This is a genomic window from Candidatus Schekmanbacteria bacterium RIFCSPLOWO2_02_FULL_38_14, assembly GCA_001790855.1.
Lineage (GTDB): Bacteria > Schekmanbacteria > GWA2-38-11 > GWA2-38-11 > GWA2-38-11 > 2-02-FULL-38-14-A.
The window spans coordinates 173,014-230,684 of record MGDH01000011.1 but is presented as its reverse complement, the minus strand read 5'-3'; the positions used below and the strand labels follow the sequence as shown (position 1 = coordinate 230,684).

Here is a 57,671-nt window from a genome sequence, read left to right as displayed (position 1 = left end):
TGAGGCAGGTTATGTGGGTGAAGATGTAGAAAATATTATACTTAAGCTTTTACAATCAGCTGATTATGATGTTGCGAAAGCTGAGAAGGGAATAGTTTATATAGACGAGATAGACAAGATAAGCCGGAAAACAGAAAATCCTTCAATAACAAGAGATGTTTCAGGAGAAGGAGTGCAGCAAGCATTATTAAAGATTATTGAAGGAACTGTTGCCAGTGTTCCTCCTCAGGGTGGAAGAAAACATCCACATCAGGAGTTTGTTCAGGTTGATACAACAGATATTCTCTTTATATGCGGAGGAGCCTTTGTTGGATTGGAAAAGATAATTCCAAACAGGGTTGGGAAGAAAAGCATGGGGTTTGGAGGAGAGATAGAAAAAAGCGAGAAAAAAGCAATCGGGGAAATACTTTCTCTGGTTCAGCCTGAAGATTTGTTGAAATACGGGCTTATCCCGGAGTTCATCGGCAGGCTTCCTGTTATAGCTACACTTGATGAACTTGACGAGAAGTCGTTAATAAGAGTTCTTACAGAACCAAAGAATGCGCTTTTGAAGCAATACCAGAAGTTTTTCGAGTTTGAGAATGTTAAACTCCACTTTACTGATGGTTCTTTGCGTGCTATTGCAAGGGAGGCTTTGAAAAGAAAGAGCGGAGCACGGGGACTCAGGTCAATTTTAGAAAATGTTATGCTTGATATAATGTATGACCTTCCATCCCAGAATACTATAAAAGAATGCGTTATAAATGAGGATGTTATACTTAGCAGTGCAAGTCCTATAATACTGTATGAAAAGGCAAGTTAAAGGGATGTTATGATTTTTAAAAAAGAAAAAAAGCCAAGTGACAATTCGATATATCCTCTGATTCCTCTTAGGGATTTAGTTTTTTTCCCTCATATGATAATCCCTCTTTTTGTTGGAAGGAAGAGGTCTGTTTCAGCACTTGATAATGCAATGATGGATAAAAAATTTGTAATTTTTGCTGCTCAGAAACAGGCAAATATTAATGAACCTATGGAAGATGACATATTCAGAGTAGGTACAAAAGGAGAAATCCTTCAGGTTTTAAAACTTTCAGATGGTACAGTTAAAATTTTGATTGAAGGATTAGGCAGAGTCAAGATTAATGAATTCATTCCAAATGATAGTCATCTTTTAGTAAAGGCAGAGGAAATTATTGATGAAGTTGATTACTCTTATGAGCTTGAAGCTTTAATACGCAGGGTAAACTCTCTTTTTGAAGAGTATGTAAGGTTAAGAAAGCAAATATCATCTGATGCTCTTGTTTCTGTTATAAGTATTGATGACCCAAGCAGGCTTTCAGATACAATTATATCTCATCTTGCCCTTAAAGTGTCTGACAAACAGGAACTGCTGGAAATAAAAAATGTTACAAGTAGAATGGAGAAACTTCACGAGTTGCTGCATAAAGAGATAGAAATCCTGATGGCAGAAAAGAAGTTTCAGGGAAAGATGAAGAACCATACAAGGAAAAGCCAGAGAGAATATTTGCTTAATGAGCAGATGAGAACTGTAAAAAATGAGCTGGCTCAACAGGATGATTCAAAATCTGAGATTGAGGAGTTACGAGAAAAAATAAAAGCGGCTAAAATGCCAAAAGATATTGAAGATAAGACAATGAAAGAATTGAAGAAGCTTGAGATGATGCCGCCTATGTCTGCAGAGGGAACTGTGGTCAGGAACTATATTGACTGGCTGGTTTCTCTTCCGTGGAGCAAACGGACAAAAGATAAGTTAAATTTAGAAAGAGCAGAACAGATATTAAATAAAGACCATTATGGGCTTGAAAAGATAAAGGAAAGGGTTGTAGAGTTTCTTGCAGTACGAAGGCTTGTCAAAAAAATAAAAGGACCAATCCTCTGCTTTGTTGGCCCTCCTGGTGTTGGAAAAACCTCTTTAGCAAAATCTATAGCAAGAGCTATGGGCAGGAATTTTGTGCGGGTATCTCTTGGAGGGATACGTGATGAAGCTGAAATAAGAGGACATCGCAGAACCTATATTGGAGCGCTTCCGGGAAAAATCATCCAATCTATGAAAAGAGCTCAGTCGAAAAATCCGGTATTTCTTCTTGATGAAGTTGATAAAATGTCAATGGATTTCAGAGGGGACCCTTCAGCGGCTCTTCTTGAAGTATTAGATCCTGAACAGAACTTTACATTTGCTGACCATTATCTTGATGTAGATTTTGATTTATCTCAGGTAATGTTTATAACAACTGCGAATGTTCTTTGTTCAATTCCTCAACCACTACAAGACCGCATGGAGATAATCAGAATTCCGGGGTATACTGAAGAGGAAAAACTGAACATTGGAATAAAATTCCTTCTTCCAAAACAGTTCAAGGCTCATGGAATTACAACGAGCAATCTTGGAATGGAAGAGAATACGATTTTATACATTATAAGGGGATATACAAAAGAAGCAGGTGTGAGAAATCTTGAGCGCGAAATAGCTTCGATATGCAGAAAAGTAGCAAGAATGGTTGTCAAAGAAGGGAAAAAAATAAAAGTTATTGTTAAATCTGAAGATGTTGCTGATTACCTTGGAATTCCAAAATACAGATTTGGGAAAAAAGAAACTGAACTTCTTATTGGACAGACTACTGGTCTGGCTTGGACTGAATTTGGCGGAGAGTTGCTTATTACAGAAGCAACAATAATGGGTGGCAAGGGGAATTTAACACTAACAGGAAAACTTGGCGATGTTATGCAGGAATCAGCACAGGCAGCGCTCAGCTACTTAAGGTCAAGGTCAAAGATGCTTGGGCTTGAGAAAGACTTTTTTTCAAAAGTTGACATACATATACACGTTCCTGAAGGGGCTATTCCTAAGGATGGTCCATCTGCAGGTATTGCAATGGCAACTGCTTTAGCCTCTGCTCTTACTCGGATTCCTGTTAAAAATGATGTAGCTATGACAGGTGAGATAACATTGCGTGGGAGAGTTCTTCCAATAGGAGGTTTAAAGGAAAAAGTTCTGGCAGCCCACCGAGGAGGGATAAAAATAATTGTATGTCCTATCGAAAATGAAAAGGATATGAAGGATATTCCTGACAAGATAAAAGGGGATCTGGAGTTTGTTTTTGTAGAAAATATGGATGAGGTTGTAAAAATAGCGCTGACAAGGGAACTTCCAGGTCAGGCTGAACTTGATTCTATTGTTGGGGATAAAGACTTTAGTTCTGCCTTTGAAAACAAAGAAACCGCATCAGAAGCAATAAAACATTAACAACACTTAAATTTACTAAAACACGAAAAACATTCCAATCAAATTTTCATCAGTTTTAGCTTGTTATCAATCAATACTTAAAGCACTTCATTAAATCAACCCTCATTGGATACTATCCTTTTTAAAGATAAACCATTTTACAAAATCCATTCTATGTAATTGCCTAATTTCTTGTTTTATCTATTTTTTCTTGACTTTGTTTTAAAAAATAAGGAAAATAACATATTTAAGGCAGTATTGGAGGTGAATATATGAATTTTAAATTCAAGGTAAACTCCTATGTTGTTTACCCAGGCCATGGAGTGGCTTTGATTAAGGCAGTTGAGGAAAAAAATATTTCTAATATAAAACAAAAGTTTTATGTCCTTGAAATTTTAGAAAATAAAATGAAAATTCTCCTTCCTGTACAAAATGTCAAAAAGGTTGCTTTGAGAAACATAATTTCTAATAACGAAGTAGATAAAGTTTTAAAAATATTAAAAAGCGAACCCGGTGTTGGAGATTCAAACTGGAATAAAAGACACACTGAATACCAGGAGAAAATCAAAACAGGTTCAATTAGCAAGGCTTCAGAAGTATACCGTGATTTAATGTTTGCAAAACTTGAAAAAGAGCTCTCTTTTGGAGAGAGAAAGTTGCTTGATATTACACGAAAATTAATTGTTTCAGAAATTTCTCATGCAAAAAAAATTGCAGAGGAAAGAGCTGAAGCAATGCTGAGTAAAATATTCCTTATGCAAAGTGATAACAGATAATCGGGTTAATAAGAATTTTCAGAAAGGAGGTGGAAACAGATGTTGTTGTTGAGAATTTTACTTGCTGTTATTTCCTCTTACCTCGGTTTTCTTTTTGCAATTCAAACCGATTTGCCAGTTGAAGAACCATTTAAAAGTCTTGTCGGGATTATGTTAGGGCTAATGCTTTCATTAACTATAATTGGCCTTGAAATCAGACTAAGAAAAATGCCTTCTAAAATAATAGTTTCTGGTGTTGTGGGGTTAATATTAGGTCTGATAGCTTCAAGGATATTAACAAGTGTTTTTCTCCCTTTCGTGTCTCTTGGAAGCGCTGTGAGTAGAATCTATCTTTTGATATACTGTTTTTTCATTTATCTGGGAATAACTCTTGCTTATAAAAAAGCTGAACATGCCGATTTTTCAAAATTTCTTCCTGCATTTATGAACAAGGGAGATGGAGAAAATTATAAAATACTTGATACTAGCGTAATTATTGATGGAAGGATTTATGATATTTGTGAAACAGATTTTTTGGAAGGTGTTTTAGTTGTACCACAATTTGTACTAAGAGAACTGCAGCATATTGCTGATTCTTCTGATTCCTTAAAAAGAAACAGAGGAAGAAGAGGGCTTGATGTGTTAAACAAGCTCCAGAAAATAAGTCAGGTAGAAGTAAGAGTTATAGATCAGGATTTTCCATCAATAGCAGAAGTTGATGCTAAACTGGTAGTTCTTGCGAAACAAATGAAGGCAAAAATCTTAACAAACGATTTTAACTTAAATAAAGTAGCAGAACTGCAAGGCGTTTCTGTTCTGAATATAAATCTTCTGGCTAATGCCCTGAAACCCGTGGTGTTGCCGGGAGAGGTTATGACTGTCTATTTGTTAAAGGAAGGAAAGGAGACAGGCCAGGCTATTGCATATCTTGATGATGGGACAATGGTTGTTGTTGATAATGGGAGAGAATATTTAGGTGTGAACATAAATGTCACAGTTACCAGCGTGCTTCAGACTACTGCTGGCAGAATGATATTTGCCAAAATGAAAGAAACTGTAGGGGAGGTGGAAACATCCGGAAGGATGCGTGCAGAGGATTCACGCTGATGAAGGTTTCTGCCATTATTCCAGCTGCTGGTAAAGGCAAAAGGATGGGAGGATCAGTATCAAAACAATTCTTATCTATTGACGATAAACCTGTTTTAATTCATACATTAGAGAGGATAAACTCATTAAAAATAATAGATGAGATAATTTTAGTTCTTCCTGAGGATAAAGTAGAGTGGGGAGAAAAAAAGGTAAAAAGAAAATATGGAATAAACAAGTTATCTAAAGTTATAAAGGGAGGAAAAGAGAGACAGGATTCTGTATATGAGGGACTAAAAGAAGTTGATGAGATATCAGATGTAGTAGTTGTCCATGACGGAGTCAGACCTTTTTTTTATTCAAAAATTATTAAAGAGGCAATACCATTTCTGAAAATATTTGATGGTGTAATAGAGGCTTTGCCAATTAATGATACAGTAAAGAAAGTTTCTGAAAGAGGAATTGTTTTAAAAACCCTTGAGCGCGAGAAACTTTACAGGGCTCAAACTCCACAAATATTCAATTACAGCATATTAAGAAAAGCATTTAACCGAGCTTCTGATAAAAAATACTACGCGACAGACGAATCAGGGCTTGTAGAATCTATTGGTGGAAAAATTAAAATATTGACAGGAAGCCGTTATAATATAAAAATTACAAATCCTGATGACCTCTTTCTTGCAGAGGTAATTATAAAAAACAAAATATTTGTCTAATAGTACGCTTGCTTCTTAATCATAGTTTTCTTTCATTTATTTAGAGGAAATTTTAATATGAGGTTTGGAATAGGATATGATGTACATCCTTTTGAAGAAGGTAGAAAATTAGTTTTAGCCGGAATTGAGATTCCATATGAAAAGGGTTTGAGCGGGCATTCTGATGCAGATGTGCTGAGCCATGCTATTTGTGATGCCATGCTTGGAGCAGCAGGACAGGAGGATATAGGTGTTCATTTCCCTGACAATGATGAAAAATATAAAAATATCTCAAGCCTGATTCTGATAAAAAAGGTTAAGGAAATTGTAGAAAAGAAAGGATTTATAATTAACAATATTGATACTGTAATAATCACTCAGGAACCGAGGCTTGCAGACTACCGTGCAAGAATGAGAGAAAATCTGGCTAATGCTTTGGATATTCCTCAATCAAGATTAAACATTAAAGCAACCACTCCTGAAAGACTTGGCTCATTTGGAAGGGGCGAAGGGATGGCTGTTTATGCCGTTGTCTCTCTTGAGGGAATGGAGTTAGAAAATAATTTGTGAATTTTGGCATTAGTGTTAATCTTGTCTAAACCTGATGTTTATTACACATACATGAGATATAAGAGGTACCCTTCTATAGTTTTCTTTTTGCACCCACCATCAGAAAAGTAAATTTATCCTAAGAACAGTTGATACTAAAGTAAAAAGCCTTTCAAAAAAAGTTATTTTTTACAAACTTGACAGAAAGACTTATTTATTTATAAAAGATGGATTCTGAAAATAATTGAGGCTTTCTGCAGCAGGCTGCAGGAATTGCGAGTGCTATGCATTTTTAAGGAGATTGTTCTTAGGCTTTTAACTAGTGAAACATGTTGAGAGTTAGAGTTTATGTCATTTAAGAGTATTATCATAGAAGGGGCAAGGGAACATAACCTGAAAAATATAAACCTTGAAATACCAAGGGATAAACTGGTTGTGATTACCGGCCTTTCAGGTTCAGGCAAATCTTCCTTAGCCTTTGATACAATATATGCAGAGGGACAGAGAAGGTATGTTGAATCTCTTTCAGCATATGCAAGGCAGTTTCTCGAGTTGATGGAAAAACCTGATGTTGATAGAATTGAGGGACTTTCTCCTGCAATATCCATTGAACAGAAGACTACTTCAAAGAACCCACGTTCAACAGTGGGAACAATAACAGAGATATATGATTATCTTCGATTGCTTTTTGCAAGGATTGGAAAAACCTACTGTTATAAATGCGGCAATGAGATATCTTCACAGAGTGTGCAGCAGATAAGTGACAAAATACTTGAACTTCCTGAAGGGACAAAGATATGGATAATGTCTCCGATAGCACGCGGAAAAAAGGGAGAATACAAAAAGATATTGCAGGAGATAATGCAAGAAGGGTTTGTCAGAGCACGGGTTGACGGTGAGGTGGTTGAACTTGATAGTGATATAAAACTTGATAAGAAAAAGAAGCATGATATTGAGATAATTGTTGACAGGCTTATAGTTAAAAAAGAGACGCTGAAAAGAATTGTTGACTCTCTTGAAATAGCTACAAAGCTTTCAAACGGAGAGGTGGTAGTAAATATTGCAGAAAAAAGGGACCTTTTTTTCTCAGAAAAATTTGCATGCCCGAATTGCAATATAAGCATCCCTGAGCTGACACCAAGAGTCTTTTCTTTTAATAATCCCTATGGTGCTTGTCCTGCATGCAGTGGATTAGGTACTACCATGTCAATAGACCCTGAACTGGTCATACCTGATAAAAATAAAACATTAAGGGAAGGTGCTATTGCTCCATGGGGAACGAAATTCAGCAGGTACTATCAGCAGATTTTAAAAACGCTTTCAGATAATTTTTATTTTGACCTTGATGTGCCATTTGCCAATCTTTCTGAGATGACCAAAAACCTGATACTTTATGGTTCTGCTGGAAGGGAAATAGATTTTGTTTATGAGACGGAAAGAAACCGCTATCAGTTCAAAAGGGAGTTTGAAGGAGTAATTAACAGTCTCAGTAATAGATACCGTGAAACATCATCTGATGATGTAAGAGAGGAAATTGAAAGGTCTATGACAGTAAGGACATGTCCTGAGTGCAAAGGGGACAGACTGAAAAAAGAGTATCTTGCAGTAAAAATAAATGACAAAAATATTATGAATATAAGCAGGCTTTCAATCAAGGAAGTTTTATATTATTTTGATAATCTAAAGCTGAAAAAGAGAGAGCTTGAAATAGGAGCAAGGATTTTAAAGGAAATAAAGGAGAGATTGCATTTTTTAATTGCTGTCGGGCTTGATTATATAACCTTGGACAGAAGCGGAGGAACTCTTTCAGGAGGAGAGGGTCAGAGAATAAGACTTGCCACACAGATAGGGTCATCGCTTATAGGAGTTTTGTATATTCTGGATGAGCCAAGTATCGGGCTTCATCACAGAGATAACAAGAAACTGCTGGCTACTCTGAAAAAGTTAAGAGATATTGGGAATACAGTCCTTGTTGTTGAGCATGATGCTGAAACAATTCTTTCTGCTGACTATATTATTGACCTTGGTCCCGGGGCAGGGAAAAATGGTGGAGAAGTGGTAGTGGCAGGAACTCCTAAAGAAATAGTGAAAAACAGAGATTCAATAACAGGAAAATATCTTTCAGGAGAGCTTTTTATTACTGTACCAGAGACAAGACGGAAGGGTAATGACAGATATTTGGAGATATTTGGTGCTGGAGGAAATAATTTAAAAAATATTGATATAAAAATTCCAATTGGGATTATTTCATGTGTAACAGGTGTTTCAGGTTCAGGTAAAAGTACTTTGATTCTTGATACCCTTTACAAAGCGCTTGCAAAAGTTTTTTATGGTTCCCGTGAAGCTCCGTGCAAGTATGAGGGAATAAAGGGAACTGAATATATTGATAAGGTCATTGATATAGACCAGTCTCCAATAGGCAGAACACCAAGGTCAAACCCGGCGACCTATACAGGACTGTTTTCCCCTCTTAGAGATCTCTATTCACAGGTTCCGGAATCAAGAATAAGAGGATATAACCCGGGGCGTTTCAGCTTCAATGTAAAGGGAGGAAGATGTGATTCCTGCGAAGGTGATGGGATGAAAAAGATAGAGATGCATTTTCTCCCCGATATTTATGTAACATGTGAAGTATGTAATGGAAAAAGATATAACAGGGAAACCCTTGATGTGAGGTACAAAGGTAAAAATATAGCCGAGACCCTTGACATGACAGTTGAGCAGGCTCTTGAAATTTATGAAAATATTCCTGTTGTAAAGCGTAAATTAAAAACTCTTTATGATGTAGGGCTGGGTTATATAAAACTAGGGCAGCCGGCTACTACTCTCTCAGGAGGAGAAGCTCAAAGGGTTAAGCTTGCAAAAGAGCTTTCCAAAGTTGGCACAGGAAAAACTCTTTATATCCTCGATGAGCCAACCACAGGTCTTCATTTTGCAGACATCCAGAAGCTTCTTGATGTTTTGAATAAATTAACTGATGCAGGGAATACAATTGTTATAATAGAACATAATTTAGATGTTGTAAAATCAGCTGATTATATAATCGACCTGGGTCCTGAAGGCGGTGATTCGGGTGGTGAAGTAATTGCTTGTGGAACTCCTGAGGAAATAATTAAAAATGATAAATCCTATACAGGCCAGGCATTAAAAATGGTACTGAATAGAAAATACAGTTAATAAATTTGTTTAATGTAAAGGGTTTGAAATATTGCTTGAATTTATTGAAATTGTAAGGTTTATTTAATATTCAGATTGATAAAAAACTATCTGATTAGCTTAATAATCTTTGTAATTAAAGTTTTGATTTTTAATTTTTCAAAAAACATTTAAAAAATATTATGGACAAAAATTTTTTGCTTCTTTATAAAGGACTGTTTGAAAATAATTATAAAATATTTCTTAAAGAGAAATAATAAAGGAGTCTAAATTGATGATAGCAGCAAAGAAAATATGGATGGACGGTAAATTTGTTGACTGGGATAAAGCCACAGTACACATTATGACCCACACTCTGAATTACGGATTGGGTGTTTTTGAGGGGATAAGGTGTTATAAAACAAAAAAAGGTCCTGCAATTTTTCGTTATCAGGAGCATTTGGACCGCCTTTTTGATTCAGTAAAGATTGCTTCAATAAAAGCACCATTTACAAAAGAAGAAATAAGCAAGGCTATTGTTGATACAATAAATATTAATAAGCTTACTGAATGCTATATAAAACCTATTTTTTATTATGGTTATGGCGAAGCAGGGATTTATCCAAAGAATCATCCTGTAAAGGCTGCAATCTCAGTATTTCCGTGGGGTGCATATCTTGGGAAAGAAGGACTGGAAAAGGGAATAAGGGTAAAAATATCATCGTTCCAGAGACACCATATTAATGTCAGCATGACAAAAGCAAAAATCTGCGGGAATTATGTAAATTCTCAGCTTGCAAAAATAGAGGCAATTGAAAATGGTTATGATGAAGCTCTGCTGCTTGATGTCAACGGGAAGGTAGCAGAGGGCTCAGGGGAGAATATTTTTATTATAAAGAATGGATTGATAAAAACGACTCCCATACTTTCAATCCTTGCAGGAATTACAAGGGATTCAGTAATAAAGATTGCACAGGACAAAGGTATGGAACTGAAGGAGGACTATTTTTCAAGGGATGAGCTGTATATTGCTGATGAGGCTTTTTTTACCGGCACAGCAGCTGAAGTAACTCCTATAAGAGAAGTTGATAAAAGGGTTATAGGGATGGGAGTAGTTGGGGAGATTACAAAAAAGATTCAGGAAATTTTCTTCAAGATTGTAAAAGGAAATAACAGCAAATTTAATAAATGGCTTACATATATATAAAATTTCAACTGATAACTAATGACCTATAACTTATAATCTTTCAGCTACAGGTTATAAGTTATCAGTTATTAGTCATAGGTCATAAGTTAAGGAAGAGCGATGCCAACATATGAGTATGAATGCACCACGTGCGGAGATAGGTTTGAGGCATTTCAGAAAATGTCAGATGAGCCTATAAAAAAGTGCAAGAAATGCAAAGGCAAAGTGACAAAACTCATATCTCCTTCGGGGTTTGTTTTAAAAGGTTCCGGGTGGTATGTTACGGATTATCCTTCAGAATCCAGGAAGAAAGGGGTGGAATCTGAAAAAAAGACTAGTGAGCCTAAAGAGGCTTCGAAAACCAAGCCATCAGACTCAAAACCCTCTTCTGGCTCAAAACCATCTAGTTCTTCTTCATCCAAATAGTGTCAAATTTCAAATAAACGAGCACCAACCCATCAGCAGGACAGGCGTTTCGCCTGACTATTTTCATGTCCCTCTGTGAGCCAAAGGCTCATAAAGATTCCTGCAAAAGCAGGAATTCAGGAATTAAAGAATCTGGATTCCGCATAAAGTACCTGCCTGCAGTAGGCAGGCGGAATGACTGATAAAATATATTTTTAAGTTTCCTGATACCTCACAGCTCTGCTGTGGAGTAGTTCATTCGTTTTAGCTTGATTTGAAATTTTGGCTTTGATATTTGAAATTATAATTATGATGGAACTACTCAAAAGTCTTAATAATAAACAGCGGGAGGCTGTGGAGCAAATCAACGGATCCATACTTGTTCTTGCGGGGGCTGGAAGCGGGAAGACAAGAGTAATAACACACCGTATCGCTTATCTAAAAAAGAAATATGAAATTTTACCTGAAAATGTTCTGGCTGTAACCTTTACAAATAAAGCTGCCAAGGAGATGAAGGAGAGGGTTTTAAGCTTGACAGCTTCAGAACAGTTTCATTGGATTAATACTTTTCATTCTACCTGTGCCAGGATTTTAAGAAGGCACTGCAAGATGCTGGGATTTGAGAGTAACTTTGTAATATATGATTCTTCAGATCAGCTTAATATTATTAAATCAACAATGAGTCAGCTGAAGGTTGATGAAAGAGTTTTAAATCCTGATAGTGCTCAAGGCTACATAAGTTCTGCCAAAAATCAGCTTAAAAAACCTTCTGATATAAATCAAATATTTAATGATTATCTTTCTGAAGAGGTTCTGAAGGTTTATTCTGCGTATCAGAGAAGTCTTAAAAAAAATAATGCCATGGATTTTGATGATCTGCTGATGCATACTGTAGAACTTCTAAAAACTAACCCGGATATTTTAGATTATTATTCTGAAAAATGGCGGCACATAATGGTTGATGAATATCAGGACACAAACCATGCGCAATATCAGCTGATAAGGCTTCTCTCTTCAAAACACAAGAACCTCTGCGTTGTTGGTGATGATGACCAGAGTATATACCGCTGGCGTGGAGCAGATATTTCCAATATTCTTAATTTTGAGAAGGATTTTCCTGATTGTCTTGTTATAAGGCTTGAACAGAATTACAGGTCTACAAAAAACATTCTGAGGGCTGCGAATTCAGTAATAGAAAAAAATTTTTCCAGAAAAGGAAAAAGTCTTTGGACTGACAACATTGAAGGGGAAAAAATATATCATGCAACTCTTAATTCTGAGTGCGAGGAAGGACTGTACATCTGCAGAAAGATAAAAGAATTATGTCTGCTTGAAAACAGAAAGTTGAATGACTTTGCAATTTTTTACCGTACAAATGCACAGTCAAGGGTAATTGAAGATATGCTAAGGCGTGAGAATATGCCCTATGACATTTTTGGAGGAGTCAGGTTCTATGACCGCAAAGAGATAAAAGACATACTGGCATATATGCGTGTTCTTTCAAATCCTGATGACGATTTGAGCTTTGAGAGGATAATAAACACTCCAAACAGGGGAATAGGTGAGGCGACTCTTTTAAAGATAAAAAAAATAGCAGAAAGAGACGGTATTTCTATTTATAGGGCTTCAGAAGTTTTTCTCAAAGAAGGGAAATTATCTCTGAAAACAGAAGCCTCATTATCTGAATTTTTAAAGCTCATCTGCGGATCTATAAACCTTCAGCAAAGGATATCTGTCTCTGAGCTTACTGAAAAAATCCTGGAAGAGACAAGATATGCTGAAGAGGTAATAGGAAAAAATAAGGAAGAGAAAGAGGGCAGGATAGAAAATTTGAGGGAATTCATTTCAGCCATAGAGGAATTTGAAAGAAGCTCAGAAGACACGAGCCTTAAAACCTTACTTGAGCAGATATCACTTATAACAACTGTTGATAAATATGATGGAACCCTTGAGAGAGTAACATTGATGACTCTCCATAATGCAAAAGGTTTGGAATTTCAGGTTATTTTTATGAGCGGGATGGAAGAGGGGCTTTTCCCTCATTTCCTTTCCTCAAATGAGAGCCTTGAGATAGAAGAAGAAAGAAGGCTATGTTATGTTGGGATGACCAGGGCAAAAGAGAGACTTTTTCTAACCAATACCTACAGAAGAAAGATATATGGAACTGAAAGGATGAATATGCCATCACGGTTCATCAGGGAGATATCTGATGAATTTGTTGAGGTGGACCGCGGATGGCCTGAGGATATTGAACCGTATGAAACAGATATGCCCCTACAAGGCAAAGATGAGTGTGAAGATATATATCGGGTCAGGAGACCCGATGCTACCCTGGGTAGTGGCAGGTCTCCTGACCCGATATCTTCAGAAGAATCTGGAGGTTTCTTTTTTAAAGGTTCAAAAGTCATACATCCTTTTTTTGGGAAAGGAACTGTTATCGAAACCAAGGGTGAAGGAGAAAATCAGAAAATAATAGTTAGTTTTATAAATGCCGGAGTTAAAAAACTTTTACTCAAAAATGCAAAATTGGAAAAACTATAAAGAAAAGTGGTCCAAGAATTCTAATAGTTAAGTGAAAATCAAACCCTTGATTCCTTGAACCCTATTTAACTTATGATTACACCAAAAATCTTAAAAGAGATAGAATCAATTGTTGGCAAGGACGATTTGCTGACAGAGAAGGAAGACAGAATCTGTTATTCCTATGATGCAACAAACCTGAAATTCCTGCCTGAGGCAATTATTTTCCCTCAAAACACAGAAGAGATATCCAGAATATTAAAAATTGCTAACAGGGAAAAGATTCCTGTTTTTCCCCGTGGCGCTGGCTCAGGTTTTTCTGGTGGGAGTCTGCCAGTAAATGGTGGAGTTGTTCTTGCCACATCGAAAATGGACAGGATTTTAGAGCTTGATGAAGAGAATTTGACTGTTGATGTTGAACCTGGTGTTGTTACTGAAAAACTCCAGAAGTTTGTTGAAGCAAAAGGGCTTTTTTATCCTCCTGACCCTGCAAGCCTTAAATTTTCAACAATCGGTGGCAATATTGCAGAGTGCTCAGGTGGACCAAGGGCACTCAAATACGGAGTAACACGGGATTATGTCCTAGGTCTTGAAATAGTATTACCTACAGGAGAAATAATGTCAACAGGTGCGAAGACTGCAAAAAGCGTTGTCGGATATGACCTGACAAGGCTTATGGTTGGTTCAGAGGGAACTCTTGGCATAATAACAAAGGCAACCCTCAGGCTTATCCCGTTGCCTGAAGAGAAAAATACTTTGCTTGTTCTTTTTAAAAAAATTGAAGCAGCAGCATTAGCTGTTACAAATATCATTAAGTCTAGAGTAATCCCTTCAACGCTGGAGTTTATGGATTCTTTGTCAATCAAATGTGTTGAGGATTATCTGGGTTTGGGTTTGCCAGAGGAGGCAGGGGCATTGCTTTTGATTGAAATTGATGGTTTCAGGGGGTCTGTTGAGATTCAGGGAAATAAAATTGCTGAAATCTGCAAAACCCTAAATCCAGTCTATATAAAAATTGCAGTTGATTTGAAAGAACAGGAAAATCTGTGGCAGGCAAGAAGGACAGTTTCTCCTGCAATAGCAAAACTTTCTCCGACAAAAGTTAATGAAGATATTACGGTTCCAAGAAATAAAATTCCTGAAATGCTGGAAAGGATTCAGAAGATTGCTGATGATTTCAAACTGAAGATTGTATGTTTTGGCCATGCTGGTGATGGGAATATACACGTAAATATTATGACAGACAGGGGAAATAAGGAAGAAATGGAATGTGTTGAAGAGGCTGTAAAAAGACTTTTTTTTGAAACCCTTGAGATTGGAGGGACAATTTCAGGAGAGCATGGAATAGGATTAACAAAGGCGCCGTATCTTAAAATGGAGATCGGAGATATTGGATATGAAACAATGAAAAAAATTAAAAACCTTATTGACCCCAACAATATCTTAAATCCGGGGAAGATGTTTTTGTGATTTTTAAAAGTAATAGATTTAAACGCTCTTGGCAATAATCCGTACTTCTGTTTAAAGACATAAAAATTTATTGGAGGAAATGATGTTATCAACTACAGATTTCAGAAAAGGACTGAAGCTGAAGCTTGAAAAAGAAATTTATATAATTGTTGATTTTCAGCATGCAAGAACTGCTCAAAGGAGGGCTTTTGTAAGGACTAAAATGAAAAATCTCAAAACAGGAGCAGTTCTTGAGAGAACCTTCAGCGCAGGTGAGAATTTTGAAGAGCCGGATTTTGAAGAAAAAGTGATGCAATTCCTGTATTCTAATGAAAACGGTTTTGTTTTTATGGATACAAATAACTATGAACAGATTACAATAACTGCTGAGCAGCTGGGAGAAAACAGATGGTACTTGCAGGAAAATGTGGATTTTAAGATTTTGTTTTTTGAGGGAAACCCTTTGAGCCTTGACCTCCCTTCTGCTGTTACGCTAAAGGTTGTTTCCACAGAGCCAGCAGTCAGAGGGGATACTGTTACAGGAGCAACAAAGCCTGCAACACTGGAGACAGGACTTGTTGTTAAGGTACCATTATTTGTTCGGGAAGGGTCTATGATAAAGGTTGATACGAGGACTGGAGAGTATCTTGAGAGGGCATGATATAGAGTCACACCTTGTATTTTTCTTTTAAATAGGTTTCAAAAATTTTCTGAAAATCATCCTGATAAAGGTTAAAGGCAGAAATAATTCCATTTTCAAAAGATTCTCCTCCTTTGACTTTTGCTATTAATTCCTTCAAAGAAGAGAATCCGTATTTATTTATAATTAAATCAACTGCTGCAAGACTTAAGGCATAGGCAAGAGGAATATTATTTTTCTCGATATTCTGGAAAGGAAGGTAAAGGGCTTCAAGTTTAATGAACTTACCGGACCTTGTCATATTCCGTAACAAGCCAGCATCAACTGTATTGAGTCTGCTTGATTCGTAAAGACACAGACCTTCTACAAACCATGCAGGACATCTCCCGTTTGTATAATCTGATATCATGAATTTTGTGTAAGAATAAGTTATTGCTTTTTTCATTGGCTCAGTAGATTTCTTAAAACCTGATACAGGGATTTTTATTTTATCCTTATCAATAACTATATTTTTATTTGGGCTCTGGTCCTGAAGATTAAACATTGTATTAAAATCGAGAAAAATATTTATCTTAACAGACGAAGAAATGTTTAAATATTTTTCTGTTTTTTCATAGGATTCCTGAAGCATGGTTAGGATAATATCCTTGGTAAAGCTATTTCCAGTGCCGATTGAATTAAATTGAAAATTATTAACGCCTTTTCCCAATAAATTATCATCAACCCCTATATCTATTCTGACTTTTCTTAATGCTGTTTCGCTTTTTATATCTCCGGGGTCTAATTCCAGTGCTTTTCTCCAGCAAATTGTGGCTTTTTCTTCATCACCTTTTTGATAATAAATCTGACCGAGATTGTAATAAACCTTGGCACTTCCCGGGTAGAGCTCTAAAGTTTTTCCCAAGGTGTAAAGTGCCTTATCAGGGTCTCCTTTAAGGATATAGACATTAGAAATACCCAAAAGGGGCTGAGAACTATTTAAAATGTTAAAAGATTTCTCAAAAAACTCGATTGCTTTATCATAATTTCTTCCTTCTGTTTCCTTCATTCCAAGAAGGTTGTATATTTGGCTTGTCATGCTTTTTGCCTCCGGAGCATTTTTTATTTTTAATGCCTTTTCAAAACTATTTGTAGCATCTTCAAGTTTTCCCATTTGGTATAAAGCAGCACCTTTTTGATAAAAATATTCATATTCAGCAACTCTCTCCAAGTCCTTGTTCTTATTATCAGCAGATTTTAAGTTATTTTTGCCTTTTTGTGGTTTGTCAATAAGCGTTTGTACTGCTTTCAGGCGAAGCGAATATTCTTTATTGTAAGTTTTTTCTTTCATATGGCTTATGAGGAAAAATCTTATCGGGAATGAGAGTAGAAGCAGAAGAATAGAAAAGTAAAGGATTAAATGTTTTTTTGAGGGTAAATATCTGTCTTTTAGAAACTTCATTGAATTCTTATTCCCAAGAACTTCAATATAAAAAATGCAATTAATGTTATTGATATAAGGATTGCCACATCCAACGGATATCCGAAAATAAAATTTTTTAAAGGATTCCAGAAGGTATAAAAGTAAACTTGAATTCTGGAAATATTTGTTTCATCAATCAGCAAAAGTTCAAAATAAGCAAGGATTGCCGAGAAGAAGAATAACGCTAATATGCAAAATCCGAATTCTTTAGAAACTCTCATCATGTAATCCTCATAAATCACATAAATATTATCGCTCTAAAATATTAAAACCTTTTTAATTGAAATCCAGAGCTATAAATAGTGGTCCGGATAACATAGTATTGACATAAGAATATAACAGGAATTTTTAGAAATAGCAAAATTTTTATTGACATAGAAAATTTTAAATATATAGTATCTTGAAATTGTTGTTGACCATATTGAAAAGTAATTACTTGCGAAGTTTTAAGTCATTAAGAGAAATGGTCAAAAATAGAAAAAACTTTATTTAAAAAAAAGGGGGTGAATAAATAATGAAAAAAATTACAGCTCTTTTTCTAATACTTTTGTTGCCAGTAGTTTTCACTCTGACCTACGGCTGCCAGAAAAAAGAGGAACCAGTGGCTACAGAGGAAGCGGTTCCAGTTGAGCAGACACCAGCAGAACCTGAAGCACCAGCAGCACCTGAAGCACCAGCAGCACCTGAAGCACCAGCAGCACCTTGAAGCACCAGTCGGGAAGTAAAATAGAAAGGAGATGTCGTATTTCTGTTTTATTTCTTAGTTAAAAGATAGATTTAATCCCGTTCTTGTAACTTCAAGAACGGGATTTTCTTTTCAGAGGTAGTCTTTCAGGTTCATTTTTTCAAGAGCAGAAATAATCTTTTTCACATCTTGGTCTCTTTTTCTGTGGCAGACAAAGACAGCATTTCCTGCCTGCACTATTATTAAATCTTTGACCCCAAGAGTAGCTATAATATGATTTGTGCTGAAAACTATAGAATCATTTGTATCAATTAATATATTTTTCCCTACGGAAATATTATTTGTTGAATCCTTTTTTAAAATTTCTTCAAGAGAATTCCAGTTACCAATATCTTTCCAGTGAATTTGTGATGGAATTACTGCAATATTTGATGATTTTTCCATTATACCATAATCTATAGAGATATTACCGAGACTGTTATAAATTTTTTTAATGACCCTATGTTCGCTGGTTTTACCTATGGATTTTTCTATTTCCATGAGCCCGTTAAATAAATTAGGGAGATGTTTTTTGATTTCATTTAAAATCGTTTTTACTTTCCATACAAAAATTCCGCTGTTCCAGAGGTATTTCCCTGTGCGGAGAAACATTTTAGCTGTTTTATGGTCGGGCTTTTCAGTAAATCTTATGACTTTAAATATCCTGCGAGAATTCGTTTTGCCTATTTTATCTCCAAGCTGAATATACCCGTAACCTGTCTCAGGATAAGTTGGTTTGAATCCTATGGTAAAGAGACAATCCATCTTTCTAAGGGTTTTATCAATTGAAGATAAAAGCTTTCTTAATCCTTCTGGCTCGGTTATGAAATGGTCTGATGGCAAAACCACCATGTTTCCCGAAGGGTCAATTCTATTTATATGCACAGATGCCAGTCCAATGCATGCAGCTGTATTCCTTCCTTCAGGCTCCTTAAGTATGTTTTCTTTAGGAATGTATGGGAGTTGTTTTGAAACTTCCTTTCCGTATTCGATATTTGTAACAATAAAGATTTTTTCTGGTTTTGAAACAGGAAGAATTCTTTCTACAGTTAACTGCAGCATGGTTTTTGTTCCAGTAAGCTTTAAAAGCTGTTTTGGAAGCTTCCCTTTGCTGAGAGGCCAGAATCTTGTACCTTTTCCACCAGCCATTATTGCAATATACATCCCCGTTTTACCCTTTCTGAAAACTTTTTTTTAATTTCATAAATCCTGAATTCTAATATATGAATTTTGAATTTGTTAAGGCCCCCGGATTTAGTATTTAAAATTTTATAACTACCTATTTATTCTTCTCAGTCAGCTCTATTAAAATTCCATTGGTGCTTTTGGGATGGAGAAAAGCAATTAACTTTCCGTGAGCTCCGGTTCTTGGCTCTTTATCTATCAGTTCAACTCCGGAACTCCGGAGCGTTGATAAAGTTTCTCTGAGATTGTCAACCTCAAAACAGATGTGATGTATTCCTTCTCCTTTTTTTTCAATGAATTTTGAAATCGGGCTTTCAGGAGATGTTCCTACAAGAAACTCTATTCTTGTATCTCCAATCTGAAAAAAAACAAGATTTACCATTTGGGATGGAACAGATTCAACATTAGAAGGATTAAGCCTCAGAATATTTTTATAAAACTCCTTTGTGTTTTCAAGGTCTTTAACAGCTATGCCTATATGATTAATTTTATTTAACATCAGAAAACAATATGCTCCTTATACTCTCCGAAAACGGCTCTAAGGACATTTGATATTTCTCCTAAAGTAGCATAATCCTTGACTGCGTCAAATATTACCGGCACTAAATTTTCACTTTTTCTTGCAGCGTCTTCAATCCGTTTAAGTCTGGATTTTACATTTGATGAATCTCTTGTGCTTTTGAGACGGTGGAGTTTTTCCATCTGTTTTTTTTCTGTCTCAGGGTTTACTCTTAAAAGGTTTTGCGGTGGTTCTTCCTTTCGCTGAAATTGATTCAATCCAACAATTATCTGCTCTCTGGTTTCAATCTTTTTCTGGTAAAGATAAGAGCTTTCCTGAATTTCTCTCTGTACAAAGCCTGATTCAATGGCTTTTAACATTCCACCTATGCTATCTATTCTGTCTATATATTCCTGAGCTTTTCTTTCAATTTCAGAAGTAAGATTTTCAATTGCATATGATCCGCCAAGAGGGTCAGCAGTGTTTGTTACTCCGCTTTCATAAGCTATTATCTGCTGGGTTCTCAGAGCAATTCTCACAGATTCTTCTGAGGGAAGAGCTAATGCTTCATCTCTTGAGTTGGTGTGGAGTGACTGGGTTCCTCCGAGTACTGCGGCAAGAGCCTGAAGTGTTACCCTTACAATATTTGTGTCAGGTTGCTGGGCGGTCAGGGTGCATCCTGCTGTTTGGGTATGAAATCGCAGCATGCATGAGGATGGGTTCTGTGCCGCGAATCGTTCCTTCATTATCTTTGCCCATAGCCTTCTGGCTGCTCTAAATTTGGCAATTTCCTCAAGAAAATTATTATGCACATTAAAAAAGAACGAAATACGCTTGGTAAAATCATCAACCTTAAGCCCCGCATTTAAAGCAGCTTCTACATATGCTATACCATCGGCAAGGGTAAAGGCAATTTCCTGCACTGCAGAAGAGCCAGCTTCTCTTATATGATATCCACTGATGCTTATTGTGTTAAACCTTGGAAGGTTATCCTTGCAGAAGGCAAAAATATCAGTGATAATCCTCATTGATGGTTTTGGAGGGAAAATATATGTCCCTCTGGCAAAATATTCCTTTAGGATGTCATTCTGAATTGTTCCTGATATGGTTTTTACTTCAACTTTCTGTTTTTCAGCAACAGCCATATACATTGTCAGAAGTATTATTGCTGTAGAATTGATGGTCATTGAAGTGCTGACTCTGTCAAGCGGTATTTTATTAAAAAGAATTTCCATATCCTCGAGAGAATCTATTGCAACGCCTACTTTTCCAATTTCTCCTGTTGCATATGGATGGTCTGAGTCATAGCCCATTTGTGTTGGAAGGTCGAAAGCAACACTCAAGCCTGTCTGTCCCTGTTCCAGAAGATATCTGTACCTGATATTAGATTCTTCTGCTGTCCCAAATCCGGCATACTGACGCATTGTCCAAAGCCTTTCCCTGTACATTGTTGGCTGAACCCCTCTTGTGAATGGGTAATGACCAGGGTAGCTGAGGTCTTTTTCGTATTGAAGCTTGCTCAGGTCTGAAGGTGTATAAAGCAGTTTGACAGGGATACGGGAAGTAGTTTCAATCACTTCATCAAGAGGTTCGTTTTCTTTATCTCTGGTATTTTTCTCTTTCATTTTTTATTATCTTTCATGATTTTTTAATTTTAGGTGTTTGCTGCAAAAACAGCGGAATATTTTTATAATAAGAAATCTGTTCAGTCAAGGGTTAAAACTTAAATTATGTCAAGTGACTTACCTGATAAAATATTTTCAAATTCCTTTGACTTTAAATATCAGGATAATATAAATAATTAATTAGTTTTAATATCAAAATTGAAATAAAATATAAACACATTAAATGAACGCCAAAAATAAACTTATATTTGCCTTGGATGTAGAAAGTCTTAAAGAGGCCGAGGAATGGGTCTTAAGGCTTAAGGATTATGTTGGTATTTTTAAAGTCGGGAAAGAGCTTTTCACCAAATGCGGGCCAAAGGTTGTTGAAAAGATATTGGGTCATGGAGCAAAGGTTTTTCTGGATTTGAAATTCCACGACATACCGACTACAGTTGCAAAAGCAGGGATTCAGGCAGCAAGGCTCGGTGTTTCCATTTTTAATGTTCATGCCCTTGGCGGGAGAGAAATGATGAAGAGGGTGGTTAAAGATGTTGGAAATGTATGTGAGAAAGAGAAAATAACATATCCTTTGATTATTGCTGTAACCATACTTACAAGTTTGAGCAATGAAGAGCTTAAGGAATTGGGAATCATCAACCCGGTTCTTGATGAGGTAACAGTCCTTGCAAAGATTGCAAAAGATTCAGGTCTTGGCGGTGTTGTCTGCTCTCCAAAGGAAATCTCTATTATAAAGAATGAGTGTGGCAGAAATTTTAAAGTTATTACTCCGGGAATCAGAGGGAAAAATTTTCCTCCTGATGACCAGAAAAGAACTGCAACCGCTTCAGAAGCTGTTATTTCAGGCTCAGATTTCATTGTTGTAGGAAGACCAATACGAAATGCGTCTGATCCAGCCAGAGCAGCAAGGGAAATTTTGGAGGAGATAGAATCTGTTCAGACTGGATAGATTGAAATTCTCAAATATCAGATTGAGAAGATATTAAATCAGAACAGTCAGAATCATTGCGCTTAAAATTATAAACAGGCACCCTGCTGTTAAGATTTGGGCAAGAAAAACAATAAGGGTCACTTGTTTGAATTTGTTTTCATTAAATGTGTTTTTGATGCCCATAGAAAATTTTGTTTGCGATTTAAGAACAAAAATTCTTTCGGACTGTAATCAGGTATGGTTTAGAGGATTGTTATTAAGAGAGGTGATGCTTGGTTACTTTTGTAACAGTTTATTGAATACGGCTTCAGCTTTCTGGGCTGATAGTTCAGCTTTGCCGGCAGCCTCCTCAGCTTTTATAGCTGCATCTTCTGACTGAGAAGCAGAATTCTCAGCCCTTGCAGCTGATGTTCTTGCCCTTGCGGCAAATTTTTTGGCATTATCAGTAATTGCTTCTTCTGCAGAAGCAAGGTTTTCAGCATTCTGAGCAACTTTTTCTGGTTTTTCAGTCTGACTTTTGGTCTCAAGGTAAAGTGATTTAAGCTTCTCATATGATTCAAAATTGTCTTCCGAATCCATGGAAACCAGACTCTTGCTTAATTCTTCATGTCCTGATATATCTTTAAGAAAAGGAAGCGAGAACAGCCAGTGTCCCGGTTTAACAATTAGTTTTTCCAATGTATACCCAAAGGGATATAAGGAATATGCCATAAGTTTCCAAGAAACAAAAGCCTCATTTCTGTCATATTCATCCGCGCTTGCAAAAAGAGGTTGGAAAATAAGAATGGAAATGAATAATAATGTAATAATTATTTTTTGCATATCATGCTATCCTTTTACTAATATAAATAAACCCCATGACATACTTTTGTCAAGGGAATTGTAAAAAATGAGAGTCTATTGAAAAAATATTGACCAAAACAAGAAAACAATTGGGATGTTGAAGAAAAATAATAAAGGATAATATTTTGTTAGAGAGATTTTTGGTATGATCAAAAAAGAAAAATAGATTTTTTATGAAAAGAGTTCCTACTATATGTGTTTATTGTGGATGTGGGTGTGGCATGTTTTTGAATGTTGAAGGCGACCATGTAATCGGAGTTACGCCGCAGCGCTCCCATTATGTAACCAAAGGCACTTTGTGCGCAAAGGGATGGACTATCCCTGAGCTTTTAAGGGGACATGGAAGGCTTGCAAGCCCGCTCATAAAAAAAGAGGATAAGTTCAGAAAAATCTCATGGGAAACGGCGCTTGATGAAATTGTAAGCAGATTTAAAAAACTGATAATTAAGTACGGTCCTGAAAGCATAGGGATATTTTCTTCAGCAAAAGCTACCAATGAGGAGAATTATCTGATGATGAAATTTGCAAGGGGAGCGATAGGCACCAACAATATAGACCACTGCGCAAGGCTATGCCACTCATCAACTGTTACAGGGCTTGTAAAGGCTTTTGGGTCTGGTGCAATGACAAACAGCCAGAACGAAATAGAGGATGCTAAAGCGATACTTCTGACAGGTTCGAATCCGACAGAGCAGCATCCAATGGTTGGTGCGAAAATAAGGAGGGCAGTTGAAAAAGGAACAAAGCTGATAGTGGTTGACCCGCGAAGGATTCCTTTAAGCAGGTTTGCTTATCTTTATCTCGGGCAGAAACCCGGAACAGATGTTGCATGGATAAACGGTATGATAAAGATAATAGTTGATGAGGGATGGGTTAACGAAGATTTTATAAAGAGCAGGACTGAGAACTATGAGGGGCTGGTTTCTGCAGTAAAAAAATATACTCCTTCAGAGGTTAAAAAGATAACAGGCATTCCTGAAAGGCTTCTGTACCAGGCAGCAGAGGCTTATGCAAAATCGGAAACCGGAATGATTGTTTACGGTATGGGAATTACCCAGCATATAACAGGAACTGACAATGTTACAGGGCTTGCCAATTTAGCTATGGTAACCGGACACATTGGAAAACAATTTACAGGAGTAAACCCATTACGGGGACATAACAATGTGCAGGGTGCATGTGATATGGGAGCACTTCCAAATTTTCTTACTGGGTACCAAAAAGTCAATATCAAAGAAGTAAGAGAAAAATTTGAAAAGGCATGGGGAGTAAAGATTCCTGATACTCCGGGAATGACCATTACAGAAATGATTGATGGCGCCGGCAGTGGAAAGATTAAAGGGCTGATTATAATGGGAGAGAATCCACTACTTTCAGACCCTCATATCAATCACGTTAAAGAATCGCTCAAGAAACTTGAATTCCTTGTTGTTATCGAATTGTTTATGACTGAAACTGCTGAGATAGCAGATGTGGTTTTGCCATCTGCAAGTTTTGCTGAAAAAGACGGAACTTTTACAAATACTGACAGGGCTGTTCAGAGAATAAGGCAAGCTGTGCCTGAATTTGGAGAAAGCCTTCCTGACTGGAAAATAATAAGTGAGTTAAGCAAAAGATTCGGGCTAAAAATGGACTACAGATGTCCTGAAGAAGTTATGGACGAGATAGCTTCACTTACGCCTATTTATGGTGGCATTAATTACAAAAGACTTGAAAAGGAAAAATATCTCCAATGGCCCTGTGCTGACAAAAATTCTAAAGGAACATCATATCTGCATGAAAAAGAATTCCCAAGGGGGAAGGGGTATTTCAATCCAGTTGAGTTTACTGAGCCTGATGAGGTTCCTGATAAGGAATTCCCGATGGTGCTTACAACAGGAAGGATTTATTATCACTGGCATACTGGCACAATGACAAGAAAGGTTGGAACGCTTGAAAGGGAAGTTTCTGAAGGATTTGTAGAGATAAATCCATTTGATGCGGGAAAGAGAAAAATCAAGAACAGTGAGAATGTGAAGATAATATCAAGGAGGGGAGAGCTTGTTACAAAAGCGCTTGTGACTGAAAGGGTTCCTGAAGGGGTTGTGTTTATTCCATTCCATTTTGCTGAGGCAGCTGCAAATCTTTTAACAAACCCTGCAGTTGACAGGGAGGCTAAGATACCAGAGTTTAAGGTCTGCAGTGTAAAGATTGAGAAAATGTAGAAACATTATGAAGTTGCAGATAAAAAAAATATCAAGAGAGAATTTATTTAAACTCATTGATTCACTGTGCAGTGAATTTGAAGTGATAGCTCCTGTAAAGACAGGAGGGGATATATTTTTTAACCATATAAAAAACTCCTCTGATATCACCCTTGATTACATAAATGCTGTTGAGTCTCCAAAAAGATTTTTTTTCCCGCAGATAGAGCTGATGTTCAAGATGGATTTGAATGAATTAAAAACTTTAGTTGATAAGGAAGAGAGGAAAACAAGGAAAAAGCTGATTTTTGGGATAAGAACATGTGATTTGAAAGCTATAAATGGAGTTGACAGGTTTTTTTCTGGAGAAAGAACAGACTCCTACTATCAGAAACTCAGGCAGAACACAGTAGTTGTTAATTTTCTTTGTAATGAATGTGCTCCCGAGTGTTTCTGCACAGCCATTCCCGGAGAGACGCTTTATTGTGATGGCTATGATTTACGGCTTTCAGGCTTGGAAGACGGATATCTTATAGAGGCAGAGACTGAAGCGGGAAAAGAAATATTAAAAAAAAACAGGTTACTGTTTAGTGAAACAGAAAAGAGAGATTTCAAGTTAAGAGAAGAGAATGTTAAAATTTTAGAAGAAAAGATAAAAAGAAACAATCCGTTTGCGAAAACAATAGAGAATCTAAGAAAGGGGAAGGTTAGCTCTAAGGCATGGGAGAATATTGCACTAAGCTGTCAGGACTGCGGAGGGTGTTGCTATGTTTGTCCTGTTTGTACCTGTTATAATACAATTGAAGACTTTGAAAATGAATTAATCAAAAGATACAGGTACTGGGATTCATGTCTGTTTTCAGGGTTTTCAAGAATGGTTCACGCATATAACCCTATTCCTACACCTGGCGAAAGATTGAAATACAGATTTATGCACAGGCTAAAATATTTTGAAGAACGGTACAGCAGCGCCGGATGCACCGGGTGTGGTCGGTGTGATGTGGTATGCTTAGGTGATATAGGAACAGGAGCGGTGTTGATGAAAATCAAAAACAAAGAACCAAAATGTAGCCGCAGTCTTTAGCCTGCGATTGATTGTCTGGATTTATGGGATATGAAAAGATGAACAATGAATATCTTCCAATAATAGCAAAAATTGAATCTTTCAAAGAAGAGGCAAGAGATATCAGAACCTTCGTGTTTTCTGTTTCCAATGAGAATTGTTTTGCATATAAGCCCGGGCAGTTTATGATGTTTTCTGTTTTTGGGTATGGTGAGGCTGCATTTGCTTTTTCGTCATTTCCTGCAAGAGATGGAAAGATTGAGGTAACGGTTGCAAAGGTCGGAAAATTAACCACGCAGTTATTCTCAATGAAGCCCGGAGATAAACTTGGTATCCGTGGACCTTTTGGAAACGGTTTTGATATTAATGCACTTAAAAACAGAGACAGTATTATTGTTGCAGGCGGAATGGGAATGGGAGCATTGAAACCATTGGTTGAGGCTTTAATTTTAGAAAGAAAGTCATTTGGGAGAATAGATATCCTGTTTGGAGCAAGGACTCCGCAGGACATGCCATTTAAAGATGACATAAATCTATGGTCAGAGAAAAATGATGTAAATATTGAAACAACTGTTGATTTTCCTGATGAGAACTGGAAAGGGAAAAAGGGGGTAGTTGGATTACTTCTTGATAATTTTAAAATTAATCCTCTTGGTACAACTGCTTTTGTATGCGGTCCCAACGCAATGCTTAGTTCCGTATTCTCCTCCCTGCTCAAAAACGGGCTTGACAAAAGAGATATTATAACTTCTCTTGAGCGTCAGATGAAATGCGGCATTGGATTCTGCGGACACTGCAGAATAGATGATAAATATGTTTGTACGGATGGACCTGTCTTCAGATATGACGAGATTGAATTATTATATAAGCCATAAAGGGCAGGCAGATTAATGTCAAATTACAAAACTCAAAATTCAAGTAAATGTTAAAACTCAATCTGGAGTAATATCAAATGTTAAAAAAAATTATAGCTTTGCTATTTGCAGTATCAGCTTTTTTATCAATTCCTTTTTTATCTTATTCTATTGATGCGACTGTGTTGAAAGAAGATGGTAAAGAATTTTATATTAAAAATGTTATGCTGAACTGGAGTGATGGTTTTTTTACAGAGAAGAATGATTTCTTGTTAAAAAGAAGAAATGAGGGTTGGGATAAAATTTATTTCTCTGTTGTGAAAGAGATTGGTTTTAACAGCAATGAAATAAGCATATTAATGGAAAACGGTGAGATGATAAAAGGGATGAAGAATGATTTTAAATTAAATGGTGAGTTTTTTGGATTTTCTGAGAGCAGAAGAATGATATTTGAAATTAAGGATATAAATAAAATCACTTTTGTTAAGTCTGGCAGTGAGAACGGATTAAAACTTGAAGGTTTCAAGGGTGATATAACTACAGATAAAAGAGAACAAGGTAAAAAGCCTGAAATAAAGGAAACAAAAGAAGAAAAAATTAATATCGAAAGCAGGGATAATAAAAATTCTGAAGAGATAAAAAAATACAAACGCTGCACAATAAATAATACACACATCTATTATGAAAAATCCTGGGAATTCTGCCCTGTTGATGGGGGAAGGCTTGAGTGAGAGTGTATCGTTAGGATTTTTGAATTTGAAGTAAGTGAATAGCGAAAAATGAACAGCAGGGGCGAAATGTATCAAAAAAATATATTCATAAAACTATTAGCAGTTATTTTTTTAATTTTTTCTCTGCCTTGTTCCTTTGCAAAAGAGATAAGCAGAGAACTTAATTATGATGGGCTATTTTCTGAGAAAAATTGGAAAATTGTTGCTGATGGAGTTGAGATTAAGGAAATCGCATTGCATCGTCCTGATTGGTACGGAATCGGATTAAGAAAAGAAGATGTTGAAAAAGAGACAGGGTTCATAGATAGAGTCCAGAAAGTAAATATTAAGATTTTGCGAATTGACCCAAAAAATACCGTACTCCGTCTTGTTTACTGCCATGACTACGGAGAAAAGATGGGGGCTGATATAAGAGACCTTGTGAAAAAGTCAGGTGCTATTGGTGCAGTGACAGGGGGATACTATGACTATGAAAAAGATAAGAAAAGCCTGAAACCTGTCGGGATACTGACTGCTGACGGGCGTGAAATCTCAAAGTGGCTTGCAGGAATAAACGGAGTTTTTCTGGTGAAAAAAGATAGAACAGCAGAAATCATTTACAAGGAAAATTATAAAAAATCTCCTGATATTTTACAGGCAGTTCAGGCGGGTCCTGTGTTGGTTAAAGATGGAGAGATAAGGATAGACAAGCCTTCAGTATTTAATGAATTTAAACTACTCCCTCGTACAGCGATAGGATTGACAAAAGAAAAAAAGATTCTGATGCTTGCAAGCGAAACAGGATTTAACGGCTTGTCTCTCTATGAACTTGCTGAAGTGATGAAAAGATTGGGGTGCAATGACTCTCTGAATCTTGACGGAGGTCCATCAGCGCAGATGTTTTTTGGAAATAAAAATATTGAGCTTTATGTAAAAGGGGCAGGTAAAATCATAAATGCAATTGGAATTTTCCAAAGATAAAGACTATTAATGAAAAAGCCAGCAAAATCTATTATATTAATAATATTTCTTGTAATTCCTTCATTAAACTCCTTCTCGGATAATAATACAAAAATAGACTTCAGGATAGACAGGGCAAGAGAACTTTTGGCTAAGAATGATTTCATCGGGGCTTCAATACTCGCAAAAGAGGTCATTGACACGTCAGATAAGAAGCCTGATATTGCCCTTGCCCATAAAATCAAAGGGGATATTTACGGAGATTTTTTTGAATATTATGAAAAAGCAATAGAGGAGTATAATAAAGCCTTATTCCTTTCTGTTGATAAAAATAATTCAGGAGAAATTTACTTAAAACTTGGTAAAGCTTTTTTTGAAATGCGTGATTACACAAAGTCTCAGGATAAGCTGAAATATTTTCTGATGAATTATCCTGATGCAGAACAAAGAGAAACAGCAGAACTTATTCTTCGGCAGTGTGAAGATTATATCATGGAAATATCATTGGGGAAACAGTCTTTAGAATGGAGAAAAAACTATTCAAATGAAGAGATAAGGGTTGTTTTCAAAAGAGGTAAAAGTTTCAGGATTGGTTCAAAGGAAGGAATTAAAATATTTTATTTTTCAGGAATCAATAATTGTATACCAAAAAGAGAAACAGAAATATCAGTATCAAAGAACGGTATAGTTGTTGATTCAAAAGATTCTCCTTTTCAGCAGATAACCATTGAGCCTGAAAATCGCCATTTGATAACTATAGACGGAAAACATTTGAGAGGGAAGATAACTGCATTAAAGGACAATGATGAGTTACTAATAATAAACAGGCTAAACATAGAGGAATACCTTTATGGCGTACTTCCTAAGGAGGTTAGTCCGAACTGGAATATTGAAGCCCTTAAGGCGCAGGCAATAGCATCGAGAACCTATGCCCTGTTCAGAGCAAAGCTGAGCAGGAATAAACCATTTGACCTTGATGCAACAAAATTTTCACAGGTTTATGGAGGGTTTGACAAAGAGAATAAAACAAGCAACAACGCTGTTGACCTTACAAAAGGCAAAGTTATTACATATAAAGGAAAGTTAATTCTTGCCTATTTTCACTCAAACAGCGGTGGCTTTCTTGAGGATTCAGAGAATGTCTGGGGTATTGATTTGCCATATTTAGATGAGAATAAGGATGAGTTCAGCATAGACTTTCCGGATTATAAATGGTCATATTCTATAAAATTGATAGAACTTGAAAAACTACTTAATGACAACGGAATAAAAGTCAGTAAAATTTTTGAAATAGTTCCTGTAAAAAAGAGTAGATATGGAAGGATTGTCAAGGTTTCAATATCTCATCAAGGAGGCAAACTTGAACTTAACGGCAATACATTTCGCCTGAAAATCGGGCCTTATAATATGAAAAGTACGCTGTGTGAAATCAGGAAAAAGGGAAATCTGGTGGAATTTTCTGGCAGAGGATTCGGTCATGGAGTTGGCATGAGCCAGTGGGGTGCATACAGCATGGCTAAAAAGGGATATTCCTGCAAAGATATCTTGGCATTTTATTACAAAGAAACAGAAATCAGATAGATCTGAGAGTTTTGTAACAGACAGGACAAAAAAATAATTTACCAATTACCTTAGATCTTTCAGCCATTGAGGCAGAAGAAGGAAATGAGCAATTTATTCTCCCCCCAAGGAAAGAGGGTTAGAAGAAATGGAATCAAAATCTTACCACAGGCGGCAAAATCATTGGTGACAGAGTTTCAAGAGGAACTCCTTTTTCAAAGCAGATTTTTGTGCTCGAGTCTTTTACAAGGATAAATTCAGAGAGCCTGAAACGGAAAGAGAACATATTTTTCTCATCATCTTCAGTAAATTTCATATCTTTTTTCTTTGCAATACAATCAAGATAACTTTTAAGCAGAGAAATTACAGCACTTTTTATATTGACCAGATTGCTGTCATCTCCTGAGATTTTCATTCCAATTCCTTTTTCACCTCTAAATTGCCAGTCAATATCCTGCCAGAGGACTCCATATTCTTTCAAGACCTGAGATTTCTCCTTATTTTTTCATTTCTTCTAATTCTTCTTTTGTGTATGGTAGTACATCAAGAGGGATATGTGCATCAAAAAATTTTACTTTTACAGAATTTGATGATTTTTTTAGCATACTGAAATATTTTTCTTTGACAAATTGATGAACATAATATAATAATACATGAACATAAAATGGAGGTGGTAGAAATGCCCTTAAAACATAAACATATAATTCTTGAGCAGGGTTTAATTGAAGAAGCAAAAAAGTATGTTGGAAAAAACACAGATACAGAGGTAATAATTTATGCGCTAAAATATTTAGCTGAGGAAGCTAAGATAAACAAGCTTCTTAAAAAATCAAAAGGAAAAACTAAAATTGAGAAGGTATATAGTTGAAGGTTATCGTAGATACGGATATTTATATTGACTATTTCAATAAAGGAACTCATGAGGAAATATTTTTAAGAGATGGATATTTTAAATATCTTGCTCCAATTATAATCACAGAGCTTCTTGCTGGATGTAAAAGAGATGAGGAAAGAAAAATTATAGAAAAATTAAGGTATATCAGCGAGAAGAGTAATAGAATTGTTCTCCATCCTCTTCAGGATTATATAACTGCTGGAAACATCTTGAATACTCTCAAAAGAAAAATGGGTTATGATGTGAAGAAATCTGCTTCGTTGACTAATGATGTATTTATTGCCATATCCGCATGGAAAATTGGAGCAATATTGTTTACAAAGAATGGGAAAGATTTTAAAGCAATACAAAGCTATATTCCCTTTAAGCTTGAGATTGTTGAACAGACAAGTTGATTAGGATTTCCTTTGAAGCTATGGAGTAATTGTAAGGAGAATAAATTGCGCTGGAGTAAATATTTAATACCTACTTTAAAAGAAGAACCGACAGAAGCAGAGGTTGTAAGTCACAAGCTTATGCTCAGAGCCGGAATGATAAGAAAATTGTCATCAGGGATATATAATTTTCTGCCACTTGGTTACAGAGTTATAAAGAAGATAGAGAATATCGTCAGGGAGGAGATGAACAGGGCAGGGGCAATAGAGCTTTTAATGCCTGCGATTCAGCCTGCTGAACTGTGGCAGGAAAGCGGAAGGTGGGAACAGTACGGAAAAGAGCTTCTGCGTATAAAGGACAGGAACAACAGGGATTTTTGTTTTGGTCCTACACATGAAGAGGTTATTACAGACCTTGTAAGGAAAGAGGTCAAATCCTACAGACAGCTTCCTTTAAATCTCTACCAGATTCAGACAAAGTTCAGGGATGAGATAAGACCAAGGTTTGGGGTTATGCGAGCGAGAGAATTTTCAATGAAGGATGCCTACAGCTTTGATGCGGATAATGAGGGGGCTGAAAAAACTTACAGGAAGATGCACGAGGCATATTCAAGAATTTTTGAAAGGTGTGGCTTGAGGTTCAGGGCTGTTGAGGCGGAGACAGGGACTATTGGAGGTTCTTTTTCACACGAGTTCATGGTACTTGCAGATACAGGTGAAGAAATAATTGCAAGCTGTGATAAATGCAGTTATGCGGCAAATATTGAAAGGGCGGAAGTTGGTGAAGAAGAAGGCAAAAGGCAAAAGGCAAAAGGCAAAAGTGAGGAATCAGGAGTAAAGAGTACTGAGGATGAGAAACTTGAAACTCGAAACTTGAAACTCGAAACTCTTAAAATTGTGGAGACACCGGGACTTAAGTCAGTTGAAGAGGTTGCAGGGTTTTTGAAATGTGAAAAAAGTAATCTGGTGAAAACATTAATCTATGTTGCTGATAGTAAGCCTGTTGCTGTTCTTGTAAAAGGGGATTGCGAGGTTAATGACTTCAAGCTTAAGAAAATATTAAACTGCAAAGAGATAAATCTTGCAAGTGATGAAATGGTTAAGAAGGCAACAAAATCTCCCAAGGGATTTGCTGGTCCTGTAGGGCTTTCAGGGATTAGGATTATAGCTGACAGGTCTGTAAAAGGGATGGCGAATTTTGTTACCGGTGCAAATTCCCCTGATAAGCATTATATAAATGTAAATCTTGGCAGGGATTTTAATATAGATACATTTTATGATTTAAGGAATACAAGAGAGAATGATCCCTGTCCGAGGTGTCATGGAAAATTAATTTTTACCAGAGGGATAGAGGTAGGGCATATTTTTAAGCTTGGAACAAAGTACAGCGAGAGCTTAAAAGCTATATTTCTTGATTCAGAGGGAAAAGAGTGTTTGATGATAATGGGCTGTTACGGCATAGGAGTGAGCAGGACAATGGCTGCTGCAATTGAGCAGAACCACGATACTGATGGGATCATCTGGCCCCTTCCGATAGCGCCGTTTAAGGTTATAATCCTGCCTCTTAATATGAACCACAAGGAAACAGTTGAGGTTTCTGAGAAGATTTATAATGAGTTTTTAGAAAAAGGGGTGGATGTCCTTATTGATGACAGAGATGACAGGCCTGGTGTGAAGTTTAAGGATTCTGACCTCATAGGTATTCCTATCAGGGTTACCGTAGGTGAGAAGGTTTTAAAAGAAGGAAAACTGGAAATCAGGGACAGGAGAAGCAAAGAGGTTAGGAAAATAAGCAAGGATAATATTCTTCAGGAGGTGTTGAAGATAATTTCTACTTAAAGTGGATTGTCAATTATTCTCCTTTTACCTTCTTCTCAATCTGCGTACATATTCCGTGAAGCATATTCAGTTCCCACTCGGCAATGCCGGCTCTTCCGATGAAATGTTTTAAATTCCACATAATCCTCTCTTTTAAATTGTCATCACCTTTTGGAATATATCCAAGAAGGTCAAGGGTGCGTGATATTCTATCAAGAAGAAAATCAAGTTTTTTGTGGTTAACAAGGAGTTTGTCGTGTGTACAGCCTTCGTTCTTGTCTGTGTCTCCTGCCTTTGAGAGTTCATAGGCAACAAGCAGGACTGCCTGTGAGAGATTTAATGAGCGGTGTTCTTTACTGGTTGGAATTGTTAACAGAAACCCACATTCATCTATTTCTTCATTTAAGAGTCCCTTGTTCTCTCTCCCAAAAAGAATTGCAACCTTGTTATTGTTTATAACATCAAATATTTTATTTATTCCTTCGTTAACAGGAAAAATTATCCCGCGGGCTTTACCAAGCCTTCTTGTTGTTCCTAAAATAATTGATTTATCGCTGATTGCATCAGAAAGTGATTTATGAATTTTTGCTGATTCCAGAATATCAAGGGCATTATATGCAAAGAGTTTTGCTTCTTTTGTCATTAAAAAAGGAGGGTTCACAAGGCAGAGATTTTTAAAGCCCATATTCTTTATTGCGCGGGCAGAGGCACCTATGTTTCCCGGTTCGATAGGCTCAACAAGAATAAAATAAATATTATCTTTCCAGCTTTCCATATTCACTCTTTAAGCAAAGAATAATCCAAAAATCAATTTCTTATTAAAGAATTTGTGATTTGACACGTAATTCTTAAATGCTATAATAAAAAATTAAGGATTTATTGAGATTAAAATTTAAAATATTTGTAATAATTAATTTCTTCTTAAGGAGGACCAGATGAGAGAAATAGTAGAAGTGAAGGGGAGAGAGATTCTTGATTCAAGGGGGAATCCTACTGTAGAAGTGGATGTAAAATTAGCCTGTGGAGTCATTGGAAGGGCTGCTGTGCCTTCGGGCGCGTCAACAGGTAAACACGAGGCTGTTGAGCTTAGAGACGGTGAGAAAAACAGATATAACGGAAAGGGAGTACTGAAGGCTGTCTGTAATGTTAACAGATTCATAGCAAAGTCCATCAAGGGGATGGATGTTCTCAACCAGGTAGAAATTGACAGAAAAATGATAGAGTTAGATGGCACAAAAAACAAGGAAAAACTTGGAGCAAATGCAATACTCGGAGTTTCTCTTGCTGTGGCCAAGGCTGCTGCAAATTATCTGGGAATTCCTCTTTACAGGTATTTAGGTGGGACAAACGCTAAGACTCTGCCAGTACCTATGATGAACATACTAAACGGTGGGGCTCATGCGGATAACAATGTTGACCTTCAGGAATTTATGATAATGCCTGTTGGGGCAAAATCATTTTCAGAAGGGCTTCGCATGGGAACTGAGGTCTTTCATAGCCTGAAAAAAGTACTCTCAAAAAAGAAATACAACACAGCAGTTGGGGATGAGGGAGGATTTGCTCCAAACCTGAAGTCAAATGAAGAAGCAGTTGAAGTTATACTTGAGGCGATTGACAGGGCAGGATACACAGCAGGCAGGGATGTCTGCCTTGCTCTTGATCCTGCGGCAAGTTCATTTTATGAGAATAAGAAATATGTTTTTAAAAAATCTGATGGCTCAAAAAAATCATCTGAAGATATGATTGAGTTTTACAAAAAGTGGATAAAGAAATACCCGATTATTTCGATTGAAGATGGTCTTGCAGAAGACGACTGGGAGGGATGGAAAATGCTGACTGACGAGCTTGGAGGAAAAATCCAGATTGTTGGAGATGATCTTTTTGTTACAAATACGGAGAGGTTAAAGAGAGGGATAAATCTTGGAGTGGCTAATTCCATACTGATTAAGGTTAACCAGATTGGGACTCTGACAGAGACTTTAGAAGCAATTGAAATGGCTAAAAAGGCAGGATATACTGTTGTGGTCTCTCACAGGTCAGGAGAGACAGAGGATACAACAATTGCTGATCTTGTTGTTGCTGCCAACACAGGACAGATTAAAACCGGGTCAGCAAGCAGGACTGACAGGATTGCAAAATATAATCAGCTTCTCAGAATTGAAGAAGAACTGGGCTCTGCGGCAAAGTTTTTAGGGAAAGCTGCAGTGAATTGCAAGAATTAGATTTAAGATAAAAACACTCAGAGTTTTGCCCTTAATGACAAAAAGAGGTTGCCATATGATTTCCTTTGGTAAGGATGTGGTAGGGAATTTAAAGATTGCATCAAGAAAGGAATGGCTTGTAACAAACGGAATCGGAGGGTATTCATCATCAACTATTATTGGATGCAATACCAGGCGCTACCACGGATTATTGGTTGCAGCAACAAGGCCTCCTCTCGGAAGGATGGTTCTTCTTTCGAAGCTTGAAGAAGTTGTTGGTATCAAGGGAATATCCTACCTTTTATCCACAAACCGTTACCCCAAGACAATTCACCCTCAGGGATATCTTTTTATGCAGGGGTTCAAACAGGATCCTTTCCCGAAATTTACTTATTCCATAGAAGATATAATTATTGAGAAAGAGATTTTTATGATAAATGGTGAAAATACAACTGTTGTTACATACCAAATATACAATTCCAGCAGAAAAATCAGCTTCATAATTTCCCCTCTGATAGCATGCAGGGATTTTCACTGGCTTATGAAAGAGAACAAGGGATTTAATACCGGCCTTGAAGTCAAAGATTATAATGTGAGTATTGAGCCTTACAATGATACTCCTGCAATTTATGTGCAGGGGAAGGATTTAAGTTTTACTCCGGGAGGATACTGGTACAAGAGTTTTGAGTATGAAGTTGAGAGAGCAAGGGGATTGGATTATATAGAGGATTTGTACAATATTGGTTATTTCATAACATCTGTTAAAGGGGATGCAGAGATTTCAATTGTTATAAGCGATAAGCAGGTGCCAAAAGATTTTGATGTGAAAAGGGCAAGAAAAGATGAATCTGCCAGGATTGAAAAAATCGTAAAAAACTCAGGTGCAATTGATGAAATTCAGACAACCCTTGTAAGAGCATCTGACTGCTTTGTTGTTGACAGGGCTATAAACGATAGCAGGAAAGTATTTCCAAAATATGGGAAAACAATACTTGCAGGCTATCACTGGCTAAGCGATTGGGGAAGAGATGTGATGATAGCCCTTAATGGTCTTTGCCTTGTTACAAACCGCTTTTCTGACGCAAAACTGATTCTTCTTACTTTTGCCAAGAACATAAAAGACGGGTTAATACCAAACAATTTTCCTGAATGGGGAGAAACCCCACATTACAACAGCATCGATGCATCTTTGTGGTTCATTGTGGCTTGCTATAATTATTTTAAGGCTACCGGAGATTCAGATTTTATAAATAAATATCTCTGGCAGACCATTGAAGAAATAATTTCATCCTATAAAAGAGGTCTTGATTTTGGAATATTGATGGATGATGACGGGCTGATATTCTCAAAAGAAAGCAGGTACAAGCTTACATGGTTTAATGCAAGAAATGAAGAGATTCCTTTGTTTCAAAGATTTAGCAAAACAGTTGAAGTGCAAGCCCTGTGGTACAACTCTTTAAGGATTGCCGCTGAAATTGCAGAATCCCTTGGGAAGCCAGCAGATGAGTATCAGGAAATATCTGAAAAAGTAAAGGAGTCATTCCTGAATAAATTCTGGTTTGAAGAAGAGGGCTATCTGTACGACTCAATAGGGAAGAACAAAACAGATAATTTTCTGAAACCGAACCAGATAATAGCAGTTGCACTGCCTTTTTCAATACTCCCGAGAGAAAAAGAAAACAGAATAGTTAATGCTGTTCATGCAAAACTCTTTTCACCGCTTGGAATAAAAGATTTTCCCAGAACTGTGACAAATAGCGGGATTATTCAGAAGCCTGACTTTTTACGGTTTGACAGTTCTCAGCAGCAGATTCATTACTGGACATGGCTGCTCGGGTTTTTCATTGATGCGTATCTGAAGGTTAAGGAGAATTCTCTTGAAGCTGTTAACCGGGTAAAAGTGATGATAGAACCTATTTCTGAGCATATCAAAGATACCGGAATCGGATTTATTTCTGAATATTTTGATGGCAGTGAGCCATATGCACCAAAGGGCTGTATGGCTCAGGCGTGGTCTGTAGCTGAAGTGCTCAGAATAAGAAAGAAAATATCTGAAATTGAAAAAATTGCGGAGCAAAAAGATGCCGGTTTACGAGTACCAGTGCAGGAAATGCAGTAGAACAACAACATTTATTGAAAAGGTGGATGAGTTTAAATTTTTCAGCCGTAAATGCAGCAGTTGCGGCAGCAGGAGGATGAAAAGGGTCCTTTCAAATTTTTCAACAAAAAAGAATGAATCAACTGCTGATATGGTAAACGAATTAAAGAGATACGGAAAAGTAAATTTTGTTCCAAAATCTTCAGGTTCTTCAAGTCTTCAGGGTCCTCCTCCGGGTGGGTGCCCATATGCGTCAGATTCACAGAAGAATACAGGTAAAAAAGAAGATTAAAGATTTCAAATTAAATTCTTTTCTTGTTTCGTTTTTCTTCAAATGAAAAAAAACAGCAGATTTCAAAAAGACGAGCCTCTGAGAAAAGATGTGTATTTTCTCGGCAATGCGCTCGGCAACATCCTGAAGGAACAGGAAGGAATTGAAGTTTTCAATTCAGTAGAATCAGTAAGAATCCTCTGTAAAGAACTGCGCTCGGAATTTTCTGCAAATCTTGAAAAAGCACTTATAAAAAAAATTGAAAAAATGGATAATGAGACCAGCAATAAAATAATAAAGGCATTCTCAATATATTTCCAGCTTGTAAACATTGCAGAGCAAAACCACAGAATCAGAAGAAGAAGAGCGTACCTTGTTATGGATGAACCGAAACCGCAGCCCGGTTCAGTGGCAGAGGTTGCCGCTATACTGAGAAGAGAAGGCTTAACATTAAAAAAGATAGAAAGTCTTTTTAAAAAACTAGCAACGGAACTCATAATTACTGCCCACCCTACTGAGGCGATGAGGAGGACAATTTTAAATAAGCATAAGAGAATGTCCATTCTCCTCTGTTCGCTGGAAAAAGAATATTTGCCTCAAATTGAAAAAGACAGGATTATTGATGATATATACGGGGAAATAACAGCCTTATGGCAAACCGATGAGATAAGGCATGAAAAACCAACAGTGTTTGATGAAATAAGAAACGGGCTTTTTTACTTTGATGATATTTTCTTTGATACACTGCCAAGACTCTATGATGAAATAAACTATGAATTCAAAAATAATTTTGGCGGGCATGACTTCAAAATTCCAACGTTCCTTCGCTTTGGTTCATGGATTGGTGGTGACCGGGACGGAAATCCGCTTGTTGATGATAATGTTATGGAATCCGCACTGAGAATGCAGAAAGAGATGATACTTGAAAAATACAGGGTATCAGTTGAATTGCTGATTAAATCTCTGGGCATTTCAACAAGGATTACAGGCGTAAGCAGAAAACTGCTAAAGTCATTAAAGGCTGATGAAAAAGAAATGCCGGATTTTGTAAAAATGGTTATCAGGAGAAACCGTGGTGAACTTTACAGAAGGAAGCTCGCTTTTATTCTTCAGAAAATAAGAAACACTATTGAATATAACAGGAATAGAACTCCAGACAAAAACAGAAAAAGAATTGAATGTTATTACAGAGACGAAAATGAGCTTTTAAATGACCTTAATCTAATAAAAGAAAGTATAATTTCACATTGCGGCGAGAGGATTGCTTTTGGCGAGTTGACAAAACTTATAAGACAGGTTGAGCTGTTTGGCATTCATCTTGCCAAACTTGATATCAGAGAGCATTCAAAACAGCATACTTTAGCAATTGCTGAGATAGGAAAGAATTTAAACTGGTTTGAGAGTGATTATATAACAGTTGACGAAGATGAAAAAATCAGTGTGTTGACAGATAAGATAAAAAGGCTCTCATTTGATAATAGTCCATTTAACTCAATCAGTCTTTCCCACCAGACAAGAAAAATAATTAACACATTTAAAAACATTAAAAGAATGCTCGATGAGATATCTTCTAAGGCAATAGACACATATATTATCAGCAATACTTGTTCTGCAAGCAATGTGCTTGAGGTATTGTACCTGACAAAAGCAAGTGGGCTATACACAAGGAATGGAAACGGAAAAGTTATAAGCAAACTCAATATTGTACCCTTGTTTGAATCAATCCGTGATTTGAAAAAATCTCCTGAGATTATGTCTGTTCTTTTTGAAAACCAGTGTTACAGAAAACATTTAAAAGCAAGGGGGATGATACAGGAGATAATGCTGGGATACTCAGACAGCAACAAGGACGGAGGTTATCTGGCTTCTAACTGGGAGCTTTACAAGGCTCAGATTGAGCTTTCAAGGATTGCCCGGAAAAATGGCATTTCTCTGAAACTTTTTCACGGAAGAGGCGGAACTGTCGGAAGAGGCGGTGGACCAACAAACCAGGCGATTCTGGCTCAGCCCAAAGGTACTGTTAACGGGAAAATAAAGATAACAGAGCAGGGTGAAGTTGTATCATCTAAATACTCGCTTCCGGAAATAGCAATGAGAAACTTAGAGGCTGTGACTTCTGCAGTTATTCTGTCAACAGTGGGCAGGGAAGAATCTGAAGAGATTCTAAAAAGACAAAAAGAATGGGCTGAGATTATGGAGGAATTATCAGAAACATCATATAAAATCTACAGAGAGTTCATAAATAAAAAGGATTTTATTGAATACTTTTATACTGCAACACCTATAAAAGAGATTGGGGAACTGAACATAGGTTCAAGGCCTGCAAAGAGGAAACCCGGAAAAAGGATTGGAGATTTAAGAGCCATACCGTGGGTTTTTGCGTGGATGCAAAACAGGCATGTTTTGCCTGGATGGTTTGGAGTTGGTACAGCATTTTACAGATACTATATTAAAAATCAAAGAGAAAATATTAAAACCTTAAAGGAGATGTATTCAAGATGGCAATTTTTTAAAGCAATAATAGACAATATAGAGATGACTCTTGGAAAAGCTGATATGAGGATTGCGATAAGGTATGCAGGGCTTTTAAAAGACAAGAAGATGAGAGAACCTATATTCCATATAATTGAAAATGAATATGAGTTGACAAAAGAGATGGTTCTAAAAATTACAGGCCAAAAGAATTTTTTAGATAAATCTCTGCTCCTGCAGCGTTCTATAAAGTTAAGAAATCCTTATGTTGACCCTTTAAGTTATATTCAGGTAAACCTTTTAACAAAGTTAAGGAAAGAGAATATCAGTGTAAAAGATAAAAGAGAAATTACTGCTATGATACTGTTAACTATCAACGGTATAGCTGCAGGGATGAGGAATACAGGATAAAGTAAACCTTTAAGTATTGCTTGTTTTAGCCGTTAATTTATTAATAATCAATGGGTTAAAGAGTTAATGAGTTTAAGGGTTTTAAGTCATTGGTGGGGTTCAGGGTTAGAAATATTTAAACTAACCTATTAAATATCCTAAGTCCTTATATAGTTCTGGTGCTATTTTTATTGACATGGGGGGTAAAAAATGCTATTTAAAAGCATGCTTTACAGATCTAAAGGTCTTTTAGTCCTTATCTTTTCAGCAGGTTTATTCCTTCTTCTTAATTTAGAGACAAGTGCAGAAATATACAAGTATGTTGATGAGGAAGGAGTTATTCATTATACGGACCGGCCAAAAAATTCCAATTACAAACTTCTCCAGATATTTAATAAATTCTCATATAATAAAAGACCGCAGATAGCTAAGAAAAGCATAGGGAATTTAAAACCAATAATAGATGAAGTTGCTCAAAGGTATGGACAGGACCCAAAACTGATTCAGAGTATTATAAGCAGGGAATCAAACTTTAACGCTGCAGCGGTTTCTCCCAAAGGGGCAATGGGTTTAATGCAGCTTATGCCTCAGACAGCGAAGAGATTTAATGTCAAGGACCCGTTCCATCCAAGAGACAACATAGAGGGTGGTGTTGCTTATCTGGATTACCTGATGAGGATGTTTGACAATGACCTTGAACTTGCTCTTGCTGCTTATAATGCAGGTGAAAGCAATGTAATGAATTATTCCGGTATTCCGCCTTTTAAAGAAACAAGAAACTATGTAAAGAATGTACTGGGTTCATACAAAGGCCAGCAAGTCGAGAAGATAAATAAAATTTACAAGATTATAAAAGAAGATGGTACAATTCTGTTAACAACAAGCCCGTAATTTTTATAAAGTGGTATATCTGAAAGAATTATAGATTTGGAAAAGAAGATAAAAATTTTAATAGCCAAACCAGGTTTGGACGGACACGACCGCGGGGCAAAAATTGTTGCCAGAACTCTCAGGGATGCAGGAATGGAAGTAGTGTATACAGGGCTTCACCAGACACCGGAGCAGATAGTTGCTGCTGCGTTGCAGGAAGATGTTGATGCAATCGGAGTAAGTATCCTCTCAGGCTCCCATAATTACCAGTTCAAAAGAATAATGGATTTGTTAAGAGAAAAAAAGATTGATGATATTGTGGTTTTCGGAGGAGGAATAATTCCTGATGAAGATATTCCAGGTCTTAAAAATATTGGAGTAAAAGGAGTATTTACACCGGGAACATCTACTGAAGAAATAGTTAAATTTGTGAGAGAGAGCATCAGGAAATGAGTCTTGTTCATGAGGCTTTGAACGGAAGTACAAGAGCGGTTGCCAAAATAATAACAAAGATTGAAAATAATTCTCCTGAAGCAGTCGCATTTATGAAAGAATTATATCCCCACACTGGAAAGGCATATATAATTGGGATAACAGGTTCACCCGGTGTAGGGAAATCAACTCTTGCAGATAAGATAATAGAGTTTTTAAGAAAAGAAGGAAAAAAAGTTGGAGTCATAGCTATTGACCCGTCAAGCCCGTTTTCAGGGGGTGCAATTCTCGCAGACAGGATAAGGATGCAGAACCATTTCCTTGATGAAGGCGTTTTTATCAGAAGTATGGCTACAAGAGGAAGTATGGGCGGGCTTTCTAAGGCAACAAATAATGCAGTAAATGTTCTGGATAGCTGCGGATTTGATTACATAATTGTTGAAACAATAGGAGTTGGACAGGATGAAATTGATATCGTTAAAATATCAAAAACAACTCTTGTCGCCTTTGCTCCGGGGTTTGGAGATGATATGCAGGCAATGAAAGCAGGAATAATGGAGATAGGCGACATATTTGTAATCAATAAGGCAGACAGGGATGATGCAGACAAGACAGAAAGAGATATAAGCATAATGCTTGAGTTAAACCCCAATAAGAATGGATGGAAACCACAGGTTGTAAAAACAGTGGCAACAACTGGTGCAGGCATAAAAGAACTGGTGGGAATAATTCATTGTCATAAAGATTTTTTGAACAGTAATTCCAGTCTGTTTTATGATAAGGAAATTTATAAAAGCGAGATGGAGATAACAGAAATACTGAAAGAAAGGTTGCTTGAAAAAGCCTTTGAGAAGGCTTCAAGGAAAGGCGGTATAAGAGGTTATGCAAAAAGAGTTGCTGCAAGGGAGATGGATGCCTATAGTGCAGTGGAGAAGATTTTAAGCCTATAATATAAAGGGTGAAGGAGATAATGATATCTAACAGTCTTGGTACCAAGATAACCAAAGAAATTCAGGCAAAGATAAACCCGAAAGATAATCTTGCTTTTCTTGCAACAGTTGACTCAAGCGGGATTCCAAATCTTACTACCATACCTTTCTATATGATCAAAGACGAAGAAAGCCTGCTTTTCGCAATTCATAAAGATAATTCAGCATATAGGAATCTTATAAAAAGCAAAAAGGTCATTTTTTCAATATATGATGAAAATGACACCTGCCTGCATATTTTCGGAAGAGCCGGTGTGGTCAGCGCTCCGTCAGATACCCATCCAATGATGAACATCGTGAGGATTGATGTTATAAATATAAAGGGCGATACTTCAGCTTATCTCTCAATTGTAAGCGGAGTCCGTGTAAAGTACAAGGACGACAAGGCTAAAAGATTTAAAACAGCGATGCTATCTGAACTAAAAAAAGTTGCAAACCAGCTCTGAAAAACTTATCTTTAAGAAAACCTAAAAAATCTGCCTCAAATTATAATATACAAAATATCCTTGAAATAAGATATTGGAATAGTATCATAATTTAGTAAATTTCAAAATCCAGATAATTATCATGATGGGTTTATTATCCACGAACGATGAAAATAGATTTATGGTTTTATTCTTTTGCATAAACACCATTCTGTCATTCCCGCATAAGCGGGAATCCAGCAAAATGTTTTGAATTTGGGCTGACTGGAGAAAAGTTTTGGATACTGACACTGATGAATCTATCTGCCCAAAGAATGAGGATAAGTCTGTTGGTGTTAAGTGTCCTGACTGTGATTTTTGCCTGAAATGTCCTTCCAGCAGATGCAGTATGTGCAGACCTCAGAATAATAAAAAGAAAAAGGCAGAGGCAGATGAAGAGCCTGAAAAAAGCAGTTCTTTATGAAAAACTCCAAGAAGACAAAGTAAAATGCAACCTGTGTGCCCACAGGTGCATTATATTTCCATCAAAAAGAGGAATTTGCGGTGTCAGGGAGAATATTGAAGGAGTGCTTTACAGTCTTGTTTACGGGAAAACCACTGCCCTGAATGTTGACCCTATTGAGAAAAAACCTCTCTATCATTTTTATCCTGGTTCCAAGGCTTTGTCTCTGGCAACCATTGGATGTAATTTTAAGTGTACTTTTTGCCAAAACCACGAAATTTCACAGGCATCTAAAAAAGACTGGAATGGAACGGGTGGAAGGGAGATTCTACCATCGCAGATAGTTGAGATTGCTCTTAGATCCAAGTGTCGGAGTATTTCCTATACCTATACTGAGCCGACAATATATTTTGAATATGCCTATGACATTGCGCAGTTAGCTTGCAGAGAGGGACTAAAAAATAATTTTGTTACCAACGGTTTTATGACAGAAGAGGCATTGAATACCATAAGCCCGTATCTTCACGCTGCAAATGTTGATTTGAAATGTTTTAAAGATGAGACTTACAGGAAGGTTATGGGAGGAAGGCTTCAGCCGGTTCTTGATACCTTAAGACTTATGAAGAAACTTAATATCTGGGTTGAGGTGACAACTCTCATCATACCAGCCTTTAATGATTCTGATGATGAGTTGAATGAGATAGCAGAGTTTATTGCAGGGCTTGGGAAAGAAACTCCCTGGCATGTAAGCCGTTTTCACCCTGATTATAATCTTACAAATATTCTTCCAACCCCTGTAGAAACCCTGAAGAAGGCAAGGGAGATTGGGAAAAAGGCAGGTTTGCGTTATGTTTATACCGGAAATATCTTATGGAATGATGGAGAGGCAACTTACTGTTATAAGTGCGGAGAAGTGCTGATTGCAAGGACAGGGTTTTCTATCGATAAAAATTTTATTAATAAATCGTGCTGTCCGAGTTGCAAAGCAGTTGTTGATGGTGTAGGTATGTAAAAAAAAGTTCAAATAATAAAACTCAAAATTTAAAATAAAAATTTTGGTATTTGGATTTTAATATTTGGGATTTATAAACATATGGGATGGATTAAAGTATTAGGTCTTGGAATAGTAAGTTTTGTCTGTTTGATATATATAATTTTTTACATTACTCTTTTAACAGCGCTTGCCATATCAGTTGCTTTTGTAGCAGGGACTGTTATCATTTCTTGGAAAATTCCGCGATGGATTGGGGTTAGAAGTGAAAATAATTTTTTACTGTTTTTTATTGCAAGCAACATAATAATTTACTTATCTATTATACTACTTCTTCTTAAACTTGTCAGTATGGTATAGGCAGATGATTTTTTTTATTATACGCAAACTAAATCCTGTGGTTACTGAAGAAATCAGATATGGAAAAAGATATGAAAATTTATTGATAACATGTTTAAAGCCTCGCTTCTTTTTTTTTATAGCATTATTTTTCTTTTCAGGATGCTGCCTTTTCCCAAAGACACCAAAGGAATACAGGGTCATAAATACAGATTCCTTCAATGGAGAATACGAAGAAATAGTTGGAGCTGTTTCAGATGTAGTAAAAGAAAAGGGGTTCAAGATTGGACAGCTTGGCAAGTATAATGATGATGCCAGCGTTTTAATGACCTACACATCAAACATCAATCCGGATTATTATTATGGATTTTTCCCTCATAGTGATACTGATGGGTATTGCGACTGCGGAGCTCCACCATTTGACTGGGTTTACTCAGGGAAAATGGTTTATTTAAATGTCTTTTTTATACCTTCTGATAAAAAAGACTTATGGAATGTAAGAGTAAATACCAAATTTACCACCACAAAAACCTATGACAGAATAATTCCGGTTATACAGCCTCTTTTTGAACTCAAAAAATCCACCGTTGCCTGTAAATCAACAGGCAAGCTTGAAGATGAAATTTTAAGTTCTCTAAGAAAAAGACTTTCCGGCAACTAACAGGAAGCAGTAGCAGTTTTCCCTGCATTGTTTCCAACGCCAACCTCTACCAGCTTTCCGTCTACAAGGCGGTACGCCTTATCCACGTTTGCAAGGAGCGAGAGCCTGTGAGTCACGATTATAACAGTTTTGTCCTTGCTGACATTATTTAATGTCTCCTGAATTGCATTTTCATTGAAAGAGTCGAGATTAGAAGTTGGTTCATCAAAGAGAAGTATTGGTGGATTCTTTAAAAGAACCCTGCTTATTACAATTCGCTGGCGCTCTCCTCCTGAGAGTTTATCTCCAAGTTCTCCTATTGAAGTTTCATATTTGCTTGGAAGGGTCATGATAAAATCATGGATGCTTGCTCTTTTTGCGCTTTCTATGATTTCATCCATTGAAGCGTCTGGCTTGCCGAGAGCGATATTTTCCTTAATTGTTGTATCAAAAAGATGTGAATCCTGTGCAACAAGCGCCATCATGCCATAAATAGACTCCTGGCAGATATCCTTTATATTCTTTTCACCAATCAAAATTTCTCCATCCTTAAAATCCCAGAATCTCATCATCAAACGGAGAATTGTACTCTTGCCGCTGCCGCTTTCTCCAATCAAAGCTATGGATTTTCCCTGCGGTATTGAGAGGTTGAAGTTATCAAGAACAAGAGGTCCACCATTTTCATTATATTTGAATGAAAGATTTTTAAAACTGATGTCAAAACGTTTTGGCAATTCTCTGGTACAGGTTGGTGAATCAATAACAGCAGGCTTTTCATCAATCATCTTAAAAAGTCTTTCTGCTGCAGCGAAAGACTCAGTCAGGTAATGTGAAAGAACAGCAACAGAAAACAGAGGTACAAAGGCGCTCACTGATGCTGCAGTTACAGTAATTACCCCCTGTAAATCAAGGTTATTTCCCAAATACCCTTTGACAGCGACAACTATAATAGTAATGTTTGCAAGAAGAATCATTCCATTGACAAACCCAAGCAACCATCCCTGTCTTGATGAATGGGAACTCTTTAGGCTATTTAAAAAAGTTCCTCTTTTATTAATTTCCTCTCTGCGTTTTTTCCCCTGATTAAAAAGCAGAATGGTTTCAAGACCCTGCAGGGAATCTGTGAGATATGCATTGGTTTCTCCAAGAGTGGCACGGAGTGTCTGCCCGGTTGTCCTGACATAACGCTCCCATGATAGAGGAACTACGACGCCTAATATGAACTGGAAAGGGAAGATAACAACAGGCAGAACCCACCACCACATTCCAAGAAAAATTAAAACTGCAATTGAGACACTTGCTGCAATTGCAATAGGAGAGATAGTATGGGCAAAAAACACTTCTATTATTTCAATGTCTCCGCCAATTCTTGAAATGACATCTCCGCTTCGTTTATCAAGCAGTTTTGCCGGAACAAGAGGTTCTATCTGCTTGTAGAATTGTGTTCTTAAGTGGGCAAGCAATCGGAACGCAACCTCGTGGTTTCCAAGCTGTTCCACATAGGCGCTGACTCCTTTGGTTACTCCAAAAATAAAAAGAAGAACAATGGAAAATGTGCTTGGAGGCGTTGCGTCAGGTATTATGAAAGAAGACACAAGCCATGCACCCCATGTCAGCAAAGCAATGTTTGAAAGATGGTTTAGAATTCCAAAGAAAATAGCAAAGAGCATTATTCCGCGGACACGTTTAACCATCTTGAACAATCGTATAACAATATGAAAACGGGACATTGAAACATCTTTGTTTTTTGAATCCATAAATTAACCCTAAAAGTTATTAGTTATAAGTTGTCAGCCATTAGTTTATCTAATGTATGTTTGCTGGTTCATACTTGTTCTGAGTTCTTATAAGATTTGCATAGACTCCTTGTTTATCCAGAAGATCCTTGTGAGTTCCGGTTTCAGCCACTTTACCTTCTTTAAGGGTGATTATTTTATCAGCGTCACGGACTGTTCTTAATCTGTGAGATATAACCAGCGTGGTTTTTATTTTTGCGATTTCGTGAAGCGTTGCCTGAATTTTATCTTCATTTTCAGCATCAACATTTGATGTTGGCTCATCAAGGATAAGTATGGGAGCGTTTTTTAGCAATGCTCTGGCAATAGAAATGCGCTGAATCTGTCCGCTTGAAAGGTTCTTTGCCTGTTCAACAAGAGAGGCATCAAGTTTTTGCGGCAGTGAATTTACAAAATCGAGTATACCTGCTTTCCTGCAGGTTTCATAGAGCTCATCATCAGTTGCATCAGGTTTTGCAATGAGAAGGTTTTCACGAATTGACCCGTGAAAAAGATAAGTTCTCTGTGATACCATTGAAATCTTTTTGCGGATTTCTATTGGATCTATTGTGTACAGCGGTTTTCCTCCAATAGTGATTTTTCCGCCGCCTGGCTCATAAAATCTTGCAATCAAATTGGCGACAGTGCTTTTACCACTACCGCTTTCTCCAACAAGGGCTGTAATCTGTCCTGTCTTTAACTCAAAATTAACGCCTTTTAAAACAGGATTTCTATCTTCCCTGTATGAAAAAACCACATCCTTGAAAACTATATCAAGGTTTCCGTCAAGTTTTTCTTTAGCGTTTGAACGGCTGATTGCGTGCTTGCTTGGCTCTTTATTCAGAAGCTCAAAAATAGATTTTGTTGCCGCAATTCCCTGCATTGCAATATGCGTGTACGAACCTAAAAGTCGCAAGGGACGAAAGAATTCATACGCAACCAAAACAACTATTGTTGCAGCGCCGGCGGTAATTGCCCCGGACTGCGCATAACGGACAGCGAGCATTATGCCAACTGCCGTACCGGACATTGCAATAATGTCCATTACAAGGTTTGATGCAAGGTTGGTCTGAAGGAGTTTCATTGTCCTGATGCGGAAATTCTCACTCCTTTTTCCAATCTCTTCTGTACGTTTATCAACCAAACCAAAGGTTTTTAATGTTGTAATACCCTGCAAAGAGTCAAGATAATAAGCGTGGAGATTTTCGTAGGAAAACCAGTGGGCTTTAGATACTCTTTTTATCCAGGCTCTGACCATCATAATGCTTATTGGAATAAAAACGACAAGAGCAAGAAGCGTTAGAGAAATAGATTTATTTATTCCGCGCAGATATAAGTAAAGGCCGAGAGGAACAAGGAGACTTAGAAAAGCCTGAGGAATTACAAGCCCGAAGATACTTTCCAGTTGCTCAACACCCTCAACAGTAGTGGTAGCAATGCTGCCAGTTTTTTTAACATCCCTGTATTCAAGTTCAAGGTCAAGTATTTTTGCGTAGATTTTATCTCTGGCTGCAAGTTTTACCTTTGAGGAAATTTTATAGACTGCTTTGTTTGCAATCCATGAAAAAATTATCCTGCTGACAAGGGCTAGGAACATTATTGCTACTGTAATAGTAAAAATATCTGTCGTAAGAACTTTTGCAATGAGAGAATCTATTAAAAAACCAACACGGTCAATGAATACTACTGTGGCAGCAGCAATAAAGAGGTTTGCTGTTATTGCCCAAACTATCCATTCCTTTGAAGCTTTTCCCAATGTGAATACGCTGTCTCTCTGACTCATAACTTTTTACCTCATTTTAGGAATTTAATATCAGAATAGATGTTCATATTATAGTAAGAACTAATTTTTTTAAAAGTATGAACAAAATATGAAGATATTGTAAATTTTTTAACTATCATTTGAATTTTAAAGATTATTAAATATATGAATATATGAATACATATTCATATATTCTATCAGAAAAAATATGTCAAGGATTTTGAGAAAATAAAAAAGATTCCTCTTTTCTAATTGTTGATTGCCCGGAACCTGATTATAGGAGATTTGAAACTATTTTTTTTTGAGGATTTCCAACAGCATCAATGCTATTGCAAAGAATGCAGCAGTATTGGAAAAGTAAAGATATGTCTTGGGAGTGAACCATTGGATATCCACAAAGGGATGAATCAGAAATCCTTTAAGCATGCCTATTGCCAGACTTATGAACCCTATGATAAGGAGAAATTTGCTCCATTTGACCATAAAAGACTCCTTTTAAATTGAATATTAACATGTTAGTTTATTTTCTGTCAATAAGTCTATGAGAGATTTCTGTGAAAAATTTTGAAAAAATGTTAACCAGATATAGTGAGTTGAGTGGTAGGGTAATGATATAAACGACATATTGCTTACCCCCCCTGCTATTCACTATAGTTTTGGGTAAGGATTGGTCAAGGAAGAGAAACTGAAAATTAAAATGCCGGGAGACGGAATCGAACCGCCCACACGAGGATTTTCAGTCCTCTGCTCTACCGACTGAGCTATCCCGGCAACCATAAAAAGCATTTGTTATCTAAATTAGCTTCTTCGAAAAGTCAATTAAAATATTGCTTGAGATAATTAAAAAAATTTTATAGATGTTGAATAACTTGCTGAAAAATATTATGCAAAACGTGTCATTATCTCTTGATTGAAAATGCATAGCGGGGAAATATAAAAAATATGAAAAAAATCGTAATTCTTGGTGCTGGTCTTGCAGGGTTAAGCGCAGCATTTCATATTGAGAGAGAAAAAAATAAATTAAAGAACGTAGACTACGAGATTTTTGAAAAAGAAATGAAAGCAGGAGGGCTTTGCAGGACAGAAGTAATAAATGGATTTTCTTTTGACAATTCAGGGCATTTGCTTCATCTGAAAAATGAATATACCAGAACGCTAATAGAGAGACTTTTGGGAGATAATCTTAATCTTTGCAAAAGAGATGCATGGATTTATTTAAGAAACAGATATATCAGATACCCTTTTCAGGCCAATCTTGATTCCCTTCCTGAAAAGGTAGGAAATGAGTGTTTATATGAATTCTACAAAGCCAATGCCGACAATCAGCACAAAAGAAACGATGAGTTCGCTAATTTTGAAGACTGGATTTTGGGGAGGTTTGGAAAGGGAATAGCCCGACACTTCATGGTGCCTTTTAACAGAAAGCTCTGGGGTAGGGATTTGAAAGAGATTTCCTGCAAATGGGTTGATAAATATATCCCTGTTCCAAGGGCTGAAGATATTGTGAATGAGACAGGAGAGAACAAAAAAAAAGATTATGGATATAATGTGACCTTCCTATATCCTAAAACAGGAGGGATTCAGACACTTCCTGATGCCTTTGAAAAAAAAGTTAAAAAAATAAGGTTAGGTATGGAGGTAAATGAAATTGATCTAAAAAATAAAGTTCTAAGATTTAGTAACAAAGAAGAGATTAAATATGATGTTTTAATTTCTACAATTCCTCTAAAGGAATTAATAAGAATAACTATTAATCCTCCAAAAAGAATTAATAATTATGCTGAATCTTTGGAGCATAACTCGGTATTGATAATTAACCTTGGAATTAAAAGAAATGATTCTTTAAAACACTGGGTGTATGTGCCTGAAGAGATATATCCGTTTTACAGGTTTGGATATTTTTCTAATTTTTCACAACACATGGCTCCGAAGGGTGAAAGTTCACTTTACTGCGAAGTTTCCTATAGAAGAGAAAGGAAAATAGATGAGGAAAAGGTACGTAATGACGTAATTAATGGTTTGATTGATATTAGAGTAATAAAAGATGAATCCGAGATAATAGAAAAAAAAGTTTTAAATATTGAATATGCTTATGTAATTTATAATAGCGAGCATGAAAAGTTAACAAAAGAGATTCATGAATTTTTAAAGCAGAACAGTATATTTTCAATTGGCAGATACGGAAGCTGGGAATATTCGTCTATGGAAGATGCAATTATACAAGGCAGAGATGCAGTTAATCAAATAGCCGGAGAGTGATTTTGAAAGATAATATTGTAATTTCAGAAAACTCAGATAGTTCACTTGTGCTTAGAAACATAGAGCAGAAAGACCAGAATATGCTCCGTCAATGGAAAAATAAAAACAGAGACTATTTCTTTTTTAAAGATGAAATAAATGCTGAGATGCAGCAAATATGGTTTGAAAAATATTTAAATGATTCCAATAACTTTCTGTTTGCAGTAGAATACAATATGACACTTATTGGATGTATGGGTTTTAAGGTAACACCTGAAGGCGCTGATGTTTATAATATAATACTTGGGAATGATAGTTTTGCAAAGAGCGGAATTATGTCTAAAGCTATGAAGATTATGTGCAGTTATATTCTTGAGATAGGAATTGACAAAGTTTTTCTTAAGGTCTTACAGAGCAACAAGATTGCCTATGAGTGGTATCTTAAAAATAGTTTCAGCAAAAAATATTCCAGTGAAGATTACCATTTTTTGGAACTTGACATGAAAAATTTTGACCGTTGTAAAATAGATATTGTTTGCAAAAATGCATAATGGAGGAAAAAATGATTTCTTTGTTTGGCTCAAAGGTTGGTATTGAGGAACTTGAGGAGATAAGGACAAGTATAGAAAACCAATGGCTTGGTATTGGGAAAAAAACCTCTCTCTTTGAAGAGCGGATTGCCAAAAGATTGGGTCTTATGGATTTTGTAATGCTTAACAGTGGGTCAAACAGCCTTCTTCTTGCTGTGAAACTGCTCAATTTAGAACCGGGTTCTGAAGTAATTATTCCTTCCTTTACATGGATTGCCTGCGGACATTCAGTAGTATTAAACGGATGCAAGCCTGTTTTCTGTGATGTGGATTTAAGAACACATAATATAACTCCTGAACTGGCCAGACCCCATATAACAAGCAAAACAAAGGCTATAATGATAGTCCATTACGCAGGAAAACCTGTGGATGTTGATTCATTTAAAGTTTTCGGAGTTCCTATTATTGAAGATGCAGCACATGCAATTGATTCAAAAATAAATGACCGCTACTGTGGAAGCATTGGAGATATTGGAATATACAGCTTTGACGCTGTCAAAAATTTAAGCATTGGCGAGGCAGGAGGAATTACATCAACTCATCCTGAATTTATAAAAAAGTCAAAATTACTCAGGTATTGTGGTATAGGAAAATCAGGTTTTGAAAGTTCTGCTACAAAGAACAGGTGGTGGGAATATGATGTTGTTGATTTTTTTCCAAAGGTTATTCCTGATGATATAAGCGCATCAATAGGGTTAGCACAGCTTGGAAAATTGGACAAACATCAGGCTTACAGAAAAAAAATATGGGAAATTTATCGGAAAGAATTCAGCAGTCTTGGATGGCTGAACATTCCTGTTGACCCAGAAAGAAATGAGCAGCACTCATATTTCACTTACTGCATCAGATTGAATAATGACAAACGTGATATGCTTGCAAAATATTTATTTGATAACGGGATTTACACAAGCCTTCGTTTCCATCCTCTTCATCTCAATAAAATTTACAAATCAAATGTCAGACTGCCAAACTGTGAGCTTCTGAGTGAGAACGCTTTGAACATCCCGATACATCCGGGTTTGAAGGAAGCAGATGTTGAGAAGATTGTTGACAGGATAAAAGAATTTGGAAGGCTGCACTGTTAAAACAGGAGTAAGTTAGTTGCCGAAAAAAATAGCTGTTCTTGGTGGCGGGTGTACAGGACTTGCTGCAGGCTTGAGACTTGCAAGGAAAGGTTATGAAGTTCAGGTTATTGAAAAGCTGACACGTGTTGGAGGTCTTGCAGGAGGAGTAGCAATTAACGGGAATATCTATGAATATGGACCGCATGTTTTCCATACAACTGATACTGAGATTTTAAATGATATAAAATCAATAATGGGAGATGATTTAATCAGTTTTCAAAGAACAATTACAATACGTTTTTTGAATAATTATTTTAAATTTCCACTCTCTACCGCAGAAGTCTTCCTCAAACTTCCAGTAAAAACTGTCATCAGGGCTTTGATAAGCCTTTCATGGAATTTAATAAAAGGTCCATTCTGGAAACCAAAAGTTGAGAACTCAGAAACTGTATTGATGAGGGAATATGGTAAAGTAATTTATGAAATATTTTTTAAAAGTTACATTGAACGGGTATGGGGTGTTTCTCCTTCTGAGTTTTCACCAAACTTTGCCCGGCAAAGGATTCCAAGGTTAAATATGCTGGAGATAGTTGATAAGATTTTTGCTCCAATTAAATCCCATTTAAAGAAAAATATAAAAACAGATAACTATGTTGAAAAAGTTGAAGGGGATTTATACACAACCAAGAAGGGATTTTCACTAATTGTAGAAAGAATTGCAGAGGAGATTCAGAAGTTAGGCGGGGCTGTCTATCTTGATAGTGAAGTTATTAGGATTAACAGGGATGGAAACAGAGTAAGGTCTGTTGAGGTCAAGGATAAAAATAGTGCCAAAAGAGAGATTCCTGTTGACGGAGTTATATCAACAATTCCTGTAAATGAAACAGTTATGCGCACTTATCCATGTTTTGAAAACGGAATTATTGAGGCTGCTAAAGGACTTAGATTCAGGGCGCTTGTTTTTGTTGGTTTAGTAGTAAAAAGGCCTAAGGTTTTGCTTTCATCATTTATGTATTTCAGGAATCATTCTTTTAACCGCATAACTGACCAGGCGCAGTTTGCTATTGATATAAAGCCCAAAGGTTCTACAATTCTTGTAGCAGAAATAAGCTGCGGAACAGAGGATAGATACTGGCAAGATGAGACATATGCAATTGAAGCAGTGATAAGTGATTTAGAAAAAGAAAGTATTCTGAAAAGAGATGAAATCCTGGAATCTTACGTATTCAGGGCAGAACATGCATATCCGCTATATAGCCTGAACTATGAATTAATTTTAGATACTCTCCTCTCCACAACATCATCCCTTATGAATTTTGAAACTGCAGGAAGGCAGGGAAAATTTCAGTATATCAATACCCATATTGCTATGAAAATGGGGTATGAAGCAGCAGATAAAATAATTAAAAAGCTTCAATAATGAATTTTAGAAATTATGAATAAAGTTTTAAAAATCTCACTTCTTTTCTTCCTTCTTCTGTTTATTTACAATATCAACCTAAGAGAAACAAGTTCAGGGGATACTATTCCTAACAGGTATCTTCCTGTAAGCATTATAAAAGAATTTAATTTAGATTTAAACGAATTTCCTTTCCTTTATAATAGTGAAGCCAATGAGGAATATCTATTTATACAACCTGTAAAAGGAAAATATTTATCCAGTTATCCAATATTACCAGCGATTCTGGCAGTCCCAATATATTTCTTTCCCTTATCTTTTGGAATGCCAATTAATAGCAGAACTGTTGATGCTTTATCTAAATTCTCTGCGACTATATTTGCAGCTCTTTCAGTTTTATTCCTGTACTTATCTTTGAATGAATTAACTGATGAAAAAAAATCCTTAGCTATTTCCCTAATCTATGCATTTGCCACTTCGACATGGTCTGTAAGCAGCCAAGGGATATGGCTCCACGGACCAACACAGATGTTTTTTTGCCTCACTATATTATTTTTAATTAGAGCATCCAAAAACCAAAAGTATGTTATTTATTCTGCTATTCCTCTTTCTTTAGCTGTAACATGCAGGCCTACTCATGTACTTGTGGCTTTTATATTTGCCACATATGTGTTTCAAAAGTATAGAAATCAATTGTTGAGGTTTCTGATTATTTGTTTATCTATAGCTTTATTCTTATTGTATTATAATTATTTTTATTTTGAAAATTTCTCAGGAGGTCTCGCTGCGCTGCAGAAAGCAGGTGTAAAAACACATGAGATGTCAGGAACATGGACAATAAATTTTTTACCTGGACTGATTGGACTTCTAATAAGTCCGAACAGAGGAATTTTAACATATTCTCCGGTTTTAATTTTTTGTTTTTGGGGAGTTTATAATTCATGGAAAAAAAGGAAGGATACGGTTTTCAAATACTTTTCAATTGCCACTTTTTCAGTAATATTCCTTTACAGTTTTACTCAGGCATGGTGGGGTGGGTATGCCTATGGATACCGTTTATTGTTGGATATACTTCCTTTCCTGTGCTTGTTTTTAGTTTTTGTATGGGATGAGGTTTTTTACAAAAATTATTTAAAAATAATATTTTTGATATTGATAATTTTTTCTGTGTTTGTTCAGGTTGTAGGCGCTTTTTACTATCCTTCAAGCTGGAATGGACATCCTGTAAGTGTTGATCTTGCTCCTGAGAGAGTGTGGGATTTTAAAGATACACAAATATTAAGATGTGTGAAAGAAGGTCCACATATACCATGGGCGTTTGAGAGATTTTCAAGGAGAGGTTTCTGAATATTACTACTGATAAGTATACACTCGAAATGCCAGCTGCAGTCGAATTTGCTGACGTCTTGGTGGCAAATTACAATCGATGGCTATATTCAATGGTACGCCCATTTTTAGGACAGAGGGTTTTTGAATTAGGGGCCGGTACGGGACGATTTAGCCGGTTTCTTCTTAATGAGAAATTTCCATTTTTACTTCTATTAGAGCCTTCACCGGTGTTTTTGCAGAGCCTGAGTAGCTTAGTACCTGGAAAGGAAAATGTACTCTTAATTCACAGTGATATTGAAAGTTTTGAAAGACCAGATTTATATGGCTCATTTGATTCAATAATAAGCATCCAGGTTTTTGAACATATTGAAAATGATGAAGAAACGATTGCAAGGGCATCTCATTATCTTCGTCCAGGGGGGAAGATAATTCTTCAGGTTCCTGCTATGGAATGGCTTTTTGGGCATTGGGACAAGCAAATTGGACATTTTCGCAGGTATACGAAAAAAGATGCAATAAGATTGGCAAAAGCTGGGTCTATGAAAATAGTTCAAACATTTTATTTTAACTTGCCAGGAACTATTGCATGGTATATTAACTTTTGCTTATTAAAGAAAGATTTCAGAGAAAAAGAAGGAGCAAAATCTTTAGGTAAACAAGGGATTTTTTTTGATAAATGGATTGTTCCACTAATCTCAACTTGTGAAAAAATCTTTCACCCTCCATTTGGTATTGGTTTGCAGATAGTTATGGAGAAATTATAGAATTGATAATCTTTAAACGCCACAAGAATCTCAGAATATCGTTGTTTTTATTAAGAGACTTATCTGCTGACATAAAGATAAACATTTTTTCAAATTGAATTAATTGTTCCCTGAAAAGAGATAATTGTTTATTTATATCTGCCTCATTCGAATTATCTTTCTCCAAAATTACCAAAAGTTCGTTGATTAAATTAATAAGGTTGCGGTCTTTTGATATTAAATTTTCCTTGATAAAGGATTTTATTTCTTCAACATGATTAATTTCTCTCTCTGATTCTAATGCGTTACTCCTTGAATACAATCGTAAGTCTTTTAATAAAAGGGTTGTTCTATTGCTCTCAATCTTGATATGTATTGCCACCTTTTTGGAACCCCATGGGGCGATAAAATATTTATCAAGGTCTTTCCATGAATCAGTATATGTAAATTCATTGAAATATATTGTTTCTTTGTCTAAAACATGATTTCCGTGATCAAGGAATAGCAGTCTTACACTAATTTCCGGCAGATAACCACTTGATAAGAATTTTAAAAGATTGTAAATAATATTAAAATTATATCCTAAAAACCCCTCTCTAGTTATTTCCTGAGGTGAAGCCTTGTAAGTCAGATTGAGAAGATAAAATTCTCCGGGTATAACAGGAAATTCTGGTATTCTAAGTTGTACAATCTTCCCATTAGAATTATTTTTCATCTGGACAATCCTTGAATCTGCTAAACCATCCTCTTTGTCAAAATAGTATATAATTGATTCAGAATTTTTCTCAGGAGCAATACATTTTGTTAAAAGATTTTCGGTCTTATATGTAGATATCTCAGAATTAGAAAAGATATTCAGTTCGTTTTTTATTTCAAAAA

General features: G+C 36.4%; 52 protein-coding genes and 1 tRNA gene (2 of these 53 only partly in view). 40 read left to right on the top strand and 13 right to left on the bottom strand.

Going from position 1 to position 57,671, the window contains the following annotated elements:
• The 12 genes from A3H37_03585 to A3H37_03530 form a co-directional block, all read left to right on the top strand.
• On the top strand, positions 1-802 hold the 3' portion of the coding sequence (locus A3H37_03585) for an ATP-dependent protease ATP-binding subunit ClpX (protein OGL50903.1). 425 nt of this gene lie to the left of the window's left edge; 802 of the gene's 1,227 nt are visible here — the last part of the coding sequence; its start codon lies off the left edge, out of view; its stop codon occupies positions 800-802.
• Between the two features lie 9 nt (positions 803-811).
• The gene (locus A3H37_03580; GenBank protein ID OGL50902.1) at positions 812-3,247 is read left to right on the top strand and encodes an endopeptidase La; all 2,436 of its coding nucleotides are present in this window, start codon (positions 812-814) and stop codon (positions 3,245-3,247) included.
• Positions 3,248-3,498: 251 nt separating this feature from the next.
• Positions 3,499-4,002, top strand: a complete 504-nt coding sequence (locus A3H37_03575; GenBank protein OGL50901.1) for a hypothetical protein — start codon at positions 3,499-3,501, stop codon at positions 4,000-4,002.
• Between the two features lie 39 nt (positions 4,003-4,041).
• Positions 4,042-5,088 (top strand): hypothetical protein, encoded by a 1,047-nt coding sequence (locus A3H37_03570; protein ID OGL50900.1) that lies wholly within the window; start codon positions 4,042-4,044, stop codon positions 5,086-5,088.
• Positions 5,088-5,783, top strand: coding sequence for a 2-C-methyl-D-erythritol 4-phosphate cytidylyltransferase (locus A3H37_03565; GenBank protein OGL50899.1), 696 nt, complete (start codon positions 5,088-5,090; stop codon positions 5,781-5,783). The genes A3H37_03570 and A3H37_03565 overlap by 1 nt, the downstream gene beginning before the upstream one ends.
• 57 nt (positions 5,784-5,840) lie before the next feature.
• Entirely contained in the window at positions 5,841-6,332 is a 492-nt protein-coding gene (locus A3H37_03560) for a 2-C-methyl-D-erythritol 2,4-cyclodiphosphate synthase (GenBank protein OGL50898.1), read from the top strand.
• 327 nt (positions 6,333-6,659) lie between these two features.
• Entirely contained in the window at positions 6,660-9,488 is a 2,829-nt protein-coding gene (locus A3H37_03555) for an excinuclease ABC subunit A (GenBank protein ID OGL50897.1), read from the top strand.
• A 250-nt stretch (positions 9,489-9,738) separates the two neighbouring features.
• A complete protein-coding gene (locus A3H37_03550) occupies positions 9,739-10,653 on the top strand; it encodes a branched chain amino acid aminotransferase (protein OGL50896.1) in 915 nt (304 codons plus the stop codon).
• A gap of 99 nt (positions 10,654-10,752) precedes the next feature.
• The gene (locus A3H37_03545) at positions 10,753-11,058 is read left to right on the top strand and encodes a transcriptional regulator (protein OGL50895.1); all 306 of its coding nucleotides are present in this window, start codon (positions 10,753-10,755) and stop codon (positions 11,056-11,058) included.
• 288 nt (positions 11,059-11,346) lie between these two features.
• Entirely contained in the window at positions 11,347-13,578 is a 2,232-nt protein-coding gene (locus A3H37_03540; GenBank protein ID OGL50946.1) for a hypothetical protein, read from the top strand.
• Between the two features lie 72 nt (positions 13,579-13,650).
• Positions 13,651-15,027 carry a glycolate oxidase subunit GlcD gene (locus tag A3H37_03535; protein OGL50894.1) on the top strand — a complete coding sequence of 459 codons (1,377 nt, stop codon included), beginning with the start codon at positions 13,651-13,653 and terminating at the stop codon, positions 15,025-15,027.
• A gap of 82 nt (positions 15,028-15,109) precedes the next feature.
• Positions 15,110-15,667 (top strand): elongation factor P, encoded by a 558-nt coding sequence (locus tag A3H37_03530; GenBank protein ID OGL50893.1) that lies wholly within the window; start codon positions 15,110-15,112, stop codon positions 15,665-15,667.
• 7 nt (positions 15,668-15,674) lie between these two features.
• On the opposite strand, the gene A3H37_03525 is transcribed toward A3H37_03530, so the two are convergent.
• Entirely contained in the window at positions 15,675-17,087 is a 1,413-nt protein-coding gene (locus A3H37_03525) for a hypothetical protein (GenBank protein OGL50892.1), read from the bottom strand.
• Positions 17,084-17,332 (bottom strand): hypothetical protein, encoded by a 249-nt coding sequence (locus A3H37_03520; protein OGL50891.1) that lies wholly within the window; start codon positions 17,330-17,332, stop codon positions 17,084-17,086. Before A3H37_03520 ends, A3H37_03525 begins: the two co-directional genes overlap by 4 nt.
• A gap of 290 nt (positions 17,333-17,622) precedes the next feature.
• On the opposite strand from A3H37_03520, the gene A3H37_03515 reads away from it, so the two are divergent.
• Positions 17,623-17,814 carry a hypothetical protein gene (locus A3H37_03515; protein ID OGL50890.1) on the top strand — a complete coding sequence of 64 codons (192 nt, stop codon included), beginning with the start codon at positions 17,623-17,625 and terminating at the stop codon, positions 17,812-17,814.
• 111 nt (positions 17,815-17,925) lie between these two features.
• Here A3H37_03515 and A3H37_03510 read toward each other — a convergent pair whose 3' ends face one another.
• The 3 genes from A3H37_03510 to A3H37_03500 form a co-directional block, all read right to left on the bottom strand.
• Complete coding sequence (locus A3H37_03510; protein ID OGL50889.1) at positions 17,926-18,996, bottom strand: hypothetical protein; 1,071 nt, start codon at positions 18,994-18,996, stop codon at positions 17,926-17,928.
• 115 nt (positions 18,997-19,111) lie between these two features.
• Positions 19,112-19,516 (bottom strand): methylmalonyl-CoA epimerase, encoded by a 405-nt coding sequence (locus A3H37_03505; GenBank protein OGL50888.1) that lies wholly within the window; start codon positions 19,514-19,516, stop codon positions 19,112-19,114.
• Entirely contained in the window at positions 19,516-21,141 is a 1,626-nt protein-coding gene (locus tag A3H37_03500; GenBank protein ID OGL50887.1) for a methylmalonyl-CoA mutase, read from the bottom strand. Before A3H37_03500 ends, A3H37_03505 begins: the two co-directional genes overlap by 1 nt.
• A gap of 223 nt (positions 21,142-21,364) precedes the next feature.
• On the opposite strand from A3H37_03500, the gene A3H37_03495 reads away from it, so the two are divergent.
• On the top strand, positions 21,365-22,090 hold the full coding sequence (locus tag A3H37_03495; protein OGL50886.1) for an orotidine 5'-phosphate decarboxylase: 726 nt from the start codon (positions 21,365-21,367) through the stop codon (positions 22,088-22,090).
• Positions 22,091-22,348: 258 nt separating this feature from the next.
• Here the strand turns inward: A3H37_03495 and A3H37_03490 are convergent, their stop codons facing one another.
• Complete coding sequence (locus tag A3H37_03490) at positions 22,349-22,894, bottom strand: hypothetical protein (protein ID OGL50885.1); 546 nt, start codon at positions 22,892-22,894, stop codon at positions 22,349-22,351.
• Positions 22,895-23,088: 194 nt separating this feature from the next.
• On the opposite strand from A3H37_03490, the gene A3H37_03485 reads away from it, so the two are divergent.
• The 6 genes from A3H37_03485 to A3H37_03460 all read left to right on the top strand — a co-directional run bounded on the left by A3H37_03485 (position 23,089) and on the right by A3H37_03460 (position 30,266).
• Complete coding sequence (locus A3H37_03485; protein ID OGL50884.1) at positions 23,089-25,119, top strand: formate dehydrogenase subunit alpha; 2,031 nt, start codon at positions 23,089-23,091, stop codon at positions 25,117-25,119.
• Between the two features lie 7 nt (positions 25,120-25,126).
• Entirely contained in the window at positions 25,127-26,182 is a 1,056-nt protein-coding gene (locus A3H37_03480; GenBank protein ID OGL50883.1) for a hypothetical protein, read from the top strand.
• 38 nt (positions 26,183-26,220) lie between these two features.
• On the top strand, positions 26,221-27,036 hold the full coding sequence (locus A3H37_03475) for a hypothetical protein (GenBank protein OGL50945.1): 816 nt from the start codon (positions 26,221-26,223) through the stop codon (positions 27,034-27,036).
• Between the two features lie 77 nt (positions 27,037-27,113).
• Entirely contained in the window at positions 27,114-27,746 is a 633-nt protein-coding gene (locus tag A3H37_03470; GenBank protein OGL50882.1) for a hypothetical protein, read from the top strand.
• Positions 27,747-27,812: 66 nt separating this feature from the next.
• The gene (locus A3H37_03465) at positions 27,813-28,706 is read left to right on the top strand and encodes a hypothetical protein (protein ID OGL50881.1); all 894 of its coding nucleotides are present in this window, start codon (positions 27,813-27,815) and stop codon (positions 28,704-28,706) included.
• A gap of 9 nt (positions 28,707-28,715) precedes the next feature.
• On the top strand, positions 28,716-30,266 hold the full coding sequence (locus A3H37_03460) for a hypothetical protein (GenBank protein ID OGL50880.1): 1,551 nt from the start codon (positions 28,716-28,718) through the stop codon (positions 30,264-30,266).
• Positions 30,267-30,399: 133 nt separating this feature from the next.
• On the opposite strand, the gene A3H37_03455 is transcribed toward A3H37_03460, so the two are convergent.
• Positions 30,400-30,726, bottom strand: coding sequence for a hypothetical protein (locus tag A3H37_03455; protein ID OGL50879.1), 327 nt, complete (start codon positions 30,724-30,726; stop codon positions 30,400-30,402).
• 198 nt (positions 30,727-30,924) lie between these two features.
• Between A3H37_03455 and A3H37_03450 the strand changes: the two genes are divergently transcribed.
• Genes A3H37_03450 through A3H37_03440 form a run of 3 tightly spaced genes read left to right on the top strand, consistent with a single transcriptional unit; the run spans position 30,925 to position 33,353 of the window.
• Positions 30,925-31,113, top strand: coding sequence for a hypothetical protein (locus A3H37_03450; GenBank protein OGL50878.1), 189 nt, complete (start codon positions 30,925-30,927; stop codon positions 31,111-31,113).
• Positions 31,110-31,535 (top strand): hypothetical protein, encoded by a 426-nt coding sequence (locus tag A3H37_03445; protein ID OGL50877.1) that lies wholly within the window; start codon positions 31,110-31,112, stop codon positions 31,533-31,535. The genes A3H37_03450 and A3H37_03445 overlap by 4 nt, the downstream gene beginning before the upstream one ends.
• 45 nt (positions 31,536-31,580) lie before the next feature.
• Positions 31,581-33,353, top strand: coding sequence for a proline--tRNA ligase (locus A3H37_03440; GenBank protein OGL50876.1), 1,773 nt, complete (start codon positions 31,581-31,583; stop codon positions 33,351-33,353).
• A 13-nt stretch (positions 33,354-33,366) separates the two neighbouring features.
• Here A3H37_03440 and A3H37_03435 read toward each other — a convergent pair whose 3' ends face one another.
• Entirely contained in the window at positions 33,367-34,107 is a 741-nt protein-coding gene (locus A3H37_03435) for a hypothetical protein (protein ID OGL50875.1), read from the bottom strand.
• 160 nt (positions 34,108-34,267) lie between these two features.
• Between A3H37_03435 and A3H37_03430 the strand changes: the two genes are divergently transcribed.
• From A3H37_03430 to A3H37_03380, 11 genes are all read left to right on the top strand, one after another.
• A complete protein-coding gene (locus tag A3H37_03430) occupies positions 34,268-35,554 on the top strand; it encodes a phosphopyruvate hydratase (GenBank protein ID OGL50874.1) in 1,287 nt (428 codons plus the stop codon).
• A 55-nt stretch (positions 35,555-35,609) separates the two neighbouring features.
• A complete protein-coding gene (locus tag A3H37_03425) occupies positions 35,610-37,652 on the top strand; it encodes a hypothetical protein (GenBank protein ID OGL50873.1) in 2,043 nt (680 codons plus the stop codon).
• 22 nt (positions 37,653-37,674) lie between these two features.
• Complete coding sequence (locus A3H37_03420; GenBank protein OGL50872.1) at positions 37,675-37,923, top strand: hypothetical protein; 249 nt, start codon at positions 37,675-37,677, stop codon at positions 37,921-37,923.
• A gap of 42 nt (positions 37,924-37,965) precedes the next feature.
• Positions 37,966-40,785 (top strand): phosphoenolpyruvate carboxylase, encoded by a 2,820-nt coding sequence (locus A3H37_03415; GenBank protein ID OGL50871.1) that lies wholly within the window; start codon positions 37,966-37,968, stop codon positions 40,783-40,785.
• A gap of 189 nt (positions 40,786-40,974) precedes the next feature.
• Positions 40,975-41,655 (top strand): hypothetical protein, encoded by a 681-nt coding sequence (locus A3H37_03410; GenBank protein ID OGL50870.1) that lies wholly within the window; start codon positions 40,975-40,977, stop codon positions 41,653-41,655.
• Positions 41,656-41,685: 30 nt separating this feature from the next.
• Positions 41,686-42,087 carry a methylmalonyl-CoA mutase gene (locus A3H37_03405; protein OGL50869.1) on the top strand — a complete coding sequence of 134 codons (402 nt, stop codon included), beginning with the start codon at positions 41,686-41,688 and terminating at the stop codon, positions 42,085-42,087.
• Entirely contained in the window at positions 42,084-43,016 is a 933-nt protein-coding gene (locus A3H37_03400; protein OGL50868.1) for a GTPase, read from the top strand. The genes A3H37_03405 and A3H37_03400 overlap by 4 nt, the downstream gene beginning before the upstream one ends.
• 20 nt (positions 43,017-43,036) lie before the next feature.
• The gene (locus A3H37_03395; protein OGL50867.1) at positions 43,037-43,501 is read left to right on the top strand and encodes a hypothetical protein; all 465 of its coding nucleotides are present in this window, start codon (positions 43,037-43,039) and stop codon (positions 43,499-43,501) included.
• Positions 43,502-43,757: 256 nt separating this feature from the next.
• Complete coding sequence (locus A3H37_03390; GenBank protein OGL50866.1) at positions 43,758-43,943, top strand: hypothetical protein; 186 nt, start codon at positions 43,758-43,760, stop codon at positions 43,941-43,943.
• A complete protein-coding gene (locus tag A3H37_03385) occupies positions 43,912-44,934 on the top strand; it encodes an AmmeMemoRadiSam system radical SAM enzyme (GenBank protein ID OGL50865.1) in 1,023 nt (340 codons plus the stop codon). The genes A3H37_03390 and A3H37_03385 overlap by 32 nt, the downstream gene beginning before the upstream one ends.
• Positions 44,935-45,277: 343 nt before the next feature.
• Entirely contained in the window at positions 45,278-45,913 is a 636-nt protein-coding gene (locus A3H37_03380; GenBank protein OGL50864.1) for a hypothetical protein, read from the top strand.
• Here A3H37_03380 and A3H37_03375 read toward each other — a convergent pair.
• The 4 genes from A3H37_03375 to A3H37_03360 form a co-directional block, all read right to left on the bottom strand.
• Entirely contained in the window at positions 45,910-47,649 is a 1,740-nt protein-coding gene (locus A3H37_03375; protein ID OGL50863.1) for a thiol reductant ABC exporter subunit CydC, read from the bottom strand. The two genes, A3H37_03380 and A3H37_03375, sit on opposite strands and share 4 nt — an antisense overlap.
• Positions 47,650-47,698: 49 nt before the next feature.
• The gene (locus tag A3H37_03370) at positions 47,699-49,450 is read right to left on the bottom strand and encodes a hypothetical protein (protein OGL50862.1); all 1,752 of its coding nucleotides are present in this window, start codon (positions 49,448-49,450) and stop codon (positions 47,699-47,701) included.
• A gap of 270 nt (positions 49,451-49,720) precedes the next feature.
• Complete coding sequence (locus tag A3H37_03365) at positions 49,721-49,912, bottom strand: hypothetical protein (GenBank protein ID OGL50861.1); 192 nt, start codon at positions 49,910-49,912, stop codon at positions 49,721-49,723.
• 215 nt (positions 49,913-50,127) lie between these two features.
• Positions 50,128-50,200: transfer RNA gene (locus A3H37_03360), tRNA-Phe, on the bottom strand.
• A 171-nt stretch (positions 50,201-50,371) separates the two neighbouring features.
• On the opposite strand from A3H37_03360, the gene A3H37_03355 reads away from it, so the two are divergent.
• The 6 genes from A3H37_03355 (at position 50,372) to A3H37_03330 (ending at position 56,813) form a co-directional block, all read left to right on the top strand.
• On the top strand, positions 50,372-51,688 hold the full coding sequence (locus A3H37_03355; GenBank protein ID OGL50860.1) for a hypothetical protein: 1,317 nt from the start codon (positions 50,372-50,374) through the stop codon (positions 51,686-51,688).
• Between the two features lie 2 nt (positions 51,689-51,690).
• Complete coding sequence (locus A3H37_03350; GenBank protein ID OGL50859.1) at positions 51,691-52,218, top strand: hypothetical protein; 528 nt, start codon at positions 51,691-51,693, stop codon at positions 52,216-52,218.
• Positions 52,218-53,342, top strand: coding sequence for a hypothetical protein (locus A3H37_03345; protein ID OGL50858.1), 1,125 nt, complete (start codon positions 52,218-52,220; stop codon positions 53,340-53,342). Before A3H37_03350 ends, A3H37_03345 begins: the two co-directional genes overlap by 1 nt.
• A 16-nt stretch (positions 53,343-53,358) precedes the next feature.
• A complete protein-coding gene (locus tag A3H37_03340; GenBank protein OGL50857.1) occupies positions 53,359-54,741 on the top strand; it encodes a hypothetical protein in 1,383 nt (460 codons plus the stop codon).
• Between the two features lie 15 nt (positions 54,742-54,756).
• Entirely contained in the window at positions 54,757-56,067 is a 1,311-nt protein-coding gene (locus A3H37_03335) for a hypothetical protein (protein ID OGL50856.1), read from the top strand.
• A 209-nt stretch (positions 56,068-56,276) separates the two neighbouring features.
• Positions 56,277-56,813, top strand: coding sequence for a hypothetical protein (locus A3H37_03330; GenBank protein OGL50855.1), 537 nt, complete (start codon positions 56,277-56,279; stop codon positions 56,811-56,813).
• On the opposite strand, the gene A3H37_03325 is transcribed toward A3H37_03330, so the two are convergent.
• Positions 56,797-57,671, bottom strand: partial view of a hypothetical protein gene (locus A3H37_03325; GenBank protein ID OGL50854.1) — the final stretch only. Its footprint extends 2,599 nt past the window's final position; 875 of the gene's 3,474 nt are visible here — the last part of the coding sequence; the start codon falls outside the window, past its right edge; the stop codon is at positions 56,797-56,799. The genes A3H37_03330 and A3H37_03325 overlap by 17 nt on opposite strands.

What these genes read in the sequence shown, in the direction of transcription:
- A3H37_03465 (OGL50881.1), top strand. Translation starts at nt 27,813, where the DNA reads ATGTATCAAAAAAATATATTCATAAAACTATTAGCAGTTATTTTTTTA.
- A3H37_03345 (OGL50858.1), top strand. Translation starts at nt 52,218, where the DNA reads ATGGAGGAAAAAATGATTTCTTTGTTTGGCTCAAAGGTTGGTATTGAG.
- A3H37_03435 (OGL50875.1), bottom strand. Translation starts at nt 34,107, where the DNA reads ATGGAAAGCTGGAAAGATAATATTTATTTTATTCTTGTTGAGCCTATC.
- A3H37_03375 (OGL50863.1), bottom strand. Translation starts at nt 47,649, where the DNA reads ATGGATTCAAAAAACAAAGATGTTTCAATGTCCCGTTTTCATATTGTT.
- A3H37_03395 (OGL50867.1), top strand. Translation starts at nt 43,037, where the DNA reads ATGATATCTAACAGTCTTGGTACCAAGATAACCAAAGAAATTCAGGCA.
- A3H37_03565 (OGL50899.1), top strand. Translation starts at nt 5,088, where the DNA reads ATGAAGGTTTCTGCCATTATTCCAGCTGCTGGTAAAGGCAAAAGGATG.
- A3H37_03560 (OGL50898.1), top strand. Translation starts at nt 5,841, where the DNA reads ATGAGGTTTGGAATAGGATATGATGTACATCCTTTTGAAGAAGGTAGA.
- A3H37_03505 (OGL50888.1), bottom strand. Translation starts at nt 19,516, where the DNA reads ATGTTAAATAAAATTAATCATATAGGCATAGCTGTTAAAGACCTTGAA.
- A3H37_03400 (OGL50868.1), top strand. Translation starts at nt 42,084, where the DNA reads ATGAGTCTTGTTCATGAGGCTTTGAACGGAAGTACAAGAGCGGTTGCC.
- A3H37_03500 (OGL50887.1), bottom strand. Translation starts at nt 21,141, where the DNA reads ATGAAAGAGAAAAATACCAGAGATAAAGAAAACGAACCTCTTGATGAA.
- A3H37_03530 (OGL50893.1), top strand. Translation starts at nt 15,110, where the DNA reads ATGTTATCAACTACAGATTTCAGAAAAGGACTGAAGCTGAAGCTTGAA.
- A3H37_03470 (OGL50882.1), top strand. Translation starts at nt 27,114, where the DNA reads ATGTTAAAAAAAATTATAGCTTTGCTATTTGCAGTATCAGCTTTTTTA.
- A3H37_03555 (OGL50897.1), top strand. Translation starts at nt 6,660, where the DNA reads ATGTCATTTAAGAGTATTATCATAGAAGGGGCAAGGGAACATAACCTG.
- A3H37_03575 (OGL50901.1), top strand. Translation starts at nt 3,499, where the DNA reads ATGAATTTTAAATTCAAGGTAAACTCCTATGTTGTTTACCCAGGCCAT.
- A3H37_03570 (OGL50900.1), top strand. Translation starts at nt 4,042, where the DNA reads ATGTTGTTGTTGAGAATTTTACTTGCTGTTATTTCCTCTTACCTCGGT.
- A3H37_03535 (OGL50894.1), top strand. Translation starts at nt 13,651, where the DNA reads ATGATTACACCAAAAATCTTAAAAGAGATAGAATCAATTGTTGGCAAG.
- A3H37_03515 (OGL50890.1), top strand. Translation starts at nt 17,623, where the DNA reads ATGAAAAAAATTACAGCTCTTTTTCTAATACTTTTGTTGCCAGTAGTT.
- A3H37_03460 (OGL50880.1), top strand. Translation starts at nt 28,716, where the DNA reads ATGAAAAAGCCAGCAAAATCTATTATATTAATAATATTTCTTGTAATT.
- A3H37_03525 (OGL50892.1), bottom strand. Translation starts at nt 17,087, where the DNA reads ATGAAGTTTCTAAAAGACAGATATTTACCCTCAAAAAAACATTTAATC.
- A3H37_03540 (OGL50946.1), top strand. Translation starts at nt 11,347, where the DNA reads ATGATGGAACTACTCAAAAGTCTTAATAATAAACAGCGGGAGGCTGTG.
- A3H37_03365 (OGL50861.1), bottom strand. Translation starts at nt 49,912, where the DNA reads ATGGTCAAATGGAGCAAATTTCTCCTTATCATAGGGTTCATAAGTCTG.
- A3H37_03385 (OGL50865.1), top strand. Translation starts at nt 43,912, where the DNA reads ATGAAGAGCCTGAAAAAAGCAGTTCTTTATGAAAAACTCCAAGAAGAC.
- A3H37_03545 (OGL50895.1), top strand. Translation starts at nt 10,753, where the DNA reads ATGCCAACATATGAGTATGAATGCACCACGTGCGGAGATAGGTTTGAG.
- A3H37_03425 (OGL50873.1), top strand. Translation starts at nt 35,610, where the DNA reads ATGATTTCCTTTGGTAAGGATGTGGTAGGGAATTTAAAGATTGCATCA.
- A3H37_03335 (OGL50856.1), top strand. Translation starts at nt 54,757, where the DNA reads ATGAATAAAGTTTTAAAAATCTCACTTCTTTTCTTCCTTCTTCTGTTT.
- A3H37_03415 (OGL50871.1), top strand. Translation starts at nt 37,966, where the DNA reads ATGAAAAAAAACAGCAGATTTCAAAAAGACGAGCCTCTGAGAAAAGAT.
- A3H37_03480 (OGL50883.1), top strand. Translation starts at nt 25,127, where the DNA reads ATGAAGTTGCAGATAAAAAAAATATCAAGAGAGAATTTATTTAAACTC.
- A3H37_03475 (OGL50945.1), top strand. Translation starts at nt 26,221, where the DNA reads ATGAACAATGAATATCTTCCAATAATAGCAAAAATTGAATCTTTCAAA.
- A3H37_03355 (OGL50860.1), top strand. Translation starts at nt 50,372, where the DNA reads ATGAAAAAAATCGTAATTCTTGGTGCTGGTCTTGCAGGGTTAAGCGCA.
- A3H37_03410 (OGL50870.1), top strand. Translation starts at nt 40,975, where the DNA reads ATGCTATTTAAAAGCATGCTTTACAGATCTAAAGGTCTTTTAGTCCTT.
- A3H37_03580 (OGL50902.1), top strand. Translation starts at nt 812, where the DNA reads ATGATTTTTAAAAAAGAAAAAAAGCCAAGTGACAATTCGATATATCCT.
- A3H37_03520 (OGL50891.1), bottom strand. Translation starts at nt 17,332, where the DNA reads ATGATGAGAGTTTCTAAAGAATTCGGATTTTGCATATTAGCGTTATTC.
- A3H37_03450 (OGL50878.1), top strand. Translation starts at nt 30,925, where the DNA reads ATGCCCTTAAAACATAAACATATAATTCTTGAGCAGGGTTTAATTGAA.
- A3H37_03430 (OGL50874.1), top strand. Translation starts at nt 34,268, where the DNA reads ATGAGAGAAATAGTAGAAGTGAAGGGGAGAGAGATTCTTGATTCAAGG.
- A3H37_03510 (OGL50889.1), bottom strand. Translation starts at nt 18,996, where the DNA reads ATGTATATTGCAATAATGGCTGGTGGAAAAGGTACAAGATTCTGGCCT.
- A3H37_03370 (OGL50862.1), bottom strand. Translation starts at nt 49,450, where the DNA reads ATGAGTCAGAGAGACAGCGTATTCACATTGGGAAAAGCTTCAAAGGAA.
- A3H37_03490 (OGL50885.1), bottom strand. Translation starts at nt 22,894, where the DNA reads ATGCAAAAAATAATTATTACATTATTATTCATTTCCATTCTTATTTTC.
- A3H37_03485 (OGL50884.1), top strand. Translation starts at nt 23,089, where the DNA reads ATGAAAAGAGTTCCTACTATATGTGTTTATTGTGGATGTGGGTGTGGC.
- A3H37_03495 (OGL50886.1), top strand. Translation starts at nt 21,365, where the DNA reads ATGAACGCCAAAAATAAACTTATATTTGCCTTGGATGTAGAAAGTCTT.
- A3H37_03380 (OGL50864.1), top strand. Translation starts at nt 45,278, where the DNA reads ATGATTTTTTTTATTATACGCAAACTAAATCCTGTGGTTACTGAAGAA.